56 protein-coding genes and 1 pseudogene (2 of these 57 cut by a window edge) are annotated in these 57671 nt (G+C 39.1%); 28 read left to right on the top strand and 29 right to left on the bottom strand.

Annotated features, from left to right (window positions below):
• The 3 genes in view from cobT to FTU05_RS00775 are tightly spaced (each overlapping or abutting the next) and all read left to right on the top strand, a layout consistent with a single transcriptional unit that may run on beyond the window.
• Positions 1 to 592 carry the 3' portion of a nicotinate-nucleotide--dimethylbenzimidazole phosphoribosyltransferase gene (cobT, locus tag FTU05_RS00785; RefSeq protein WP_180106051.1) on the top strand. Its footprint begins 461 nt before the window's first position, so 592 of the gene's 1053 nt are visible here — the last part of the coding sequence; the start codon falls outside the window, past its left edge; the stop codon is at positions 590 to 592.
• Positions 593 to 1216 (top strand): histidine phosphatase family protein, encoded by a 624-nt coding sequence (locus FTU05_RS00780; RefSeq protein ID WP_180106050.1) that lies wholly within the window; start codon positions 593 to 595, stop codon positions 1214 to 1216.
• Positions 1213 to 1959 carry an adenosylcobinamide-GDP ribazoletransferase gene (locus tag FTU05_RS00775; protein WP_180106049.1) on the top strand — a complete coding sequence of 249 codons (747 nt, stop codon included), beginning with the start codon at positions 1213 to 1215 and terminating at the stop codon, positions 1957 to 1959. Before FTU05_RS00780 ends, FTU05_RS00775 begins: the two co-directional genes overlap by 4 nt.
• A 66-nt stretch (positions 1960 to 2025) precedes the next feature.
• Here FTU05_RS00775 and FTU05_RS00770 read toward each other — a convergent pair whose 3' ends face one another.
• Positions 2026 to 2736, bottom strand: a complete 711-nt coding sequence (locus FTU05_RS00770) for an LrgB family protein (protein WP_171262654.1) — start codon at positions 2734 to 2736, stop codon at positions 2026 to 2028.
• Positions 2733 to 3185 carry a CidA/LrgA family protein gene (locus FTU05_RS00765; protein ID WP_180106048.1) on the bottom strand — a complete coding sequence of 151 codons (453 nt, stop codon included), beginning with the start codon at positions 3183 to 3185 and terminating at the stop codon, positions 2733 to 2735. Before FTU05_RS00765 ends, FTU05_RS00770 begins: the two co-directional genes overlap by 4 nt.
• 97 nt (positions 3186 to 3282) lie before the next feature.
• Here FTU05_RS00765 and FTU05_RS00760 point away from each other — a divergent pair, with 97 nt between their 5' ends.
• Complete coding sequence (locus tag FTU05_RS00760) at positions 3283 to 4182, top strand: LysR family transcriptional regulator (protein ID WP_168378649.1); 900 nt, start codon at positions 3283 to 3285, stop codon at positions 4180 to 4182.
• A 148-nt stretch (positions 4183 to 4330) separates the two neighbouring features.
• Positions 4331 to 4810 carry a helix-turn-helix domain-containing protein gene (locus FTU05_RS00755; protein WP_180106047.1) on the top strand — a complete coding sequence of 160 codons (480 nt, stop codon included), beginning with the start codon at positions 4331 to 4333 and terminating at the stop codon, positions 4808 to 4810.
• 82 nt (positions 4811 to 4892) lie between these two features.
• On the opposite strand, the gene FTU05_RS00750 is transcribed toward FTU05_RS00755, so the two are convergent.
• The 4 genes from FTU05_RS00750 to tusD are packed head-to-tail and all read right to left on the bottom strand — an operon-like array spanning position 4893 to position 6318.
• The gene (locus FTU05_RS00750; RefSeq protein WP_111884335.1) at positions 4893 to 5204 is read right to left on the bottom strand and encodes a TusE/DsrC/DsvC family sulfur relay protein; all 312 of its coding nucleotides are present in this window, start codon (positions 5202 to 5204) and stop codon (positions 4893 to 4895) included.
• Between the two features lie 48 nt (positions 5205 to 5252).
• Positions 5253 to 5540 (bottom strand): DsrH/TusB family sulfur metabolism protein, encoded by a 288-nt coding sequence (locus FTU05_RS00745; RefSeq protein ID WP_078190986.1) that lies wholly within the window; start codon positions 5538 to 5540, stop codon positions 5253 to 5255.
• Positions 5541 to 5553: 13 nt separating this feature from the next.
• Positions 5554 to 5904 (bottom strand): hypothetical protein, encoded by a 351-nt coding sequence (locus FTU05_RS00740; protein WP_168378646.1) that lies wholly within the window; start codon positions 5902 to 5904, stop codon positions 5554 to 5556.
• Positions 5905 to 5949: 45 nt separating this feature from the next.
• Positions 5950 to 6318, bottom strand: coding sequence for a sulfurtransferase complex subunit TusD (tusD, locus tag FTU05_RS00735; RefSeq protein WP_078190984.1), 369 nt, complete (start codon positions 6316 to 6318; stop codon positions 5950 to 5952).
• Between the two features lie 302 nt (positions 6319 to 6620).
• On the opposite strand from tusD, the gene FTU05_RS00730 reads away from it, so the two are divergent.
• The 5 genes from FTU05_RS00730 to FTU05_RS00710 all read left to right on the top strand — a co-directional run bounded on the left by FTU05_RS00730 (position 6621) and on the right by FTU05_RS00710 (position 11993).
• Positions 6621 to 7217: a phosphatase PAP2 family protein gene (locus tag FTU05_RS00730; protein WP_180054847.1), complete on the top strand. Its 597-nt coding sequence runs from the start codon at positions 6621 to 6623 to the stop codon at positions 7215 to 7217.
• 517 nt (positions 7218 to 7734) lie between these two features.
• On the top strand, positions 7735 to 8742 hold the full coding sequence (locus FTU05_RS00725; protein ID WP_180106046.1) for an SDR family NAD(P)-dependent oxidoreductase: 1008 nt from the start codon (positions 7735 to 7737) through the stop codon (positions 8740 to 8742).
• A 198-nt stretch (positions 8743 to 8940) separates the two neighbouring features.
• Positions 8941 to 10335: a class II fumarate hydratase gene (gene fumC, locus FTU05_RS00720; RefSeq protein ID WP_180106045.1), complete on the top strand. Its 1395-nt coding sequence runs from the start codon at positions 8941 to 8943 to the stop codon at positions 10333 to 10335.
• Positions 10336 to 10695: 360 nt separating this feature from the next.
• A complete protein-coding gene (locus FTU05_RS00715) occupies positions 10696 to 11187 on the top strand; it encodes a hypothetical protein (protein WP_078193829.1) in 492 nt (163 codons plus the stop codon).
• Positions 11188 to 11390: 203 nt separating this feature from the next.
• On the top strand, positions 11391 to 11993 hold the full coding sequence (locus FTU05_RS00710) for a nitroreductase family protein (RefSeq protein ID WP_180106044.1): 603 nt from the start codon (positions 11391 to 11393) through the stop codon (positions 11991 to 11993).
• A 155-nt stretch (positions 11994 to 12148) separates the two neighbouring features.
• On the opposite strand, the gene FTU05_RS00705 is transcribed toward FTU05_RS00710, so the two are convergent.
• Positions 12149 to 13936: an acyl-CoA dehydrogenase gene (locus FTU05_RS00705; protein WP_180106043.1), complete on the bottom strand. Its 1788-nt coding sequence runs from the start codon at positions 13934 to 13936 to the stop codon at positions 12149 to 12151.
• Between the two features lie 122 nt (positions 13937 to 14058).
• Between FTU05_RS00705 and FTU05_RS00700 the strand changes: the two genes are divergently transcribed.
• The gene (locus FTU05_RS00700) at positions 14059 to 15045 is read left to right on the top strand and encodes a GlxA family transcriptional regulator (RefSeq protein ID WP_180106042.1); all 987 of its coding nucleotides are present in this window, start codon (positions 14059 to 14061) and stop codon (positions 15043 to 15045) included.
• A 7-nt stretch (positions 15046 to 15052) separates the two neighbouring features.
• Here the strand turns inward: FTU05_RS00700 and FTU05_RS00695 are convergent, their stop codons facing one another.
• The 5 genes from FTU05_RS00695 to FTU05_RS00675 form a co-directional block, all read right to left on the bottom strand.
• Positions 15053 to 16252 carry an MFS transporter gene (locus tag FTU05_RS00695; RefSeq protein ID WP_180106041.1) on the bottom strand — a complete coding sequence of 400 codons (1200 nt, stop codon included), beginning with the start codon at positions 16250 to 16252 and terminating at the stop codon, positions 15053 to 15055.
• Positions 16236 to 16685, bottom strand: a complete 450-nt coding sequence (locus FTU05_RS00690) for a MarR family winged helix-turn-helix transcriptional regulator (protein ID WP_373685246.1) — start codon at positions 16683 to 16685, stop codon at positions 16236 to 16238. The genes FTU05_RS00695 and FTU05_RS00690 overlap by 17 nt, the downstream gene beginning before the upstream one ends.
• 187 nt (positions 16686 to 16872) lie before the next feature.
• Positions 16873 to 17646 carry a DUF805 domain-containing protein gene (locus FTU05_RS00685; RefSeq protein WP_180021740.1) on the bottom strand — a complete coding sequence of 258 codons (774 nt, stop codon included), beginning with the start codon at positions 17644 to 17646 and terminating at the stop codon, positions 16873 to 16875.
• Positions 17647 to 17785: 139 nt separating this feature from the next.
• Entirely contained in the window at positions 17786 to 18340 is a 555-nt protein-coding gene (locus FTU05_RS00680) for a thermonuclease family protein (protein ID WP_078190973.1), read from the bottom strand.
• Positions 18341 to 18557: 217 nt separating this feature from the next.
• Entirely contained in the window at positions 18558 to 19475 is a 918-nt protein-coding gene (locus tag FTU05_RS00675; protein ID WP_180106039.1) for a LysR family transcriptional regulator, read from the bottom strand.
• Between the two features lie 93 nt (positions 19476 to 19568).
• Here FTU05_RS00675 and FTU05_RS00670 point away from each other — a divergent pair, with 93 nt between their 5' ends.
• The 5 genes from FTU05_RS00670 (at position 19569) to FTU05_RS00650 (ending at position 24841) form a co-directional block, all read left to right on the top strand.
• On the top strand, positions 19569 to 20810 hold the full coding sequence (locus FTU05_RS00670) for an acyl-CoA dehydrogenase family protein (protein ID WP_180106038.1): 1242 nt from the start codon (positions 19569 to 19571) through the stop codon (positions 20808 to 20810).
• Positions 20811 to 20920: 110 nt separating this feature from the next.
• Positions 20921 to 22042, top strand: coding sequence for a phosphotransferase family protein (locus FTU05_RS00665; protein ID WP_168377545.1), 1122 nt, complete (start codon positions 20921 to 20923; stop codon positions 22040 to 22042).
• Complete coding sequence (locus FTU05_RS00660; protein ID WP_078193820.1) at positions 22039 to 22737, top strand: histidine phosphatase family protein; 699 nt, start codon at positions 22039 to 22041, stop codon at positions 22735 to 22737. Before FTU05_RS00665 ends, FTU05_RS00660 begins: the two co-directional genes overlap by 4 nt.
• A gap of 19 nt (positions 22738 to 22756) precedes the next feature.
• Positions 22757 to 23500: an SDR family oxidoreductase gene (locus FTU05_RS00655; protein WP_078190968.1), complete on the top strand. Its 744-nt coding sequence runs from the start codon at positions 22757 to 22759 to the stop codon at positions 23498 to 23500.
• 294 nt (positions 23501 to 23794) lie between these two features.
• Positions 23795 to 24841: a fatty acid desaturase gene (locus tag FTU05_RS00650; protein ID WP_180011456.1), complete on the top strand. Its 1047-nt coding sequence runs from the start codon at positions 23795 to 23797 to the stop codon at positions 24839 to 24841.
• 64 nt (positions 24842 to 24905) lie between these two features.
• On the opposite strand, the gene FTU05_RS00645 is transcribed toward FTU05_RS00650, so the two are convergent.
• On the bottom strand, positions 24906 to 26060 hold the full coding sequence (locus tag FTU05_RS00645; protein WP_257222551.1) for an alpha/beta hydrolase-fold protein: 1155 nt from the start codon (positions 26058 to 26060) through the stop codon (positions 24906 to 24908).
• Positions 26061 to 26497: 437 nt separating this feature from the next.
• Here FTU05_RS00645 and FTU05_RS00640 point away from each other — a divergent pair, with 437 nt between their 5' ends.
• Complete coding sequence (locus FTU05_RS00640; RefSeq protein WP_180073904.1) at positions 26498 to 27214, top strand: SGNH/GDSL hydrolase family protein; 717 nt, start codon at positions 26498 to 26500, stop codon at positions 27212 to 27214.
• 39 nt (positions 27215 to 27253) lie between these two features.
• Positions 27254 to 27862 (top strand): uracil-DNA glycosylase family protein, encoded by a 609-nt coding sequence (locus FTU05_RS00635; protein WP_180007796.1) that lies wholly within the window; start codon positions 27254 to 27256, stop codon positions 27860 to 27862.
• Positions 27863 to 27901: 39 nt separating this feature from the next.
• Here the strand turns inward: FTU05_RS00635 and FTU05_RS00630 are convergent, their stop codons facing one another.
• Positions 27902 to 28396, bottom strand: a complete 495-nt coding sequence (locus FTU05_RS00630; RefSeq protein ID WP_180163917.1) for a pyridoxamine 5'-phosphate oxidase family protein — start codon at positions 28394 to 28396, stop codon at positions 27902 to 27904.
• A 132-nt stretch (positions 28397 to 28528) separates the two neighbouring features.
• Entirely contained in the window at positions 28529 to 29404 is an 876-nt protein-coding gene (locus tag FTU05_RS00625; protein WP_180163899.1) for a DMT family transporter, read from the bottom strand.
• A gap of 253 nt (positions 29405 to 29657) precedes the next feature.
• Here FTU05_RS00625 and FTU05_RS00620 point away from each other — a divergent pair, with 253 nt between their 5' ends.
• The gene (locus tag FTU05_RS00620; RefSeq protein ID WP_180163897.1) at positions 29658 to 31049 is read left to right on the top strand and encodes a PLP-dependent aminotransferase family protein; all 1392 of its coding nucleotides are present in this window, start codon (positions 29658 to 29660) and stop codon (positions 31047 to 31049) included.
• Positions 31050 to 31123: 74 nt separating this feature from the next.
• On the opposite strand, the gene FTU05_RS00615 is transcribed toward FTU05_RS00620, so the two are convergent.
• Positions 31124 to 31561 carry a hypothetical protein gene (locus FTU05_RS00615; protein WP_180106036.1) on the bottom strand — a complete coding sequence of 146 codons (438 nt, stop codon included), beginning with the start codon at positions 31559 to 31561 and terminating at the stop codon, positions 31124 to 31126.
• Between the two features lie 161 nt (positions 31562 to 31722).
• On the opposite strand from FTU05_RS00615, the gene FTU05_RS00610 reads away from it, so the two are divergent.
• Positions 31723 to 32358: a class I SAM-dependent methyltransferase gene (locus tag FTU05_RS00610; protein ID WP_180021897.1), complete on the top strand. Its 636-nt coding sequence runs from the start codon at positions 31723 to 31725 to the stop codon at positions 32356 to 32358.
• 101 nt (positions 32359 to 32459) lie between these two features.
• On the opposite strand, the gene FTU05_RS00605 is transcribed toward FTU05_RS00610, so the two are convergent.
• Positions 32460 to 34016, bottom strand: a complete 1557-nt coding sequence (locus FTU05_RS00605; RefSeq protein ID WP_180163895.1) for a phospholipase D family protein — start codon at positions 34014 to 34016, stop codon at positions 32460 to 32462.
• 125 nt (positions 34017 to 34141) lie between these two features.
• Between FTU05_RS00605 and FTU05_RS00600 the strand changes: the two genes are divergently transcribed.
• From FTU05_RS00600 to FTU05_RS00590, 3 genes are all read left to right on the top strand, one after another.
• Complete coding sequence (locus tag FTU05_RS00600; protein WP_180040330.1) at positions 34142 to 35257, top strand: S-(hydroxymethyl)glutathione dehydrogenase/class III alcohol dehydrogenase; 1116 nt, start codon at positions 34142 to 34144, stop codon at positions 35255 to 35257.
• A 292-nt stretch (positions 35258 to 35549) separates the two neighbouring features.
• Entirely contained in the window at positions 35550 to 36569 is a 1020-nt protein-coding gene (locus tag FTU05_RS00595) for a flavin reductase family protein (RefSeq protein ID WP_180106034.1), read from the top strand.
• 35 nt (positions 36570 to 36604) lie between these two features.
• The gene (locus FTU05_RS00590) at positions 36605 to 37774 is read left to right on the top strand and encodes an acyl-CoA desaturase (RefSeq protein WP_180163893.1); all 1170 of its coding nucleotides are present in this window, start codon (positions 36605 to 36607) and stop codon (positions 37772 to 37774) included.
• A 122-nt stretch (positions 37775 to 37896) separates the two neighbouring features.
• Here the strand turns inward: FTU05_RS00590 and FTU05_RS00585 are convergent, their stop codons facing one another.
• A complete protein-coding gene (locus FTU05_RS00585) occupies positions 37897 to 39480 on the bottom strand; it encodes an ATP-binding cassette domain-containing protein (protein ID WP_180163891.1) in 1584 nt (527 codons plus the stop codon).
• Between the two features lie 700 nt (positions 39481 to 40180).
• On the opposite strand from FTU05_RS00585, the gene FTU05_RS00580 reads away from it, so the two are divergent.
• Both FTU05_RS00580 and FTU05_RS00575 read left to right on the top strand, forming a co-directional pair.
• The gene (locus FTU05_RS00580; RefSeq protein WP_180163889.1) at positions 40181 to 41266 is read left to right on the top strand and encodes a 3-deoxy-7-phosphoheptulonate synthase; all 1086 of its coding nucleotides are present in this window, start codon (positions 40181 to 40183) and stop codon (positions 41264 to 41266) included.
• Between the two features lie 270 nt (positions 41267 to 41536).
• Positions 41537 to 42727: a PilT/PilU family type 4a pilus ATPase gene (locus FTU05_RS00575; RefSeq protein ID WP_180163887.1), complete on the top strand. Its 1191-nt coding sequence runs from the start codon at positions 41537 to 41539 to the stop codon at positions 42725 to 42727.
• 97 nt (positions 42728 to 42824) lie between these two features.
• Here FTU05_RS00575 and gcvH read toward each other — a convergent pair whose 3' ends face one another.
• The 11 genes from gcvH to FTU05_RS00520 all read right to left on the bottom strand — a co-directional run bounded on the left by gcvH (position 42825) and on the right by FTU05_RS00520 (position 55284).
• Entirely contained in the window at positions 42825 to 43199 is a 375-nt protein-coding gene (gcvH, locus tag FTU05_RS00570) for a glycine cleavage system protein GcvH (protein ID WP_078193810.1), read from the bottom strand.
• Positions 43200 to 43271: 72 nt separating this feature from the next.
• Positions 43272 to 44300 (bottom strand): AraC family transcriptional regulator, encoded by a 1029-nt coding sequence (locus tag FTU05_RS00565; protein WP_078190954.1) that lies wholly within the window; start codon positions 44298 to 44300, stop codon positions 43272 to 43274.
• A gap of 149 nt (positions 44301 to 44449) precedes the next feature.
• Positions 44450 to 44899: a MaoC family dehydratase gene (locus FTU05_RS00560; RefSeq protein WP_180011729.1), complete on the bottom strand. Its 450-nt coding sequence runs from the start codon at positions 44897 to 44899 to the stop codon at positions 44450 to 44452.
• Positions 44877 to 46751: an ABC transporter ATP-binding protein gene (locus FTU05_RS00555; protein WP_180106803.1), complete on the bottom strand. Its 1875-nt coding sequence runs from the start codon at positions 46749 to 46751 to the stop codon at positions 44877 to 44879. Before FTU05_RS00555 ends, FTU05_RS00560 begins: the two co-directional genes overlap by 23 nt.
• 99 nt (positions 46752 to 46850) lie before the next feature.
• On the bottom strand, positions 46851 to 48131 hold the full coding sequence (locus tag FTU05_RS00550) for a GGDEF domain-containing protein (RefSeq protein ID WP_180163885.1): 1281 nt from the start codon (positions 48129 to 48131) through the stop codon (positions 46851 to 46853).
• A gap of 635 nt (positions 48132 to 48766) precedes the next feature.
• Entirely contained in the window at positions 48767 to 50017 is a 1251-nt protein-coding gene (locus FTU05_RS00545; protein ID WP_180027121.1) for a mechanosensitive ion channel family protein, read from the bottom strand.
• A 247-nt stretch (positions 50018 to 50264) separates the two neighbouring features.
• The gene (locus FTU05_RS00540) at positions 50265 to 50801 is read right to left on the bottom strand and encodes a DUF2058 domain-containing protein (RefSeq protein ID WP_180011723.1); all 537 of its coding nucleotides are present in this window, start codon (positions 50799 to 50801) and stop codon (positions 50265 to 50267) included.
• Between the two features lie 12 nt (positions 50802 to 50813).
• Complete coding sequence (locus FTU05_RS00535) at positions 50814 to 51488, bottom strand: YoaK family protein (RefSeq protein WP_180003692.1); 675 nt, start codon at positions 51486 to 51488, stop codon at positions 50814 to 50816.
• A gap of 34 nt (positions 51489 to 51522) precedes the next feature.
• Complete coding sequence (sstT, locus tag FTU05_RS00530; RefSeq protein WP_180054809.1) at positions 51523 to 52716, bottom strand: serine/threonine transporter SstT; 1194 nt, start codon at positions 52714 to 52716, stop codon at positions 51523 to 51525.
• 204 nt (positions 52717 to 52920) lie between these two features.
• Positions 52921 to 54657, bottom strand: a complete 1737-nt coding sequence (locus FTU05_RS00525; RefSeq protein ID WP_180106799.1) for a SulP family inorganic anion transporter — start codon at positions 54655 to 54657, stop codon at positions 52921 to 52923.
• 309 nt (positions 54658 to 54966) lie between these two features.
• Positions 54967 to 55284: a helix-turn-helix transcriptional regulator gene (locus tag FTU05_RS00520; RefSeq protein ID WP_078193801.1), complete on the bottom strand. Its 318-nt coding sequence runs from the start codon at positions 55282 to 55284 to the stop codon at positions 54967 to 54969.
• A 282-nt stretch (positions 55285 to 55566) separates the two neighbouring features.
• Here FTU05_RS00520 and cysK point away from each other — a divergent pair, with 282 nt between their 5' ends.
• From cysK to FTU05_RS00510, 3 genes and pseudogenes are all read left to right on the top strand, one after another.
• Entirely contained in the window at positions 55567 to 56565 is a 999-nt protein-coding gene (gene cysK, locus FTU05_RS00515; RefSeq protein WP_180011715.1) for a cysteine synthase A, read from the top strand.
• A gap of 577 nt (positions 56566 to 57142) precedes the next feature.
• A pseudogene (locus tag FTU05_RS18070) lies at positions 57143 to 57304 on the top strand (cation transporter); the annotation flags it as partial.
• Between the two features lie 72 nt (positions 57305 to 57376).
• Positions 57377 to 57671, top strand: the 5' portion of a protein-coding gene (locus FTU05_RS00510; protein WP_373685245.1) for a copper-translocating P-type ATPase. Its footprint extends 2144 nt past the window's final position; only the first 295 of its 2439 coding nucleotides appear in the window; its start codon is at positions 57377 to 57379; its stop codon lies beyond the right edge, outside the window.

Raw genomic sequence — 57671 nt, 5'->3', positions numbered from 1 at the left:
TAAAAGTGTTGAAGATGCTATCGCTGCAGGTGCGTCTATTTATGTCGCAGGGGAAATGGGCATTGGCAATACCTGTTCTGCTTCTGCTGTTGCATGTTTTTTATTTAATGAGCCGGCCGAAAAACTGACAGGTGTTGGTACAGGTATTCGTGCTGAACAATTGGCACATAAGAAACAAGTGATTGATCAGGCCTTGGCTTTACATCAGGACTATGTCGGCCAAGATGTCTTTAAAGCTCTATGTGCTGTAGGTGGTTTGGAAATTGCCGCGATGGTTGGAGCATACATTCGCTGTGCGCAATTGGGTTTGGCAATGGTCGTGGATGGATTTATTAGTACAGTTTCGGCCTTGGTTGCTATTCGTTTAAATCCTGCGGTGCGTGATTGGATGCTCTTTGGTCATCAATCGGCTGAATATGGGCACCAACGTTTACTTCAAGCCCTTGAAGCTGAACCACTCTTAAAGTTGAATTTACGTTTAGGTGAAGGCAGCGGTGCCGGTGCGGCCTTGGGTTTAATTCGTTTGGCATGTCGCTTACATAATAACATGGCGACTTTCGCACAAGCTGCTGTGATTGGTGAAAAAGTTTAAATGGAACATTTCCGTTTAGATATATTGCGTCATGGTGAGACTGAACTGAGCCATACCTTACGTGGCTCTACAGATGATGCTTTGACGCAAAAAGGTTGGCAGCAGATGCAGCAGACCATAGATGAAGCATTAGACGGTACGTATACATACGGTTTAGCGAGCTGGGATGTCATCATCACTTCTGACTTACAGCGTTGCCGTTTATTTGCTTTGGAACTGTCTCAACAGCTTGAACGTCCAATGTTTGAAAATGCGAAGTTTCAAGAAATGCATTTTGGTGACTGGGAAGCAGTATCAACCAAGCATATCTATGAAAACACCCCAGAGTTACTCGCACAGTTTTGGCAAAGTCCAAGTACATTTACGCCACCGAATGCAGAAAGTCTTCAGCAATTTCAACAACGGATATTAAGCGGTCTAGATGAGCTAGTTTTGCAGGCTCAACAGCATCATTGGGACCGCGTTTTATTGGTTTCCCATGGTGGTGTGATTAAATTATTAAAATGTATGGCACAGCAAAGTCATTTAGATGATTTATTAAAAATGACTGCCGAATTGGGACAATTAAATTCATTCATTGTGAAAAATCGTGCAAATATTCGTATTTTGGAGCAAAGTGAATGACACCTTTTTGGATTGCTCTCCAGTTTCTCACGACTTTCCCGATTCAACTCAAAGTGATGCCATCGAAACAGCAAAATGGACAGTCTTTGCTGTTTTATCCAGCGGTGGGATTGTTGATTGGCGGCATTCTTGCCTTGCTTGCTTTCACATTTCACAGCCTGCCGATCATCTTACTTAGCAGTATTTTGCTTGTGGTCTGGATTTGGCTCACAGGTGGTTTACATCTAGATGGTTTAGCAGATACGGCAGATGCGTGGGTCGGTGGCTTTGGTGATGCCGAGCGTACACTTAAAATCATGAAAGACCCTGCATGTGGGCCGATTGGTGTGTTGAGCCTCGTCGTGATTTGCTTACTCAAATGGTCGGCACTTTATGTTTTGCTACAACAGCAAATGTATTTGGCATTGATTGTATTTCTAATGTTGGGTCGTTTAGCCCCTTTATTTTTGTTTTTAACAACTCAGTATGTCCGTGAAAAAGGCTTAGGCTCATCGATAGCAGCAACTATTCCACGAAAGTCGGCATACATGATATTTACACTCTGCCTAAGTGCATGTTTGTATTTTAGCTGGCCTGGAGTTGTGAGTATATTTACGTTTATTTGTACTTTACTGTATTTACGATGGAAATTTATTCAGCGTATAGGTGGCGTGACGGGCGATACAATTGGTGCAGCGATTGAAATCACAGAGGTGTCGAGTCTTTTAGCGTTTGTCATAGCACTTCATTATGTAATTGCTTAGTTTTACAGTGAAATGACTTAACTCCTGATTTAAAAAAAGCCCAGCTAATGCACTGGGCTTTTTATTTTATCCTAATAGATAAATGACCAAATGAATAAGTGATGGCCCAAGTAATACCATAAATACTCCAGCAAGTACCATGCTCAGGCAGGCTGCAACACCTTCTTCTTTATGACGTGATAACGCCTTACTTGTACCAAATCCATGTGCAGCATTGCCAAGAGCCGCACCTTGCGCAAAGCGTGAATGCAATTTAAGCCCAGCCAAAACTAGGTCAGCCAAAGCCACGCCGGCAATCCCAGTAATCATGGTAAATAGAATCACCAATTCGACTGAACCCCCAATATTCGAGGTAAGTTCCATGGCAAAGGGGGTAGAAATGGAACGTGCCATTAAGCTATAAGACGTTTCTTGGTCAAACTGAAACAACTGTGCCAAATAAAAAGCACTGATAATTCCTGCTAACATGCCAATCACGATGCCCAAACTAATACTCAGCGCATGCTGACGGATAATTTGCCGATATTCATAGATGGGAATAGCAAAGGCCACAGTTGCCGGGCCGAGCATCCATACAATCCATTGGCTTTCTTGCATATAGGTGTCATATGAAATATGAAAGCAAAGCATGAGTATAATCAGCACAAACGGGACGAATAGTGCAGGGGAAAGAACCATATACGGTAACTTACGATGTAGCTTTTTCGCCAAAATATAACCGACAAGGGTCAGGACGAAAAACAATACAGAGATGCTGTTCAACCCAAAATCGTTCATAAGGTTTTTCCTGCTGTGTTGACATCATGATCTGTCGCAGTTTGGTGTTTCGCTTTAAGTTTTGCCTCGAGTTTAAAGCCCCAATAAACCGTAAATGCTGTAAACACCATGACACAGACGGTACCCAGTACCACGGCTAAAATTAACTGCCAGCCAGAGCTGAGTAATAAATCTTGATATTTAATTAATCCAACTACACAGGGGATAAAGAATAGAACCAGTTCAGCCAAAATAAAATCTGAGCCTTGTTTGATCCACTGCATTTTAAATAAACCACTCAACAATGCGGCTAAAAGGAGCAATAAACCAATCACGCCAGCAGAGATCGGCAAGTTAAACCAAGATTGAATGCAAGAGCCGATCCACCAGATCAATATCAATAAACTTAGCTGCGCTAAAGTCTTGAGAAACTGGGTAATTTTGGAAGAAGATTGTGGAAGCGTATCCATGAGACAACAGCAGAATAGGAGATGACGCTATTTTAAAAGTGCATACCCTGTATAATTATGAATAATTAATTATTAATTATGCTTATATGGAATAATAATGGACATTAAAAGCCTAAAAGTCTTTGTGACCATCGTACAAAAACAGAGTTTTAGTCATGCAGCAGAAGCGCTTTTTGTCACTCAGCCGACCATTAGTAAATTAATTCGTCAGTTAGAAGATGAGATCGGCGTGCCTTTATTTCATAAAGGAGAAGCAGGTCGAAAAAGGGAAGCACAGCTCACCTATATGGGAGAGCAGATTTATCAGCATGCCTTAGTGATTTTGAACGAACAACAACGGATGCTTGATACGGTCACACAAGTGCGCGCCTTAAAACAAGGTAAATTGACCCTCGGTTTACCACCATTGGCATCGGTGCTATTTAGTCAGTTAATTGCATTGTTTCATCGAAAATATCCGAATATTGAATTGAGCTTTTTTGAGGTTGGGGCGACGGGTATTGAAAGTGCCATTTTAAAAAAACAGGTCGATGTCGGAATTATTTTGGGGCACTTGAAACCGGTGCTGAGTGGTATTCCAGTGATGGAGTCACCTTTGTGCTTATTATCCAAAAAAAACTCACAATGGCGAAAGCGAAAAACCGTTTCGTTGATTGAATTAAAAGAAGAGTCCTTTTTATTATATGATGATACCTTCACACTCAATGACATCATCATACAGGCGGCAAATTACGTCGGATTTGAGCCCAATGTGGTATGTAAAAGCAGCCAGTGGGACTTCATCGCCAAAATGGTGGATTCAAATGTTGGGATTGCACTCCTGCCTAAAATTTATTGTGAACAACTTGATGCGGTAAAATACCATGTGGCTGAATTAGAAAATCCGAACTTAGACTGGAAACTCAGCATGGCCTGGAATACCACTGTTGCCATGAGTCCCGCAACGCGTGCATGGCTAGAAATCATTGAAGACAATAAAGACAAAATACATTTTTAGTTCATTCACAGATCAAGTCGATAAATAAATGATTGGAAATGAAGGTTGATTTACGATTTGTACATCAAAGATTATTGAAAAGGATTTTGCAAAATCAACATGCATGAATTAAATTGGGTGTTGGTCGTTATTTTTGATGGTTCATAAAATGAAATGGGATGATATTGGTCAACAACCGTGTTCAATCGCTCGTGCGCTTTCTGTGCTAGGGGACCGTTGGACCATGTTGATTATCCGTAATGCATTTATGGGCATCCGACGTTTTGATGATTTTCAACAAAATTTGGGTGTGACTCGACATGTGTTATCTGACCGCCTAAAGCGTTTGGTCGAAGAAGGTATTTTGACCAAAGTTGCTTATGTCGAGCGTCAGGAACGTTTTGAATATCGACTGACTCAAAAAGGCTTAGACTTGTATCCAATTCTTCTAGCCATGACGCATTGGGCCGATCAATATATGGATCAGGGCTTGGGATCACCTGTTGAATATGTCCATCAGACATGTGGTGAAAAGTTTAAACCCGTTTTAGTGTGCTCATGTTGTGCTGAACCGATCCAAGCCAAACAGGTCAAACCGATATTTACCCAAGCCTATTACATCGCTCTCAACCAATTAAAACCTGCCTAAGCTGTTTTATGGCTTTCTTCAAGATGCTGATTTGCATCTATTTAGCCAAAATAGCCTAAGCAGTATTTAGATTACTTTAAAATTACAAACAATTTGCAGGTTTAGGGATGCCCGCTAAACGACTTAAATGTCGAGCGACCAAGCCCGTATTAAATTTGTCTTGTAATACTGCATTATTAATATCTGCACTCACGGTTTTCATTAAAAATTTAATGAGTGGGCGAGTTGCCGGCGAGTGACCAAACTGTTGATAAAACTGTCGCACAGCTTGTAAAACTTCAAAATGCCAAGGGCTTAACTCAAGTTCTAAACTTTTAGCCAGTTCTTGGGCAACAGCTTCATTCCAAATAGTGTAATCCACCAAATGGCCATCTTGGTCTAATTCAAGATTCATATTCATTCCAAAAGAGAAGATTGTAGAAATGGATCGCTTTTACTCAAATTATTTGAGTGAAATACATCGTTTAAATCTAAGGCATAGATCAGCAAAAGCGGCATAGTCGATCACTTTCATATGACTATAATTCATACTTTTACCTAAAATCTCAGCATCATTTTCAAGTACATAACATGTGCCAAATTGCTGAATTTGTTCATCTGCAATATGTAAGACTGCTTCACCCATCAAGATAATTGCATCTTCAGGATTGATTAAACTGGCTAACTGCTGGATGTGCTGTAGGGTATTGGCATAGCTGGCTTGGACTAAATACAGCGTAGAATTTGACATCATCATTCCTCTTTTACCAATACAACACATGATCAAATTGTTGAATTAATTCAGTATTGAATTGAACAAACTCTAGTTCTTGTTCACTGTTGATCACAAAAGGATGCTGTGAATTTTTTTGTTCAATATAAATCGGGGTGAGATCGTAAAACTCAAAGCTATCAACCATGTTGGAAGCGAGTTTAAACGCATGCTTGAGCTGACTAAACTCTTGTTCTGCCTGAAGTAAGCTCAGCGCAGCATCTTTGAGCAACACTTTAACGTCACAACCGAAGGTTGCAAGCACCATGGTCGCAGAAAGACTTTCATGTACTTGTAAGTTTGCAAGATTTGCATGGGTTAAAACAACCAGTACAGATTTCACGTAATTTTCCTTTTCAATGCTACAAATGCGCGGCAATCAAAACACTTAGAATTGCAATAAGCGGTCAGCAGCTTGTACAGCATCGGCAAGTTCGCCTAGGCCCACAAGTTCAAATTGTTCAGCTAAATTATGTTGCTGAATATTGTGACGCTGTGCATTTTCCTGATCTGTGATCCCACGTGCGAGAGCTGCACTTACGCAAACAGGTAAACGAATGCCGAGTTTTTGCCATTCACTACTGAGTTTGCGTTGATCATCTGGCACCCATTGCAGGGCATTTGCGACATTTACACCATCTTGATAGAAAAAAACCCGAAAGTTTTCGCCTTTTTGCTTCAGCGCTTGGGCAAGACCCAAAGCATGCCAAGCCAATATCGAAGTGGGTGAGGAGGTAATTAGTAATAGAGTACTCATCGAAATTCACTAAATGAATAAACGGTCTAGATCGACAGTTTGTTCTGAGTTCAGAAGAAAAAGCTAGTATACAATGATTTACTCAATGATCTGAATATTTGCAAAGTTTTACTTATTTAGGCAGCGAAGTCATTGCCAATTTTTCTTCAAATATAACTTTTGGTTTATTTTGGATTCAGCCTCGAGCCATCACTTTTTCATAAATAAACTGTGCGGTTACATACTGAAAAATCTTTATATGAATAAAACGCAATTTTTGATTTTACAGAGTGCTATGATCTTTTCATTTTTTAAACCATCTCATGAATATAGAGAAATTTAATTTAAGTTTATTTAATTCAATCAATGCTTCGGACAATGCTTTAGATTTCACCATTTCTTTCGCCATATTTATAGCCAATGATCTATTTTATATCGTGATTCTTTTGATGTTTTTGGCTTGGTTTAAAGGCAATTTTGATATCAAAAAACAAATCGTTAAAGCCACTGTGTTTACAATCGTCGCATTTCTTATCAGCCAAGTGATTTCAAGTTTTTTTTACTATCCTAGACCCTTTGTCTTGGACGTTGGACGCACGATTATAGAACATTCACCGAATGGATCATTCCCGAGTGATCACATGCTGTTTTTTAGCACGATTGCATTTTCTTATATATTTTCAAAGCAAAAAACCGTCGGCTATGTATTTCTAGCATTCGCTTTTCTTGTTGCATGGTCGAGAGTCTATTTAGGTGTGCATTATCCAATGGATATGGCGGGCGCGTTGATCATCGCTGTTTTGCTTAATTTTGTCGGACTGTCTTTATGGCGAAGCTATGGTTTTCATTTGGTGAGCATGATCTTAAAAGTTTACGAGTTCCTATTCTCAGCCATGATCAAAAAAGGCTATATCCGCTAAATTAAGTTCGCCAAATATTTGCGATTTCAAAAGTTTGCTGCTGTTATAGTTACATTGCCAACATCTTGCCAGATGAATATTTATGATGATTCATCTGGCGTTCACATCCAGATCCTATACCTCAAAAAATAGTCAGACTGCTCAATTCCATTTGCTCATTCGATAAGATCATCTCTAATATTTTGTTGCTGTCTAACATGCTTCGCAATGTAACTATTATTAAATATCTTCTTCAAAAAGCCTTCAACTCAAATGCCACGAAAACTTGTGATGTCTTCTAAATGGATCGCTAGCGAGGTCATTTGTCGTAAATCAAATACAGTTAATATTCATAACTGCAACACAGTCAAAATTCCAAAGCAGTAAGATAAAACTAGAATGCTCTTGCAGATTGTTCGGCTCATGGAAAATGCTGAGGCGAGGTTTAATAATTTTGATCTGTAGAAAAGTTGGTGACGACACCAAGATGATGCCAAAGAGTTGTAAAAGCTTGATAACTATAAGGAGTATCTAAACAATGATTTTAGTGACTGGTGGTTTAGGCTTTATAGGCTCACATATAGCCTTGAGTTTAATGGCTCAAGGTCAAGAAGTCATTATTGTGGATAATTTATCCAATGCAAATTTACAAACACTTGAACGACTAGAATTTATTTCAGGCATGTATGTACCTTTTGTCAAACTCGATATTCGAAATACTCCCGCACTCAATAAAGTATTTGAACAATATACCGTCGATGCTGTCATTCATACGGCAGGCTTTAAGTCATTGGAAGAATCCGTCCTTAAACCACTTGAATACTATAATGATAATGTCAGCTGTATCATGAGTTTGCTGCGTGCCATGCAGCGAACAGGTGTACGAACACTGATCCATTTATCAAGTTTGGCGGTATATGGTCAGTCTTCGGCAGATTTAACAGAAGACACAGAAATCAATTTTACTTATCCAAATCCCTATGTGAAATCTCAACAAATGGTGGAAGAAATTATACGGGATACAGCACGTACTGATAACGAGTGGAAAATTGCGATTTTGCGTTTAGGAAACGTCGCAGGTGCATTCGAACATGCAGTTTTAGGTGAGTTTGTTGCGCCATTGCCAAAAAATATCGTGCCGCTTGCGATGCAAGTCGGGGCTTTACAACGAGATTTTATTGAACTTCGCAAACAAGCCAAAACTGAAGATGGTACTGTGGAACGGAGTTTCTTGCATGTACTCGACTGCTGTAAGGCGGTGTGGCAATGTTTAAAATGGTTGTCGCAGCAACAATTTACTTGCGAGGCCTTTAATATTTCAGGTGAGCTTGTTTCGATACAGCAACTGTTGGATACACTTTCAGAAGTGACACAGGCAGAGATTAAGACGGTCGAATCTACTTTTTACCCAAGCCATGAATATGACCAGCTTGGGGCAAGTACACAGAAAGCGAAAAGTACTTTTGATTGGCAGCCTGAACAAGATTTAAAGAAAATGCTAGAAGATGAATGGCGTTTCTATCAACAAACATTAAGAGGTAATTAACTCGTCTTGTATTCGGTAAATTTAATCGTCGTGCATGATTTTCTTTATAAAATCACGATAAAGATTATCAAATAAACCACTTATAATTGATAATGGTTATTATTTACAAATCTAAGCAAGTTACCTAAACTGTATTTATCAGCAGAATTTGATTCTGCACAGACGTTCAAGTTTATAGATAAGGATATGAGGTCATTTATGCAAACACGTATTGAACATGACACAATGGGCGATGTTGAAGTACCTAGCGATGCGATGTGGGGTGCACAAACACAGCGTAGTTTGCAAAACTTTAAAATTGGTGGTGAACGTTTACCACGTCCAATGATTCGTGCAATGGGTCTCGTGAAAAAATCAGCAGCGATTACTAACGCAGCATTGGGTCAAATCCCTCAGGAACTTTCTGGTTATATCGTCAATGCAGCCGAAGAAGTGATCTCAGGTCAATGGGATGCACAATTTCCACTGGTAGTTTGGCAAACTGGTTCAGGTACGCAAAGTAATATGAACTGTAATGAGGTAATTGCCAATATTGCCAATCAAAAACTAGGCAATCCATTGGGTTCACAAAAACCTGTCCATCCCAATGATCATGTAAATCGTGCTCAATCGACCAATGATTCGTTCCCAACTGCAATCCATGTGGCTGCAAGTTTACAAATCAATGAGCTTTTAATTCCTGCAGTAACAAAACTGCGTAATACCTTAGAAGCTAAATCTAACGATTTTAAAGATATTGTTAAAATTGGCCGTACACATTTACAGGATGCAACGCCTTTAACATTAGGCCAAGAGTTTAGCGGCTATGTTTCACAGCTCGATCATGGTTTGAAGCGTTTAAATCAAGCTTTAGAAGGACTGTATGAATTACCACTAGGTGGTACAGCGGTCGGTACAGGACTGAATGCACATCCTGAATATGCTGTAAAAGCAGCAGCAGAAATTGCGAAACAAACAGGACTACCATTTGTCACTGCACCCAATAAATTTGAAGCACTTGCAGGACGTGATGCAGCTGTATTTGCGTCGGGTGCGTTAAAAACACTTGCTGCAAGTTTAAATAAAATCGCTAATGATGTGCGTTGGTTAGCCAGTGGCCCTCGCTGTGGTTTTGGTGAGCTACGCATTCCAGAAAATGAACCAGGCTCAAGCATCATGCCAGGGAAGGTCAATCCAACTCAAAGTGAAGCCATGACGATGGTGGTTGCTCAAGTACTTGGAAATGACACAACCATTAATGTTGCTGGGGCATCGGGTAACTTTGAATTAAACGTGTTTATGCCTGTTATTGCCTTTAACTTATTGCAATCTATTCAACTCCTCGGCGATGCATGTAATAGCTTTAATGACCACTGTGCAGTAGGCATTGAGCCAAACCGTGAAAAAATCGACCATTTCTTACATGATTCATTAATGTTAGTTACGGCACTCAATCCTGTAATTGGTTATGAAAATGCTGCAAAAGTTGCTAAAACTGCATATAAGGAAGGAAAAACCTTAAAACAAGTTGCGGTAGAACTCGGTTTAGTCACTGCTGAGCAATTTGATGAAGTGGTTCGTCCTGAGCAAATGGTTTCACCAAATACCAAATAAATTTTTTGAGATCATTCATCTAGAGTGTTTGAAAATAAAAAGAGAAGCTAACTCATACTTAGCTTCTCTTTTTATTGGATATATGATTGCTTTATTTTTCAGCTGGATTCTACCTAATACAGATTCTTTGGATTCATATTCATCTTGAAATGTATGTATAGAAACCAGACGATTTATTAAAAATAGGGGAACGAACAAAATGAAGAAAGGCCTGATGATGAAGCGAGTAATTCATTGGATTGTGCTTTGAATTCATTGGCACACTTGTTAAAATGCCTTTCTTTTTCTGTTTTCGTTGCTATTTGACATTTGTTTGAATAAATATTTGCAAGACAGTGTTTTATTTAAGGATTTCCCCCAATGCTCACCATCTATTTGACAGATGTCCAAAAGAACGTTCAATTTAAAGACTATCCGGGCGAGCATCCTGTTAAATTTGTTTTGAATTTTAAAAAGATTTTCCCAAGTGTTATGGAGCTTTTGCTACCAGTTTTGCCTGAAAATGAAAATCTAGAAGAAATGAGCTGGGAATCAACAACGACAGATTTTGAAAAATTTAAATTGCTACTCAGTGGTTGGGGCGTAATCGAACTTCGTTTGAATGCTATTGCGCAATATAAAGACCGTGCTTATGCAGATAACTTGGTAAAAAAAGCACAGCAAAAACGTAAAGAATATAAAAAAGCACAGTCAAAATTACAAACCGTTGAACTTGATTATTTATTCATGCACGAAGTTCATGGTTTGATTGATGCAGAGTTGGTTGAGTTAGGTGAAAAATTCTATCTACCGACGTTACGTGAGCTTTGGAAAAACCAAGTGTCAGCGAATGTACTAGAAGCAAAATTCTAAACGTCAAAAAGTTAGTCGAAAAATCCTCCGCTTAGGAGGATTTTTTATATGTACAGCAGAACTTCAGATTTACTTCGACAAGTGACTGTTTCATAGTGACCCATCAAGCAAGAGAAGCATTCCAACATTTGGAAAGTCGCGATACTTATCATTCCAAATGTTTCTGACTCATCTGCACATTTTATTTTAAAGGACCATTTTATATGTCAAATCAGTTTATTGACCTGATAAGCAAACGTCGCACTATTTATGCTATTGGGGACAATGTAAGCCAAAGCACAGAATATTTAACTGATTTGATCCAAACAGCGATTAAACAAAGCCCGTCTTCATTTAACTCACAATCTTCTCGTGCTGTTATTTTATTTAATGGTGAAAGCGAAAAATTTTGGGGCTTAGTCGCTGACAAATTAAAATCTTATGCAAAAGATGAAGAAATTGCTGCGAAGACCACGGATAAAATGGCAAGTTTTGCAGCAGGTTTGGGTACAGTTTTGTTCTTTGAAGATTTGGATGTGGTCAGTGGTCTACAAGCACAGTTTCCGACTTATGCAGAAAACTTTCCGATTTGGACCGAACATTCAACTGCCATTGCCCAATTTGCGACTTGGACCGCATTGCACACCGAAGGTTTAGGCGCATCATTACAGCATTACAACCCAATTGTGGATGAACAAGCGCATGCTGAATGGGACATTCCTGCGCATTGGAAACTTCGTGCTCAATTGGTTTTTGGTTCAGTGGAAGGTGAAGCGAAAGAAAAAGGCTATATGGATGATGCCGCTCGTTTTAAAGTCTTCCAATAATTGCGGTGTATAGCACTCAATTTTGATAAATAAGGAACGAAATCTAAGTTCCTTTTTTTATTGCAGTTTTATTGAAATAGATAGGGTTGGACAAGATTTTCATCCGTGAAAACCTTGTCCAGATTAGCCCATTGAGGACTGAGCTAAACGGGTGACTAGAACCAACTTTCTTGCATGTTGAGGCAAGTATCATCAAGTTCTAGCAATAACTTGGCTTGGTGCTCTATTTCAGGTAATTCCCAGTGGATAAAATATTGCGCGGCTTGTAATTTACCGGCTAAGAATTGTTGATCTTCAGCTAAATCTGAATGTTCAAATTTCACAAGGGCTTGATTGGCCATTTCAAGCCATAGCCATGAAATGATGACTTTGCCCATCATGTCTAGATACAACGCAGAATTACCCAGTGCCTGATCGACACGACCTTGAGCGAGGACTTGTCCCAAACTTTGTGTGGTTTTCTTCACCGTGCTTAAATGCGCTGAAAAAATTGCTGCAAGCGCTTGCGTTTTAGGATGTTGAGCTTGATCAATCGTATTTTGCATACGTTGTAATAACAGCATCAAACCTTTGCTGTTGTGCTGCCAAAGCTTACGACCCAACAAATCCAACGATTGAATCCCAAATGTTCCTTCATGGATCGGATTTAAGCGGTTGTCGCGATAGCATTGTTCAAGCGGATATTCACGGGTATAGCCAGCGCCACCTAAAACTTGGATGGCTAAATCATTGGCTTTTGGTCCATAGGCAGAAGGGAATGATTTGACAACAGGGATAATTAAATCTAATAACAGCGCACTGTCTTCATTGTTAGCGGCTTGATGTTCATCAATTAAACGTGCAGCAAACAAACATAACGCAAGTGCGCCTTCCACATAAGATTTTTGTGCCAAAAGCATCCGTTTAACATCTGTATGTTGAATAATATTGACAGGTTTTGCGGCAGGATTTTTATCTGAAACTAAGCGGCCTTGTGGACGGTTTTTGGCATATTCGAGCGACTCTAAATAGCCACGGTATCCAATCATGGCTGCACCTAAGCCGACACCGACTCGTGCTTCATTCATCATCTTAAACATATATTTAAGACCAGCACCTGCTTCACCAATCAGATAGCCTGTACATTGGTCTTTTTCACCAAAACTCAGTATTGTCGATGTTGTACCTCGATAGCCCATTTTATGTAATAAGCCGGCCAGTTGAACGTCATTGGCGCCTGCAAGTGAACCATCGCTTAGGGTTTTAAACTTCGGAACAATAAACAGCGATATACCTTTCACGCCCTGAGGTGCATCTTGGATGCGAGCAAGGACCAAATGCACGATATTTTCAGTGATGTCTTGGTCACCCCCTGAAATAAACATCTTTTGGCCTTTGATGAGGTATGTTCCATTGGCTTGCGGTATGGCTTTTGTGGACAAATCACCTAAAGATGAACCCACATCAGGTTCAGTCATGGCCATCGTTCCTGCAAAACGACCACTAAACATATGTGGTACAAACATATCTTTTTGTTCAGTCGTACCGAAAGCTTGAATTACATTTGCAGCTGCAGCGGTTAGAAATGAATAAGCCACTGATGAAGGATTTGCTGACATGAAATAAGCATTTGCAGCCATGTTGATCAAAGTCGGAAGTTGCATACCGCCTGCATCATAATCATGCTGCGCACAAAGCAAGCCGGCATCTGCAAATTGCTTCCATGCCGTTTTGACTTCTGCAATGGTTTTAACCTGTTGACCATCAAACGTAGGTTCGTTTTGATCGGCTGTTGCGTTATGGGGTGCAAAAAAGTCTTGAGCAATACCTTGTGCAGTTTCTAGGATGCTTTTGAAGGTTTCAGCATCATGTTCAGCAAAACGTGGGTAATGCGTTAAGTCTTGCGCTTTAAACACATCAAATAGCAAAAAATTTAAATCTTTGTCATTGATTAACTGCGCCATTGCTCAATCTCTAATCGGGTTGAATTTTATGCCTTAAGCCTAGCAGTTGATTTTTAGATATAGAATTGTCAATAATGACACTTAATAAGTTAAAAATGACATTTTGATAATTTGAACTTTAAATGAAGAAAATCATAATTTTAGCATTTGATGGCGCTTTAGCTTCCGCGATTACTGGGGTCATTGATTTATTTGCAATGGCGGGGGTCAGTTGGAACCGGATCCAAAAACAAAATGTGCAGCGGCTATTTCAGGTCAAAATTGCCTCACAACATGGTCAAGCTGTGCAAAGTATCAATGGCATCAAGCTTTATGCAGATTTAGCATTTTCTGAAATAACAGATGCAGATGTCATCATTGTACCAACTATTGGGGCGCCGATCTTAGATGTTTTAGCGCAAAACTCAGCACTGATCGAGTTATTAAAAACTCGGCAATTGCAAAGCGGACTGATCGCAGGAAATTGTACGGGTAATTTTTTTCTGGCAGAAGCCGGGCTTTTAGATGGCAAGCAGGCAACGACGCATTGGGGCTTTCAGCAAATGTTTCGTGAACGCTATCCTTTGGTGAAACTGAATGCAGATCAGCTCATTAGCCATGACCAAAATATCTATTGTGCAGGCGGCGGCTTAGCATGGTTTGATTTGGGACTACACCTAATAGAACGTTTTTATGGTTTTGAAACGGCAATCCATACGGCAAAATCATTTGTATTGGATTATCGTCGTGATAGTCAGTTGTCCTATTCTTTATTGAAAATATCTAAACCGCATCAGGATGGTTTGGTGCAAAAAGTTCAAGATTGGTTGGAACAGCATTATCATGAAAATATTGTCTTAGATGAACTTGCGGCGCAGTTTAATGTCACAACGAGGACATTGATTCGACATTTTAAAACGGCTTTGGATATTCCTCCGAATCAGTACTTACAATCAATACGGATAGAAGCTGCACGAAAGCGTTTAGAAGAAACGGGACATGCTTTAGATCTGATTATGCGAGAGGTCGGCTATAGTGACCCAAGCTCATTTCGACGGTTATTTCAAAAAAAAACGGGGCTGAGCCCCTTAGAATATCGTCGACGTTTCAGCCGACGATTTGATGTTTAGTTATAGTTTAAGCGGTTCGAACGGTATAACGACCATGTAAAATGTAGTAGGCACCAATACATGCAAAGGCAGCAAATGCGCTATACAAATACAATTGTGAATAGCCAATATGGTCGAGCAATTTACCGATAAAGTATGGTCCAAAGCCTAAGCCGGCATCCAAAAAGATAAAGAAAGTCGAAGTGGCAAAGCCCATACGTTCAAGCGGAGCACTTTTTACTGCAACTGTTTGGCAGACCGACTGAATATTGCCATAACCGAGTCCAAGTAGGCCTGCACAAAGTAAAAGCATCCATGAACTCTGAGTGATGCTGAGTAATACCAATGCCACGCCCATAATCACAAAAGCAGGGTAGATCACTACATTTTCACCTTTATGGTCCATCAAAGGGCCTGTAAATGGGCGAGAAATTAAGATCGCAATGGCATACATCAAAAAGAAAAACGAGGCTGTTTCAACCAAATCGATTTCATTGGCATAGAAGTTAATGAAAGATAAAACACCTGAATAGCAGATTGAAGCGAAAAGCATGATGAATGATATCGGTAATGCTTTCGGTTCTACAAATTGAGCAATCCAACTTGGTTTTTTGACGGCTTCAACAGTATCAAGAGGTTTAGTGATTTTGGGTAAATCGGGCACTTGAATCAGCAAGGCAACCAATAGGCAGCTCAATGCGATAATCGTAGAAACGATAAAAATCGCATGATAACCAATATGTAACATCATCCAAATGGCAAGAAATGGCCCAATAGCCGTACCTAACGTACTACTCATGCTGTAGTAGCCAATGCCTTCACCGCGACGTGTCGCTGGTAAGATTTGGGCAATTAAGGTACCCAGCACTGTTGATGCCATACCCATCATAAAGCCATGCATAAAGCGTATGAATAGCAACATGCCGACGCCAAACTGAATGAAGTAAAAACCAGAAAAGACTAAAAAGCCAATTAAACCAACGATCAGTGTTGTTTTACGACCAAAACGCTCTAGGAACTTACCCACCAATAAACGCCCGACCAATGTGCCGACAATGAACAAGCCTGAAACTAAACCTGCTTGGGCTGTAGTCGCACCCAATTCAGCAACCGCATAGCCCACGATCACCACAACCAAGAGATAAAAGGTTAAAACCAATTGGAAGTTAATGGCGCTGACTAAAATAAAATTTCGAGTCCAAAGTGGTGCTTTATCTTGCATGATCATCACCTACAGTGCTTTGTTCAAGTTCTTGCATGACACGGTGTAAAATTTGAATGGAGTGTTGGATATCTTGGCTGGCTAATGGCGCAATCAGGCGCTGCTCAAAGGCATCTATGTCTTTTGCACATTGCTGAAATAACTCACGTCCAGTCTCGCTGAGCATCATTTTCTTTTGCCGTTTATCGTCAGTTTGCACATGTGCCAAAATATCCATCTGAGCAAGAATTTTGACACGCTTAGTGATGGATGGCTTGGATACATTTAAATATTCTGCCATTTCAATAGAAGTACAAGCGTTTTTTTCACGGATGACAAACATGACTTGCCAAAGTGAATAGTTCAATTGATAGGGCAGTAAAATCGTGTTGATTTCATCACTCATCAGACGCGCACAGCGCAGAAGTGAAGAGCGGAAACCTAATGAGGCATTCATGATAGTTAACTAGGGTAACTAAATTATCGCAACTTTACGCCTAATTTATTTTGAATTCAAGTGAACAACTTAAAGCAAAAAATAATAGGTATAAAAAACCTGTGCGCACACAGGTTTTCTTGCATAACATTTCATTTAAAGCTTATCGTTCAATGCATATCGTTGAATTGATACCTTAAACAATACGTGTTTATTCTACAGAAGCTTCTGCAGCTGCAATTGCTGCATCTTCTGCTGAGCTGTCTGCATTTTCTGAGATTTCTACACTTTCACCATCTGCATAAGCAAGTTCTTCACCTTCTGATTCAGCTTGCTCTAAATAAGCCGCAAGTTGTTCATCTGTTAATTCAGGTTCACCTTCAGACATCATCGCTTGTTCTTGTAATTGTGCTTGTTCTAAATTACTCATCATACTTTGCATATTGAACATCAATGGAATCATGACCAATAAATAAACAATCATCAGGATTAGATACAATGACCCAATAACTTTCTCTGTTTGTTCCGTTGGACGCTTAATGCCATATTTATTTTCACCTTCGGTGCCTTTTGCCGCCATCACATAAATGCTAAAGATGGTACCGACCAGTGGGATGAGAAAAATTAAACAGAGCCAACCGCTTTTATTTAGATCATGTAAACGACGAATCGTAATGCAGATCATTGCGACAAACATTGCAACGATAGAAACGACAATCAGTGCGATTGCACTGAGTCCTAAGAATGAATTAAAAAGTGCTTCAATACTACGTTCTGCTGAATTGAAAAATGCAAAAAGACCTAGCGCGACGCTGATGCCCAATAGGCAGGTATAAATCATACTAATGATAAATAACCACGCTAAATAGGACAGACGGCCAAAACGTCCCTCAGGAGACAGTGGATGATCGGCTTTTTGAATTTGAGGCTGAATATTTTGATCTTGTTGAAACGGATTCAATTCGCTTGAAGTAAGTTCAGTCATTATTATTCCAATTTTAATTATCTAATTTATTTTCTATGCCACAAAGGGCAGCATTATTGTATAGCGAAGTAAAAAAAGGTCAAATATTAGACATGGCTAAGTCATCAAATATTCCTTAACCATGCTGTAATGTGGTCTGTTATTTATGTAATTTACGATACTCTTTAGGGCGCATTGGACGACTGGCTTTCCACAAACCTTTCTTTTGTTTACGTGCTTTGCTTTGTAAATTCATCATATAGTTCAAATGCTTTTGGTCACGGATGTATTCTTCATATACCCATGCAGCCCCACGTTTTACCATCTCTTCATTCATACATTTACGATAGCGATAAATGACCCCAACGCAGCGGCCATAACGGTCTACATCAGTGATTTTTACGCGAACAAATTTCTTGTAAACCATAGATTTGATCAGGCGGGCTGACTCTTTACCGTAGGCTTGTGTCGATTCTGGCGCATCCACATAAGCAAAGCGAAGTTTGGTTTTAGAACGTCTTAGATTCATCCGATAGCAGGTGAGGGTATCTCCATCACTAATATCGGATACACGGCAGAGGTACGATTTTCCTTTCTTAAAAGGTTGGAAAAAATCCTTTAAGAAAATGGTGACTTTGTAAAGAACATAGACTGTGATCAAGCACAGTACTGCACCTAAAGCCATGAGCCAATTCGCGGAGAGATTTGAAAGCATACATAATGATATGAACGAGGTCATATCGCATAAAAACAGGAGTTTAGATTTTATAAGAACTCATGATTTATGGCTGTCGAATAAACCGACGGTCAGTTAAAAATACCTTAAATAATCAGTATTTGATCTATAAATATACAGCAAGTTTCATCACGCAAAATTCAATCTAAATCCATGTAAATAGCCTAAGCAAAGTGATATCCCATTTAAAAATAGCCTAAGCAAAAATTTTAGAAATTTCGCTTCGCAAAAAAACATGCCGGGAATTTAATTCCAAATCATTATGCCAATACATCCCTAGTTTAATTTTCGGCAAGTTTACAGGTACATCAAAAATATTCAGTTCGGGAGCAACCTGTAAATGCGTCAAAATATTTTGTGGAATCGTCAATATTGCCTTAGGTTGCTGTGCCAAAATTTGTAACGCTGTAGAGTAATGCTGACAGCGTAAAAAAATCTCTCTGGAGTGTTTTTTACGGGTTAAATAAATATCCTCGACTAATACACCTGCACGTCGGGAAGAAACCCCAATGTGAGGAGCAGAAAGATAAATATGTTCATCCATCATTGGATGTTGACTACAAACCACGAATTGGTCTTCAACCAAGGTTTGAAAATTAATCTTTTCACCAAAGTTTTGCTCAAGGTCAATCGCAAAATCAATTTGCTGTGCAGCAAGGTCAGCCACAATGGTTTTACGGTCTAATTTAATACTGGAAAATTGGATCTGAAACTGCTGCTGTTGAAAGTGTTCAACTAACTTAGGAAAAATAATCGGTTCAATTTCATCATGTACCGCAATTTTTAGGCTCTGCACCATCGACGGAGTAAATTGTTGTTTTTGGATAGAAATGCTTTGAATCGCAATAAGCGCATTTTTAATTACTGGATAGATCTGCTCGGCAAATGGGGTCGGAAGCATTTTCGCCCCAGCACGTACAAATAAGTCATCTTGTAAATGTTGTCTTAAACGTTGAAGTGCATGACTCGCTGCAGACTGAGTAATACACAAAATTTGTGCTGCTTTTGAAATGCTTTTTTGTTCATAAATTGCGATATACAGCGGATATAAATTGATATCCATACGGTGAAAAACACCCATATCGATGACGGTATTTTTATGAATACTATTCATGTTCATCTATTGAATTAAATCATTTTGTTCATATTAGATTTCAGGTTATGGTGTTGTAAAGCGTAAAGAACAGAATATTTAAAGGATGTTGTCATGTTTGAACTTTCAGCACGTGCACAAGATTATATTGAAAGAACAAAAAAATTTATTAAAGATGAAATTGAGCCTGTAGAAACTGAGTTTTGGGCAGAAGTTCATGAGTTGAATCAAGGTGGTGATTGGACCAAATGGCAATGGCCGGCACAGTTAGAGGTCTTAAAAGATAAAGCCAAAGCTGCAGGCTTATGGAATATGTTTTTACCATGTGCTGAACTTGGACAAGGTTTATCTGTACAAGAATATGCACACATCGCAGAACTTTCAGGCCGTAGCTTACTTGCACCTACAGTATTCAATTGCAATGCACCAGACAGCGGCAATATGGAAGTGATTTGGCGTTATGGTACCGAAGAACAAAAGCAGCAATGGTTAACACCATTACTAGACGGCAAAATCCGTTCGGTATTTTGTATGACAGAACCTGCTGTTGCTTCAAGTGATGCCACCAATATGGAAGCTACGGCTGTCGTTGAAGGTGACGAAATTGTATTGAATGGCCGTAAGTGGTGGTCTTCAGGTTTAGGTGATCCTAATGCTAAAATCATTATTTTTATGGCGCATACACCAGATGAAAGCAAAGACCGTCATCATCAGCATTCAATGGTTTTAGTACCAGTTGAAACTGCTGGAGTGAAAATCGAACGTATGCTTCCAGTCTTTGGTGATTATGATGCACCACATGGACATGGTGAAATTAGCTTCACAAATGTACGTGTTCCTGTTGCAAACTTTATTGGCGGTGCAGGTCAAGGTTTTGAAATTGCACAAGGTCGTTTAGGCCCAGGCCGTATTCATCACTGTATGCGTTGTATTGGTGCTGCCGAAAAATCGCTAGAACTGATGATTGACCGTGGTATGAGCCGTACTGCTTTTGGTAAAGAAATCTTAAAACTCGGTGGAAATTTAGAACGCGTAGCAGAAGCACGTGTTGCGATTGATCAGGCACGTTTACTGACCCTTTATGCAGCATATAAAATGGATACTCTTGGGAATATGGCTGCATTAACCGAGATTTCTGCCATTAAAGTGGTCGCGCCGAGTGTCTTAGAAAAAGTTGTTGATATGGCGATTCAAATCCACGGCGGTGCTGGGGTTTCTAGAGATACACCGCTCACAGGTTTCTTTGCGCAAGCACGTTCACTGCGTCTAGCTGATGGCCCTGATGAAGTACATAAAGGCATGATTGCTAAATTAGAATTGGCTAAGCGCGGTTACAGCAGCCGTCGTAAAAAATAAACAAGTTGTAGTCACATATTTGGCATGGCAACCCCGAGTTGTCCATGCTATAAAACTATAGAAAATTATATTTTTATCATCATGATAGATTCAAGTTTAGGAAGAAAAGCATGTCAGTGATTGATGTAGGCGGTTCAGTTCGTGAGGGTGAAGAACTGGATGTACGTGCCGTAGGCAATTGGTTGATTGAACATGGCGTTGAAATAGAAGGGCCTGTTGAAGTCACTCAATATTCAGGTGGCGCATCAAATTGGACTTATCGCTTAAAATACGACAATGCTGATTTAATCTTACGTCGTCCACCGAAAGGTACCAAAGCCAAGTCTGCACATGATATGGCACGTGAATTTAACGTACAGAAAGCATTATCTGAATTTTATCCTGTACTCCCTGAAATGGTGGCGCTATGTCAGGATGAATCAGTTATTGGCTGTGATTTCTACGTGATGAAGCGCGTAGAAGGCATCATTCCACGTGCAAACTTACCCAAAGAATTAAATTTTGATGAAAGCCAAGTTCGAGCGTTATGTACCAACGTCATCGACAAGTTAATTGAACTGCATCAAGTGCCATATGAAGGCACAGCTTTAGAAAAAATAGGCAAGGGCGACGGCTACTGTCGTCGTCAAGTGGAAGGTTGGGACGCACGCTATGAAAAAGCCAAAACCTTAAATGTTCCTTCTTTTAAATATGTCCGTAATTGGCTCAAAGACAATATTCCTGCTGACTCTAAAACCTGTGTAATTCATAACGATTGGCGTTTTGACAACGTCATTTTAGATCCAAATGATCCTACCCAAGTGATTGGCGTATTGGATTGGGAAATGGCAACGCTTGGCGATCCACTGATGGACTTAGGTTCAGCTTTAGCGTATTGGGTTGAAAGTGGCGATAACGCAATTTTTAAAGCGACTCGACGCCAGCCGACTAACTTGAAAGGTATGTTTAGTCGTAAAGAAGTCGTTGAATATTACTTAGAAAAAACTGGTCTACAAACAGACAACTGGACATTTTATGAAGTGTTCGGCATTTTCCGTTTAGCCGTGATCGCACAGCAAATTTATTACCGCTTTTACCACAAACAAACCAATAATCCGGCATTCAAAGATTTTTGGATTGTGATCCATGCTTTACATATTCGTGCCTTAAAACTTATTGGTTTGCAAAAACTTGAAGCCAATGATGTGGCACAAAAATATATTGAAAAAATGAAGGATATTTTAGGGAAATGACCACGATATATTTAATTCGGCACGGTCAGGCTTCTTTTGGTGCAGAAAGCTATGACAAGCTTTCTCCCAATGGTGAGCTACAGGCTAAGGTGCTGGGACAGTATTTCGACCGTATTTTAAAAGAAAGTCCTTATGTGGTTGCGGGCTCAATGCAACGTCATCAACAAACAGCCAATCTTGCATTGGCTGAATGCTTTCCAGAAGCACAAGTTGATACAGATAACGCGTGGAATGAATTTAATCATCAGCAAGTTTTTGCTCAATATGAACCTCGATTTAACCAGCCGCATTTATTAAAAGAAGATGTATCTAAGCATGAAAACCCGCGTGCTTATTTATCTAAAATTTTTGAAGGTGCCATTGAACGTTGGACAGGCGGAGAATTTCATCATGAATATGATGAATCTTGGCCACATTTTAAAAGTCGAGTCGAAACAGCGCTAGAAAAGTTATGCACTCAACTGGCTGAAACCAAACCGCGTTATGCCGTTGTGTTTAGTTCAGGTGGAGTGATCTCCGTTGCAGTCGGTAAAATTTTAGGGCTGAGTCCTGAAAAAACATTTGCACTTAATTGGGCCATTGCCAATACCAGTATGACAACACTACGTTTGGTTGGAAATGAGCCGCAATTACTCAGTTTAAATGAACATCATTTTATAAAAGCAGTTGATCCAAATTTATTGACTTGGATCTAAGATAAACAAAGGAATTATCATGGCTAAAACAATTTTAATTACAGGTGCAAGCTCAGGGATTGGTGCAGGAATGGCACGTGAGTTTGCGCAAAAAGGCTACAACTTAGCCATTTGTGCACGTCGTTTAGAGCGTCTAGAAACACTAAAACAGGAATTGGAAAGCCAATATGGCATCAAAGTCATTGCGAAAACCCTCGATGTCACAAATTATGATCAAGTGTTTGAAGTGTTCCGTGCCTTTAAAGCAGATTTTGGCAGTATTGACCGTGTTATTGTCAACGCAGGTGTTGGTGAAGGTCGTCGTATTGGTAAAGGTAATTTTGAAATTAACCGTGCGACAGTTGAAACCAACTTTATCTCTGCTTTGGCGCAATGCGAAGCTGCAGTTGAAATTTTCCGTAGCCAAAATGCAGGGCATTTGGTGGTGATTTCGTCGATGAGTGCTATGCGTGGTATGCCTAAACATTTAACGGCTTATGGTGCAAGTAAAGCAGGTGTTGCTGCTCTAGCTGAAGGTATTCGTGCAGAGCTGATTGATACCCCAATTAAAGTGACGACTATTTTCCCTGGTTATATTCGTACGGAGATCAATGAAGGTGCGAAAAAACTGCCATTTGAAGTCGATGAAAAAACGGGTTCACATCTTTTAGCAAAAGCCATTGAGAAAGCACCGGTTAAAGCCTATGTACCACAATGGCCGTGGTTGCCTCTAGGTCTTGCGATGAAAGTATTGCCGTTGAAGATCGTGAATAAATTAGGTTAAACCTTTATGTAATAATAAAGCTCCAATATTGGGGCTTTTTTATTCTCAAATAATATTCGCCATCCTCTGTAGGTTAAAAAGGAATACATAAAACCTGTGATGAAAAGACATTAAAAGCAGCCGATTTTGCAAAGAAAAAATGGAGTAATTACTCAGATTATTTATAAATAAGATATTGAAAATAAATAAAATGTTGAATATTTGAACAGACGATGATTTGTTCTCAAAATAGCGATTTCCTTTTTTTTAATTTGCTTTAATGTACAACTGTTCATTAATTTTTAGGTTTGTACTATGTCTATGTCTTCCGATATGACAGATCAACAGCGAATTAACAAAGTCAGAACTGTCGTAACGAAAGCTGGTGAAGACTTACGTCAGCAATATCCCATTTTAAAACATCAAAACTTTATAGGCGCAGCCATCCTTATTTTTGCGCTACTGGGAATGTTGGGTTCAGCTTGGGCGTTTGCTGTTGGCATTTTACCGGCATGGGCTTGTGTGATTTTGGTGGCGATGTTTGCTTCACTGACACATGAATTAGAACATGACCTGATTCATTATATGTATTTTAAAAAGACGCCGTGGGCTCATCATCTCATGTTGGCCTTGGTTTGGTTAGCACGTCCCAATACCATTAGTCCTTGGGCACGTCGTCGTTTGCACCTCAACCACCATAAGTATTCAGGTTCAGAATATGACTTGGAAGAACGGGGCATCAGTAATGGCATGCCTTGGGGATTACGCCGAATATTGGTCATTAGCGATCAATTGATGACGGTGTATTTGCGCCCATTTCAAATGTTCAAGATGATTAGGACATTCATTGAAAAACAACCTGAAAAAGAACGTAAAACTGCATTCTTCTCTCAACTGACTGGATTTTTCCCTTTAAGTTTTGTTTATTACGGCATTTGGTATGTATTTGTCATTTATCATGTGGTGAATGGTATTGCTCCAATGTTAGGGCAAAGTATTAGTTGGTCAGTTAATTTAGTGAAGTTAATTCCAACGATTAATTTTCTAGCTGTGGTTTGGATTATCCCGAACTTTATACGCTCTTTTTGCTTACAATTTATCAGCTCAAATATGCATTATTATGGTGATATTGACCCACGCGATGTCATTAAACAAACTCAGGTGTTAAATCCGTGGTGGTTGTTCCCAATGCAATTGTTTTGCTTTAACTTCGGTTCGACCCATGCCATTCACCATTTTGTGGTCAAAGAGCCGTTTTATATTCGTCATCTAACCGCAAAAACTGCACACCAAGTCATGCGTGAGGTTGGTGTACGTTTCAATGATTTTGGAACCTTTAAACGCATAAATCGCTGGAATTAAATCAGTACTAGCTTCAAAAAAAGCCCTCAATTGAGGGCTTTTTTATGATCGAAACTTTTATAAATTACTTGTGTGCAAAAAAATGCTTGAGCGCATCTTGCAAGGCAACTTGCCATACCGCGTAGGAATGTCCGCCGATATATGATTGGTAATGCACATCATGACCTTTATTTTTTAAATCGGCTGCAACAATAGGTGAAGTCTCTAAAATACTCAGTTCATTATTATTGCGTGAGCTTTCATAACTATTGGCAGTAATAAACCAATGCTGTTTAGGTTGTGAGGTTTTATCACGAATGATTTTACTCATGCCATTTGGGAGGTCTGTCGGCGCATTTTGCCACCAAAATGACCCAGATAACGGTACGACATGACTAATTTGATTTGGATTTTCTAAGGCTAAATAAGCTGAACTTAAACCGCCAAGACTTGACCCAAGTAGTACCGTTTTCTTCGAATCGACTTTTGCAGGTGCATTTTTTTGAATCCAAGGCATCAGTTCAGCACTAAAAAATGCTGAAAATTTTATATTTGGTGTTAATTCTTTAGGTCGTTCCTGATCGTTCGGTGGAGAAACAAAAATGGCTTGAATTGGCGGTAACTGACCTTGCTCAACTAATATATCTAATGCCTTTGGCACATTCAGCAACTCGTTATATTGCTGAGCATCAAAAAATATAGCGGTGATATAGCTTTGATTTTTCTTAGCTTTAGATTGGTAAATTTGGATTTTACGTGAGTTATTCAAAATTTTGCTGTCTAGAACAAACTCTTGTAATTGGGGCTGTTTCACATTTGGATATTGTTTTGAATCAATAAAAGGCGGGGCATCTTTAAGCGCCACTAAATTTTCATTACGCAAGCCTGACGTGTCATCACTTGCGAGATAAGTCTTTTTATTGAAAGGATCAATCCGTTGTACCTGTATCACAGCACGACGCTGCATTCTTGATTCTTTAAGTTTAGGATTCAGATGCGGACAATAATTTGACAGATAGCCTTCTAAGTTCGGTAAATCGACAGCAAAGCTATAACTGCCAATATAACGATGATCAATAATCGATTCTTTAAACCAAATATCGGTATTTGGTAGGCGTGTTAACCATTCATGGTCATTACTTGGGCCACCAATAAGGCGAACATTATGCTGCGCACCTTTCCATAAAAAAATTATACGGTCATGTTTTTCATCATAGTTTTCAATGATTGGTGTACCCATAAGCTCTACACGCTTCCAAAAATCTTCGAGAATTTGAGCATGTTGTTTTGGATTTTGATCTAACTGATGTTGTAGGTTTAATAATATTTGGCTTCGCGCTTTAACATCTTCACATGCAGCAGCATAGGGGAAATGTTTTTTTCTATTGTATCGGTTAAAGCGGGTGAATTTTGAGTTTGGGCAAAAGCAGAAGAAACAGCAATGCTAATAGAGCAAGCTAAAAAAAGTGGGGAAAGTTTTTTCATTGAAATAATAAAATAGGTAGGATGAAAACCAATAAATGATAATCATTATTAATATAAAAAACTAGCAATATGCCGCAGAATGATGCTTTTAACAAAAGAAAATGTAGAAAAATAACAATAGAGTCAATGCTTTGTTTCTTAAACTATTTAAAATAATGAAGACGACAAGCTTTAATTCATTACCCAAATATTATGCTACTCAAAGTATCAACACTGCTGCTGTTACCTGCGTTACTGATCCAAGGTTACCGTGTGAAAAAAAATACCCCACGTTTAGCAGAACCGATGGGAGAACGTTGTGGGATGAGTGGTCAGGGTAATCGACCATTATCGCTATTAATACTAGGTGATTCAGCAGCAGCAGGTGTCGGCGTCGAGCATCAGTCAGATGCGCTATTGGGACAATTGCTTAAAATTTTATCGCCTGATTATCAAGTTCACTTTTGCCTTGAAGCCACAACGGGGCTTAACAGCCAGCAAATCATCAATGCTTTGGATAATGTCACAACGCAGAACTTTGATGTCGTGATCAGCTCTGTTGGTGTCAATGATGTCACAGCATTAAAACAACCAGACCAGTGGTTGAAGCTCCAGCAGCGTTTATATCAAACTGTCGAGGAAAAGTTTCAACCACAGCTATTGATCATTTCAGGTGTGCCACCAATGGATGAGTTTCCAGCTTTACCGTTTCCATTGTCATGGCTGTTTGGACAATATTCTCAGAAGATGAATGCGCTGTTAAAAAATTTTATTAAAACAAAGCCTAATACGAGGCTAATTGAATACGATTTACAAGAATATCGTGAAAAAAATTTACAAATGGCAAAAGACGGCTTTCACCCGAGCAAAGAAATTTATCAGTTATGGGCTGAAAAAATAGCAAAACAAATCACTGAACAATTTTCATAGACATTTTATGATTCAACCACTGGGCGAAGTTAAATTTACATGAGCAAAGATATTTCAGGCGTGAATCCGCAAATCGAAACACATCCTTTAGCGCCATTTTTGCCATCAAATGGGAAACTCTTGATGTTAGGGAGTTTTCCACCTCCAAAAACCCGCTGGAAGATGGATTTTTATTATCCAAATTTTCAAAATGACATGTGGAAAATCTTTGGCCTATGTTTTTTTCAGGATAAAAATCATTTTCTCAATCTAGAGAGCAAGACTTTTAAAGAACAGCTCATTCGAGATTTTTTAAATGAAAAAGGTATAGGCATTTTTGATACTGCCTATCAAGTGATTCGTTTGAAAGGTAATGCATCAGACAAGTTTTTACAGATTTATCAGCCAACCGATATTGCGAAGTTACTCACGCAGATGCCGAATTGCCGCAGTATTATGACGACGGGAGACAAGGCGACTGATACGTTGATGCTCTCGATGCCAGAAAATACTGAAAAACCACGCATTGGGCATGCTGTTCGTACCGAATTTGCAGGCAGAGATTTGACTTTATACCGTATGCCGTCATCATCTAGAGCTTATCCACTAGCATTGGAAAAAAAAGCCGAAGCGTATAGTAAATTATTTAAAGAAATTGACTTACTATAAGAAAGCTTTGGTGTAATCTTTTATCAATGGTTGCTTTCCTTAGAAAGATGATTTAGGCATCATTGCAGGATATTGTACCCATTTAAAGTCATGTACAGAAAAATCACGCACTTGATGAAAATTATTCCAAATTAGGCGGCTACCTTTAGTCCATTTTAATGCCTTAATTCTTTGTTGAACCAAAGCGAATTCTGTTTCACTTGCTGGCCGTAACTCACCAATTTCAGCATATAGGCGTATCCCTGGATATTTTTGAAATTGACCATTGATTAATGATTTTAGCCAAAAAACTTTACTGCTATTTATTGCTTGTATGCAGGCTTTGGGATTCATTGTTAAATTTTCTCGCAGTGACGCTGAATAAGTATCAAAGAAGAAACCTGAAAAGTTTGATTCATGTAAAAATAAAGTGCCAATTGGAGTAATTGTTGGTTGGTAATTTTGATCAACCGTAGCAATCGAGCAATGCATAGACGCTCGTTGGGCATTTGCAACGACTTTACGAATTTGAGTCCAATGCTGATGATTCATGATTTTGCCTTTTTTATTATTGTCTATGCATATCACTCTATCAGAGTTTTTCACTATATTTGTGCTAAACAATGGCAATGAACTGGTCATTCATGCCACTGTATTTGCTTTAAAATTAGGCAATTTAAAAAATATTTAAGCGTACTTTTTAGCTAGAACAACACAGCTCACTACAGCTAAAGATACCGCAATCATCAGTAGGCTAATCTGTTCATTTAATAATACGGCGCACAGCATAAGGCCAATAAAGGGCTGTACTAGCTGGATTTGACCGACTTTGGCAATTCCACCCAAAGCTAAGCCTTTGTACCAAAAAAAGAAGCCGATTAACATGCTGAACAATGACACATACGCTAAGCCAATATATGCGCTGAGAGGAATATGTTGAAAATCGTTTGGGAAATAGAGCCAGCAGAGTGGCAGCATTAGTGGCAAAGCAATGATTAAAGCCCAGCAAATGACCTGCCATCCACCTAAAGCTCTAGACAGTACGCCACCTTCGGCATAGCCCAATCCGCAGAGCAGAACAGCAATGATCATATAGATGTCACCGAGAGAAATTCCTTTAACACCTGATTGATGTAGCATGAAAAAGATGACTAAAGCACTGCCTGCACCTGCAAACAGCCAAAAGGCATTTTTAGGCATTTCTTTGGCACGTAGCACTGCAAAAAAAGCCGTGACCAATGGTAGTAAAGCTACAAAAATTAAAGAGTGAGCCGCAGTTTCTGTTTGTAAAGCCAGTGCCGTAAATAATGGAAAACCAATGACAACACCTGTTGAAACAATACATAAGGATTTAATTTGCAGCATAGATGGCTTAGGCTGCTTTAAAACGAATAAAAGTATCAATGCTAAAATAGCTGCAATACAGGCGCGAGCGCCTGTCAGAAATTCGGGGCTAAAGCCTTGAACGGCAACACGGGTTGCAGGCATAGAACCTGCAAAAATAACAACGCCAATAAAACCGTTGAGCCAGCCCTGATGAACTTCTTTGAGGTCAAATTGCATGTTCATTCCATATTTTTGGTCTAAAGATATGTAATAAAATTTATACCGTACTGTATGACAGAAATAGATACAGTCAAATACAATTAAAAAGAACTGTTATGGATAAAATACCCATACAATTTGCATATATAGCCATCTTTGAATAAGCTGTAAAGCCAAGATTTAGAACGATTAATAGGCTGAACTGTCAATTAATAAGTTCAAAGTGTGTCGTAATATTTCACTAAAGCTGCATGAATAAGGAAATGAAAAGATGACAAAAATCGAATGGGTCATGCAGGAAGTCCAAACACTGATCGATCAGAAACAGCTTTCTGAAGGCTGCCGCATTCCTTCGGTACGTCAATTTTCCCAACAGTTGGGCTGTTCGGTTTCAACTGTTGTAGAAGCCTATGCACGGTTGGTCAGTAGCGGTGTATTGGAGTCAAGAATTGGAGCTGGCTATTATGTCTGCAAACGTTCTACTGCAAATGTTTTATTAAGTGAGCATGCTATTGAATATAACCGAGAGGTCGATCCGTTGTGGATTTCACGCCAATCGCTAGATGCTCATGAAGGTATGCTGATTCCCGGTTGCGGCTGGCTGCCAAAAGAATGGATGCCGGAGCAGACTTTACGTAAAGCCTTAAAAACGGCTGCTAAATCTGATAGCAGTTTCTTAATAGATTATTCGGCGCCACACGGTCATACAAATTTACGCCGCTATATTGCTCGTAAAGGTGAGGTTTATGATGTAATGCTTAATTTGAAGCAGATTTTCATTAGTGATTCTGCAACACATTCTATTGATCTGATTTTTCGGCATTTACTTAAAACTGGTGATACGGTTCTGATCGATGATCCATGTTACTTTAATTTTAGGGCACTGATTAAGGCACATGGGCTGAATTACATTACAGTACCGTATGGCAAAAATGGTCCAGATGTAGAAGTATTTAAGCAAGTGCTGCAGTTTCAGCCCAAAATCTATTTAACCAACTCAGGCATACACAACCCAACTGGTGCAGCACTTTCTATGCAAACGGCATTTGAAATTGCTAAATTGGCAGAGCAAAGTGGATTAATAATCGTTGAAGATGATATTTTTGCCGAATTTGAGTATCTACATGCGCCACGTTATTTAACTTTACTGGGTTTAAAGCAAGTAATTCAAATTGGCAGTTTTACCAAAACGCTTTCTGCTGCTGTGCGCTGTGGTTATATCATTGCTCACGAATCAATAATTGATCAGCTGATTGATTTGAATATTGCAACCCATTTTAATACCAGTCATTTAAATGCAGAGATTATTTATCAAGCCCTTATGGACAGTAGTTATATAAGGCATATTGAATGGGTCAAAAAACAGCTACAAAAACACATGATGGATACCATAAAGAAACTTGCAGATCTAGACATTCATCCAGTCGTTATGCCCAAAGCTGGCATTTTTTTATGGTGTCAATTACCTGCAAATATTGATGCAGCACAGCTATCAAAAAGCTGTTTGACGCAAGGTATCATTCTTGCACCAGGCAATTCATTCAGCTCAGCACAGAACGCAGGGCAATACATGCGTTTTAATGTCGCGCAGTGCATCGACAAAAAAGTATTTGATGTTTTGCAGCAGTGTCTGAATGAGCTGAAATTGCAAGATACAGCTTAACTAAAAAATGATGCAGATTTCAGGTCTGTGATTGATTACCTTTTTTAAGGCCAAACAGTTTTTCAGGCGAGGCATTAGCCATCATATTCAACATAATCCCAAAGGTTTAAACGAGCTTTAATTTCTTTGCGAATATTCGGCAGCATAGGTAGTAAAGTGCCATCGATCCATAAACTCAGTGTCTGGGATGAAACTTTTTTGTTTGCATCATCTACAATTTGCGCACCTCTCACGATCACCAAAGTTTCTTCGCTAGCTGCAGTTTCAATGCCTTTAAATAAAAGCTGTAATTCATGACCTGTATCTTGAATTAACCATTCCAACTCAATTTGGATATTGTGATTAGATTTAAGCACAGCTTGGCCTTCAATCATGTCATTGTCAGATAAGCAGTCATGCTCAACCCGAACTTTCGACAAAAACCATTCTTGATGTCCAAGTTCAGGAAGTGTCGTAAAAGGCGTTAAAATATCACTTAAATTAAATTGGCGGCTTAAATCAAAAAATTGCATTAGAAAACTTTAGGAGGAGATAAAACAAAATAAGAGGTGGATGTTAAAGCATCATCAAGTGTGAGTAAAACCTTTGCTTTTATTGAGATATTTTATGTATAAATAGCATTCAGTCTATCTAAATTAAGTCTAAGAAAATGAATTGCGAAAATAATATTCACATAAATGATGTGCACAGCCCCATAGACTTAAAAGATCCAATCGAAGCTAAACAATGGGCTGCTGAAGTCAATCTTAAACGTCCATGGCGTTATGACATCTTTCAAATGTATGTTGACTCTATTTTGGCTTTCAACCCGAATGCGCACGTGCTTGAACTCGGTTCAGGCCCAGGCTATTTGGCTGAGTTTTTAATCAATCATTGTCCAAATATTCACTACACTGCATTTGATTTTTCCGAAGCTATGCATGACTTGGCAAAAGAAAAACTAAGTGCAGCGCAACGCTTAAAATGTAATTTTATAACAGGGGATTTTAAACAATCTAATTGGGAAGAGTCACTTCAGTTTAATCAAAACAGCACCTTTGATGTGATTATTATTCATCAGGCCTTACATGAATTGAGACATAAGGCGTATGCAGCAGAGTTTCATCGGACTGTAAAAACGTTGTTAAATACACAAGGCGTGTATTTTGTATGTGATCATTTATATGCACCACATGCACAGCAAAATCATGAGTTGTATATGTCAGTTGAGGAACATTTAGCCGCGCTGAAAGCAGCCAAATATGGGCAAGTGGAATTTCTTGGCGAAATCAATGGCTTGGTTGTTTTCAAAAGCCAGCACTCATATTAACGAGACTGACTAAGACCGTTTTTGACTTGATCGAACTTATCAGATTATTTCAATAAATAGCCTCGACGAGGGCAATTCAATCATTTATCAGTACGTTGTCATTACATCATCCATTCAATCGGGAGGTATGACACTGCTTTTATACTAAATCGTTGGAATCGAGTTGTTTCAGGTTCATGGGTATAGGTTTTGGTTTTTCCATTTTTTTGATGCTCTAACCAAATGATTTCGCCGTTTTCATCCAGTTTTAATTCATACGCAATTTGCGGTAAATATTGGTTTAATGCGGCAGAAATATCGTTTTGTAATCGATCAGACTTAACGACAAGGCCAACTTCCGAATTTAAATTTGCGGAACGTGGATCAAAGTTAAATGATCCAATAAACACCATTCCGTCGATATCGAAAAATTTTGCATGCAAACTAGAGGCATTTTTGCCTTTTGCAGGGATGATATTTCCAGTTATGACCTCATACCATGTGCGTTTTGAACGCTCTATATAAGGTTTAAATTCATATAGTTTCACGCCATTTTCAAGTAAATCTTTGCGATATTTTTGATAAAACGCATGAACGACAGCGACGTCATTGGCTAAAAATGAATTGGTTAACACACGGACTTCTACATTTTTGCCTGCAAGACCCGTCAAAAAGTCAGTTCCTTGTTGCGTGGGAACAAAATAAGCTGAAACCAATTCCATACGTTCCTTGGGCTGTCCCATCAAAGTAGAAAATTGGTTATAAATTAATTCTTGCTCTTTAGCCTCACCACGAATTTTATTCGGACTATCCGCAATGAAATGTGCTTCGGCCCAATTCACCGGTATTAGTTTAAGCTGAGCCGCCAGTTGTTGCTGTGCATAGTTAATGCGCTGTTGATCTTTAGTCAACGTTGTAGAGTTTTCTTGGTATTGTTGTCTTAATTGACTTAATTCTTCTTTTGTACCTGCACCAATCCATTGCTGAACAGAATAACTTAAATCATCATTCCAAAAGTTCAAAAACACCTGATTGGCTTGTTGAATGGCTTCGCCATAGAAAAGGATATCCAAATCTGTAAATTGAAAACTTTCACTGGCATCAAAATATTCATTACTGATGTTACGACCACCAGTTACGCCCATAAAACCATCGGCAATAATTAATTTATTATGCATACGCTGGTTAATGTGCTTTAAGCGAAATGCATAATCAATGACACGTAAATTTCTGAATTTATAGGGATTAAACAGTTTGATTGAAATGTTGGGATGAGCTGAAAGGGATTGTAAGGTCGGATCGAGTTTCGTCCCGTTTTGATCATCAATTAGTAGCCTGACTGTTACCCCACGGTCAGCGGCATGCAGTAATTCTTGAAACATCAGATGCCCAATAGCATCATTTTCCCAAATATAATATTGCAAATCGATGGTGTATTTTGCATTTCGAATCAAATGTAGGCGAGAAGCAATGCTTAAGAAGGCATCATCTAATGCTAAATAAGCCGTTTGTTTTTGTTGTAATTTTTCTAAGTCTGTAGCTGACGTAATCGATTTTTCTGCATGCGATTGTATAGGGACATCTTTTTTTGACTGATTGCTAGGTAAGCTGCATCCAGTTAATAGGCTGATCGAAACAGTTAAACCGACAGTACAACTTATTTCACGTAATTGTATCATTCGAATAGCATTAATCATTCCTTAAAAAATTCATCATAACATCATGTTTTAAGGTTGTATCTAGGCTTAAAAAGAGGTTACTGTAGCTCATCTGTTACTATAAGCCATACAGGATGTTTTTAGACATGAAATCACGTGCAGCCGTTGCTTTTGGACCGGGTCAGCCTTTAGAAATTGTTGAAATTGATGTGGCACCACCTAAAGCTGGTGAGGTTTTAGTCAAAATTAGCCATACAGGTGTGTGTCATACAGATGCATTTACATTGTCGGGTGATGATCCTGAAGGCGTATTTCCAGCAATTTTAGGGCATGAAGGTGCAGGTGTTGTGGTTGAAGTCGGTGAAGGTGTGACTTCAGTGCAACCAGGTGATCATGTTATTCCACTTTATACCGCAGAATGTGGTGAATGTTTATTCTGTCAATCGGGTAAAACAAATCTTTGTGTATCTGTACGAGCGACACAAGGGAAAGGTTTAATGCCGGATGGCACAACACGTTTTTCGTATAATGGTCAGCCGATTTATCACTATATGGGCTGTTCAACATTCTCTGAATATACTGTGGTTGCAGAAGTGTCTTTGGCAAAAATTAACCCTGAAGCGAACCACGAACATGTATGTTTGTTGGGTTGCGGCGTAACAACAGGCCTTGGTGCAGTTAAAAATACCGCTAAAGTTCAGGAAGGTGACTCAGTTGCAGTCTTTGGTTTAGGTGGTATTGGTTTGGCTGTGGTACAAGGTGCTAAAAAAGCCAAAGCAGGTCGTATCATTGCCGTAGATACCAATCCTGACAAATTCAAACTGGCTGAAGAATTTGGCGCTACAGATTTTGTTAATCCAAAAGATTATGAACGTCCTGTACAGGAAGTGATTGTAGAAATGACGGGCTGGGGCGTCGACCATTCATTTGAATGTATTGGCAATACCAATGTGATGCGCTCTGCTTTGGAATGTGCTCACCGTGGTTGGGGTCAATCTGTGATTATTGGTGTGGCAGGTGCAGGTCAAGAAATTTCAACCCGTCCATTCCAATTGGTTACTGGTCGTACTTGGAAAGGCACTGCATTCGGTGGTGTTAAAGGTCGTTCACAATTACCGGGTATGGTAGAAGAAGCCATGTCAGGTGAGATCAAACTTGAACCATTCGTGACCCATACCATGGGGTTGGATAAAATCAATGAAGCGTTTGATTTAATGCATGAAGGTAAATCAATTCGCTCTGTTGTGCATTTTGAAGACTAAACATTGATTTAAATATTATTGATTTATCTACTAATCATTAAATATTAATGCGTTAACTTTCACTGTTTTAAAAACTAGGCTTTGGCCTAGTTTTTTTTATTTGTGTTGTTACGACAAATCAGAACTTCAAATTTGGATTTGCAAAAAGTGACAGATTGTTAGACATAAAATGATAAAAAATGCCAAATGATAGATTTTGTCCCGAATTCACATGGTGGGGAATTAGCACTAAACTTAATGTAAGCATAATTTAAAAAACAAATGTATATTAATGCATTATCCGAGGCAAAAAATGACAACTACAAGTTACAAGCCTGAGTGGATTCGGGAAGATTTTATTGATTTTATTGCAGAAAAATTTGATGCAATTTGGGCCTACAAACGTGTAAAAGCACAATTAGTCAAATCACGTTGTGTGGGGATCGGGTTTTATGAACTGAGTTTTTTAGCGAATCAAAATTTTAAAGCAGCAAACTATCGACCAGGCCAATGTGTTCTGGTGACAGTTGTCAAAGATGGTGTACGTCATCAACGTAGCTATAGCATCGTCGAAATCAATACATCAGGTCATGTGGTGATTGCCGTCAAACAACAAGGCAAAGTGTCCAACTGCCTGACGCAATTAAAAACAGGTGATGTTGTTGAATTATCCCAACCGCAAGGTGTGTTTGGTCTAAAGCTAAATTCGGATCGCCCAATTTTACTGCTTGCTTCAGGGAGTGGTATTACCTCAATCATGGCTTTGTTTAAACAAGCCATTCAGCTTGGACGTACAGTTGACCTGATTTACTTCAATCGAGATGATGCTTATTTGGATGAATTGATTCAACTAGCGAAGCAATCTAACCATGTACATTTACATGCGATTAATACGCTGAAAACCAAATTGCATATCTCACCAGAGGTGCTAAATCACATGGTTCCTGATTTTAAGCTGCGAGATTGCTATGCCTGTGGTGCAACGCCAATGATGCAAAGCATTGAGCAACTGTATCGTGAGTTCAAGCTTTCAGATTATTTATACACTGAATATTTTCAAATGATTGCTGATGATTCAGTACCTGCTCAACCTGTCACTTTTAGTTTAGCCCAGCAAGATTTTTTAGCAGAAGGTAACTTACTTGAAAGTGCTGAAAAAGCCGGTTTAAAACCTGCGCATGGCTGTCGGATGGGTATTTGTAATACCTGTTCGTGTACCAAATTACAGGGTTCAGTGAAAAACTTACTCACTGGCGAAATTGATCATGCGAATAACACACAAATCAAGTTATGTGTCTCTCAGGCAATTTCACCCGTACGCATTCAACTCTAACCCAAGCCGCATAAAAACAAATCAGGGGCGTCATCATGAATCAATCGATATATATTAGTCCGAATAGTAAGTCACGTTATTTATCACCCGAACAAACTGCTGAATTTGGCGAAAAAGTTGAGCAAATTCGCCGTGAAATCATCCAGAGTGTGGGTGAAAAAGATGCAGCGTATATTTATAAAATTCGCAATTTTGTCCGTTATAGCGAGATCGCATCTCGTGGCATGTTGATGTTTGCAGGCTGGATTCCACCAGTGTGGTTACTCGGCACAGGCCTATTGGGTATTTCTAAAATCGTAGAGAACATGGAACTCGGACACAATGTGATGCATGGTCAGTTTGATTGGTTAAATGACCCGAGTTTAAATGGTGCTAATTATGATTGGGATACCATTGCCACGGGCCAAGACTGGAAATATACCCATAACTATGTGCATCACACCTATACCAATATTGTCGGTATGGACCATGATGTCGGCTATGGTTTAATTCGTGTGAGTGAATCGCAAAAGTGGGAGCCACGTTTTCTTTTTAATATCCCACTGGCTGCCCAACTCATGGTTTTCTTTGAGTGGTATGTCGGCATTCAACGTTTACATTTAGAAGATGTTATTGCGTATAAAACCAAAACTTGGAAAGATGTATGGCATGAAGCGGCCGATGTACGTCAGAAAATTAAGCGCCAAGTGATTAAAGATTATGTGTTTTTCCCGCTTATTGCAGGTCCCAATGCGATTCCGGTATTTGCAGGAAATGCTGTAGCCAACGTGATTCGTAGCTTATGGGCTTCCGCTGTCATCTTTAATGGCCATTTTACAGAAGATGCGGAAAACTTTGAGATGGATAATACCGAAAATGAAACTCGAGCAGAGTGGTATCTCCGTCAAATTCGTGGCTCAAGTAATTTTAGTGGAACACAATGGTTGCATATACTCAGTGGTAATTTGAGTCACCAAATTGAACACCATTTATTTCCAGATATGCCTGCAAACCGCTATGCAGAAGCTGCACCTAAAATTAAAGCACTTTGTGAAGAATATGGTATTCACTATAACGAAGCCAGTTTTATAAAACAGTTTGCCAGCGTTTGGGTTCGCCTCGCGAAATGCTCAGTGCCGAATGACTGGAGAGCCGAGCTCAAGGAACGCTCAGCATCACTTCAGCAGCGTCTTAAACAAAAAATCATGAAGAAAATCGGGTGTTAAAATACAGTATTGTTTAGCAATATTGCCCTTAATGCTTCCAATGGATGATTTCTAAAGCATTAAATTCGCCAAAGTAGCGTTCATCTACTTTGGCTTTTTTAGATATATCTAGTGAGCAAGAGTTATTCAACTAATTGCACGCTACTCTGAATGCCACAAGATTCTACAAAATATGCATCATGTGAAACGAGGATCACCGCACCTGTATAATGCTGAATGGCTTGAGCCAATAACGCTCTAGACTCTATATCTAAGTGGTTTTCAGGTTCATCTAACAATAAAAGCTCAATATTCGATGTTAAATAATTTAAGCCCAACAAGGTCGCTTTTAAACGTTCACCACCACTTAAACAGTGAAATGGTAGTTCCGCTTTTTGACCGCGGATTCTAAGTTGACCGAGTTGATTACGCCATTCCGTTGAGGAAACATCACGATTAAACTTTGCTAGATTGTCCAAAACACTCAGTTCAGGTGATAAATCACTCAAGTTTTGGTCTAAATACAGGGTATTCACAGACAAAAATATTTCATGGCTAGACTGTGATGTGGTCTGACTCAGATACTTTAGAAATGTAGATTTACCAATACCATTTTTTCCTTTTAAATGAATTTTGTCACCTGCTTGTAAGGCCAAGTCGAAAGGTAGGTGCTGAGATGTTTTGCTATGAAAATCTTTAACTCTTAAGATTTCTCCTGTTTTTTCAGTGCGATGTTGAAAAACAAATTGCTGCTCTTTGATATGCTCAAGTTGTTGCTGTGATTGAAGCAGTTGGGTTCTCTTTTCTTCCAATTGCTTCTGCTGTTGCGTTTGAACTGTCGCGAGGCTTTGACCGGCTTGCTCTTTTTTAAAATCGAGTAAAACTTTAGCTTGGGAGCCTGACTTGCGTAGTGCATGACCTTGTTGTTCTCGTTTTTGTGCTTTCATTTGTGTTTCGTGTTGTTGTAATTTGAGTTGTTTTAACTCACGCTGATGCTGCATAGCATTACGCTGTAAGGCTTTATTTTGCAGATCATTTTTTTGAATGTATTCTTCATAGTTACCAGTAACATGCGTGACTCCAAACTCATTTAAAGCGTAGATATGCTCTACATGTTGCAGCAACTCTTGATCATGACTGACAAAAAATGCACCGGCAGGATGGTTTTTTAAGCGATCGATGAGCCATAAACGTGAAGATACATCTAAATGATTACTTGGCTCATCCAAAAGCAAATAATGGTCGGGTTTTAAAAATAATGCACACAATGCCAATTTGGTTTTTTGACCTTCACTCAGCTGAGCGACTGGGAAATTTAAATCTGTTGGAAGTGAAGCCTGCTTAAGTTGTTGCTGCCATAGTGCAGGACGGTGCCATTGGTTTTCAGTCAGCTCAAAGTCTTCAAAACTGGCATTGCCTATTTCGATACGTTGAAATGCGCTAAATAAATCTTCCACACCGAGTGCAGAAGCAATCGTGTCAGCCTCAAGTCGAGAAAATTGTGATAAATAGGCATGTGGTACATTCCATGAAATTTCACCTTCATAGGGGAGATCTTTCATATTTTGTTCATGTAAGATTTTAAGGATGCAGGACTTTCCTAAACCATTGCGACCAATACATGCCGAAAGCTGTTGTTGATTCAGGTTGAATTTCAGGTTTTTAAAAAGTTTTTTAGAAGGAAATTCCAAGCTTAATTTGGAAATTATACAAGCTGTTTGAGTCATAGATGCACCTTGCGATAGCAAAGATGCGCAACACAAATAACTAATTTGATTCTATAAAAAAGACAATATTTGAGAAAATGCAGTCGAAGTCATTAGCCATGTGTTTGCACATCAAAAAAATGGATTTGATGATGAAAAAAACAGGGCTTACTTCATTGGCAAATACTCGAATTAAAAATAAATGGAAAAAAGCTTAAGACAGCCTAATGTTGTGCAGTCTAATAAATGTTTATTTATTAATCAATACATCAAATTTTAAAAGTAGGTCGCAATAATTGAAAGTAGAGTTATTTAATACAACAAAATAGCAAAAAACTATTGTCAAACTGCTGAATACAGCGTATTTTAATTTTCAGACAGATACTTTTTGATGAAATCAAGATGTTAAAGCAACCTTTAATCTCAAACGCATATTATTACTTTTGGCAGTTTAGATAATTGCCTGAACGCGTTCGGGCATGAAAAAGGTTGCCCACCAAGTTTATACCTGATCGGCAACCCTGATCAGGTTTTTTTATGTCTTGATTTTTATAATATTTTTGGAGAAATCTCATGTTTACAGTAAAAAATTCATATTTTAGCAACGGTTATTGGTTTTACTTTAGTCAGTCTATGTCTAAAGCCTTGAAGTCCCAAAGTCCCATAACGCTCAGATAAAAGATCGGACTGTTTGTGTACACAGTCCAAAGGAATAAAACCAATGAATGCGCTAAATACAGCTTTACAACAAACTCAAAATTCAGAAATTCAACAGAAATCTACGCAGTCGAAAGAAATACTTTTGAGCTTGCCTCATCAACTGAAACAACAATTACCTTTATCTGCTCAATCAGCGGAACAAATTGCTGCACATCGTGTAACGATTCAAAATATTTTGACGGGTCAAGATCCGCGTCTAATGATTATTACAGGCCCATGTTCAATTCATGATCCAATTGCTGCTTTGGAATATGCCGAAAAATTAAAACAATTACAGACACAAGTTTCAGATCAAATTTTTCTTGTGATGCGCGCATACATTGAGAAACCACGAACTACAGTGGGCTGGAAAGGCTATATGTATGACCCAAGTTTAGATGGTTCATCTAATATGCAGTTGGGCTTAGAAAAATCACGTGAGCTGTACTTACAAATTATTGAAATGGGTTTACCGATCGCCTCTGAAATTTTAAGCCCAATGGCGACGGGTTATTTTGATGACCTTTTGGCTTGGGGTGCAATCGGTGCGCGTACCAGCGAATCACAAATTCATCGTGAAATCTCGAGTCATATGCCATACAGTATTGGTTTCAAAAACGGAACAGATGGCTCAATCCAAATTGCTCTAGATGCCATTCAATCTGCGTCCCATCCACACCAGTTCTTAGGTATGAGTCAAGCCGGCTTACCGTGTATTTTAGAATCTGTTGGCAACCCACAAGCACATTTGATTTTACGTGGCTCCAATACAGGTCCAAATTATAGTTTGGCTGAAATAGACAAAATTCGTAGTAAAGTAAAAGGCGATTTACCGGCTTTAGTGATCGATTGTAGTCATGGTAATAGCCATAAAGACCCAATGAAGCAACCTGAAGTATTACGCACTATTGTAGCGGAGCGTGAGCATACCCAAGTGCGTGGCGTGATGTTGGAAAGTCATTTAGTGGATGGTAATCAAAAAATTAGTTGTGACATGACTTATGGTCAATCTATAACAGATGGATGCTTAGGTTGGGATAAGACCATTGCTTTGATTCAACAGGTTACGAATGAACTTCGTGCATCACAAATTAAACGTAGTGCTTAACAATCCAGAGCATACTCAGTCTGAATTGATTTACCCCAAAGCCTTAGAACATTGATTGTTCTAAGGCTTTTATTTTGAAAAATCCTTTGTTGCTTACTTCAATATAAAAATTGAAATATGGCCTATATTTTAAAATATATACTGATAATTCAGTGTTTTATGTTTGAGTGAATCAAATTTTTTATGCACAATAATGTTTAAGCTCAATACAGCGCCAGAAATAATGACAATCTGTGCTTGGGTGTTTGAAATTTTATATTGGGGAAGTTGATGTACACTGCTGAATTGTTGGAAGAAGCACGCCGTTTTATGTTCCACATGTTAACCAAAGTGGTTGAATATGGTGGTTCTGATTTATTTATTACGGCAGATTTTCCACCAAGTATTAAACATCAAGGCATGATGAAACCCTTTGGGCAGCAAGCGCTTGATGCTGAGAAAACAAAGCTTTTCGCCTATAGTTTGATGAATGAGAAGCAGCGCAAAGAGTTTGAAACAGAACTAGAATGTAACTTTGCGATTAGTGTGCCAAACGTTTCGCGTTTTCGTGTCAATGTATTTCAGCAACAGTTACATGTGGGTATGGTCATTCGTACCATTACGGCAGAAATTCCAAATTTTGAAAAGCTTAAATTACCGGCTTCGCTTAAGCACGTGATTATGGAAAAACGTGGTTTAGTTTTAGTGGTTGGAGGTACAGGTTCAGGAAAATCAACCTCTTTAGCGGCGCTGATTGATTATCGAAATGAAAACAGCGCAGGGCATATCATCACTGTTGAAGACCCAGTGGAATATGTGCATAAGCATAAAAAATCAATGATTACGCATCGTGAAGTCGGTGTAGACAGTCATTCGTGGCATAACGCTTTAAAAAACACTCTAAGACAAGCGCCAGATGTGATTTTAATCGGTGAAATTCGTGACACCGAAACCATGGAACATGCGATTGCCTTTGCTGAAACAGGGCATTTATGTTTAGGCACGCTACATTCAAATAACGCCAATCAGACTCTAGATCGAATCATTAACTTCTTCCCAGAAGAGCGAAGAAATCAATTGCTTATGGATTTATCGAGCAATATGAAAGCGATTGTTTCGCAACGATTAATCCGGACTGAAGATGGTAAAGGACGCCGTGCAGCCGTTGAAATCATGTTAAATACGCCGCTTATTTCAGATGTGATTTTGAAAGGTGAGTTTCATGAACTAAAAGCGATTATGGCAAAATCTCGTGAACTTGGGATGCAAACTTTCGACCAAGCTTTATTTGATTTATATAATGACGGCGCTATTTCTTATGAAGAAGCTTTAAGAAATGCTGATTCAACCAATGAACTACGTTTGCAAATTAAACTTAAAAGTTCACGTGCAAATGGTACTTCAGCGGCTGCACAATCTTTTAGTATGGTTGAAGAAAAGAAAGAAGAACCTGAAAGTACCGAAGCTTCGGAAGAAATATAAGCTGGATATTTATGCAAATGGTATATAAGCCAATTCAGCTATCATATTGAAATAAAAAAATCAGCCTGAGGGCTGATTTTTTTGATATTAGAAATATTTACAGACCAGCTTCGTATTGCTCGCTTGTCAACAAAGCATCTACATCAGCCATATTGTCTGGTTTAATTTTATAAATCCAACCTTTGCTATAAGGTGCATCATTTACAAAATCAGGATCATCTTCAAGGTCCGGATTGACTTCAACAACCACACCAGAAACTGGAGCATGAATATCAGAAGCAGTTTTTACCGACTCAACCACACCCGCTTGTTCGCCAGCTGTGATATGTTGACCCACATCTGGTGCTTCAACATAAACTAAATCACCCAATGCGTCTTGTGCATGATCAGAAATGCCTGTAACAACAAGGTCACCTTCAATTCGCACCCATTCATGTGTACTTGCGTACTTTAAATCTGAAGGATGATTCATTGATAACTCCTTAAATCCATTAAATTCATTTTTGGCATGAGTTATACATGCTTTTTACGTAAAACAAAAGACTTATAAGTACGGATCTTTACGCCAATTGCTTGGGCTACGACCACTCCAACGCTTAAAAGCACGGCTAAAATTGGCGACATCGCTATAGCCCAATTCATCAGCAATTTGCTCTAAGGTAAAATCAGTTCGTGACAGGAGCGAAGTAGCATGACGGTAGCGAACTTCGTCAACCAATGTTGAAAATGAAGTCCCTTCGGCAGCAAGTTGGCGTTTAAGAGTTCGATCGGACATGTGTAGCCGTTCAGCAACACTTTCGATACTTAAATAGTGCTGTTCGGAGTTGGTTAAAATATCACGAACGCGCATGGCAATACGGTGACGTTCGCCCAAAGCTGAGAGTTCAGCTTCACATTGATTAATCGCGATTTGACTGGCAATCGGGTCTGCATGGACCAATTTATTGGTTAAATATTGCTTATCAAAACTAAGTAAGAGATGTGGCTGATCAAATCTAAATTGGTGGCGTGGATATTTTGCAATAAACCGCTCAAAACCTTCAGGTTGAGGAAAATCAAAATCAATTTCACCAGCAGAATAATCCACACCGGTAATTGCTTTGCCCATGCTGATCATGCCAAAAATTAAGGCAATTGAAATCTCAGTACGTAAAGGCTCAATCGTAACGTCGGTTTGTAATTGAACAGTAGCTTTGGTTCCAAAAGTCGAGAAAAAAAGCTGTAAAAAGGGCATGCGTAGCTGAATAAAACGGTTTGCCAAGACTAAGGCATCGGTTATGTCCTTCGCCGTCATGATGGCATAGCCAATAAAACCATGAATCGAGATGCGCATTTGGTTGCCTAAATGAAAACCTAATGTTGGCTCACCAGTTAAACGTAGTGCGTGCTCTACCAATTGATTGGCGATGGGTGTTGGAATACGGAAATCTGGTTCAGCCAATTGTTCGCTGTTTAATCCGAAGGGACTAAATAATGTCTCTGCAGTGTAGCCCCATCGAGAGACCACATCTAAAAGGAGCAATCCATACACTCCGGGAATACCCTGATCCTGACGGGAATTAATTGTTTTCATAGCGTTCCGTTGCAATGCGGGTTTTTCTTCTGTTCAAGGTTATATTGGCATGATTCCGTGTTATATCCCACAAAAATTGTTGGACAAACTGACTAGGCTCAACTATTTATAGCGGCCTACCTTAGCGTTGTAAAGTAGGCCGTTAAGGATTAATTCGGTTTAAAATCTTTGGAAAAGACCACAATTTTGGTCGTAGACATATAAAGAACGTCATTGTGCTGATTGAGCGCTTGCGTAACATAGGTCACAATGCCGCGGTCTGTCTTACTTTTCGACGGAGTAATTGCAAATATTTCAACTTCTACACGAATTTTATCCCCCGGACGTGTTGGGCGCGGCCAACGCAGACTTGACTCTGAGCCAATTAAGCCATAAGCCACAGGGAAACATTCAGTCCATAAGCGCATTGTTACAGCAGCAGTATGCCAACCACTTGCCGCTAGCCCTTGAAAGATCGGGTGCTGTTGGGCTTTGACTTCATCTGTATGAAATTCCTGAGGATCAAAAGCGTTGGCAAATTGCTTGATTTCTTCAACAGTCATTTCATATTCACGACTGCTAAAGTGATCACCAACTTTAAGGTCTTCCAGATACAGCATTTTCATCTTCCTTTGATTCTACTTTATGTTGTTCTATTAAAAATCCACCGGTTTGACGCTGCCACAAGTGTGCATAAATACCATTCAAAGCAACAAGCTCTTCGTGGGTGCCTTGCTCAGCAATACGTCCTTGATCCAAGACAATCAAGCGATCCATTTGCGCAATGGTTGAAAGTCGATGCGCAATGGCAATCACAGTTTTGCCTTGCATCAAATCATCTAAACTCGATTGAATCGCGGCTTCGACTTCTGAATCGAGCGCACTTGTGGCTTCATCTAAAATTAAAATCGGTGCGTCTTTTAAAAATACCCGAGCAATCGCAATACGTTGACGCTGACCACCTGATAATTTTACGCCACGTTCACCGACAAATGCGTCATAGCCACGTTGGCCACGTAAATCGATCAATTGAGGAATGAATTCGTCAGCTTTCGCTTTACGCACTGCATCATACATTTCTTCATCGGTTGCATTCGGGCGACCATATTTAATATTTTCTTCAACTGTACGATGCAATAACGAGGTGTCTTGGGTCACCAAAGCAATATTTTTTCTTAAGCTATCTTGAGTAATATCTTCTATATTTTGGCCATCAATCGAAATACGACCATGGTTGATATCGTAAAAGTGGAGTAAAAGTTGAATTAATGTTGATTTTCCGGCACCCGAACGCCCGACAATACCGATTTTTTCACCTGGTCGAATGGTTAAATTAAATTGATCGATGACATTTTTATCATTATAAGCAAAACTGACGTCCTCAAATTTAATTTCGCCTTGCGGTACTTTTAAGTCGGTTGCATCAGCTTTGTCTTGAATATGAATTGGGCGGCCCATGGTTTTCATCCCATCTTGAATGGTCCCGACATTTTCAAATAGGGCAGATGTTTGCCACATCATAAACTCGGAAATACTACTGAGTTTTAAAATCATGGCGGTCGCTGCTGCAATGACCCCAAGCTCAGCTTGACCATCCATCCAGAGCCAAACGGCTGTTCCAAGTACGCCACCATATAAAACAATGATCAGCAAATTCGTCGCGATGTTGTATTTTGCAGCAAGTCGCATTTGCTTATACACCGTCACCATAAATTCTTTCATTGAGGCTTTGGCATATTGGCTTTCACGGCCTGCATGGGCAAACAATTTCACCGTTTGAATATTGGTGTAGGCATCGGTGACACGACCAGTCATTACTGCGCGTGCATTGGCTTGTTCATTTGAAATTTTGCTCAATTTTGGGATGAAATAGCATGCAGAACCAATAAATAAAGCCAGCCAAAGTAATAACGGAACAATCAACAGTGGCGATATAGCACCTAAAATGACGGTGATCGAAATCAGGTAAATGAAGACATAGGCCAACATATCCCCAAGAATAATCCAAAACTCACGTACAGCCAGTGAAGTTTGCATGACTTTGGCAGATAAACGACCTGCAAAGTCGTTGTGGAAGAAATCTAAACTTTGTTTCAGTAATAAGTTATGAAATCTCCAACGTAGGCGCATTGGAAAGGTACTGTATAAAATCTGATGTTTAATAATAGTTTGAAGGCAAGAAAAGAAGATATTTGCCAATAAAATAAAGCTTAAAATGGTCAGATTGGTCTGGTGCTGCTGTAAAAAGGTTTCAGGTTGAGACTTACTGATCCAATTGACTAATTCACCAATTTTGGCATAAAGCAGTGCTTCAAAACTCGCTACACCAGCTGTACAGAGTACCAATAACAAGAGGTATTTTTTTACACCCGTTGCAGCTTGCCATACAAAGGGGAAAAATTTTGTCGGCAATGGTTTATTCAAGTCCTGTTCAGGATAAGCGTCAACTAAATTTTCAAACCATTTAAGCATGCAGATAACCTGAGAATTTTACTGTAATTAATCTTTCTTTCTTCAGCTCTGAGTGTAATGGATTCGCTGGTTTTTCTCCATTTTGATTTGTTTATTTACTTAAAAAGCTTGGCTGCAAAAATTCATAAAATTAAAATGCACAACCCGATTACGACCTTGGCGTTTTGCTTCATATAAAGCAATATCGGCTTGTTTAATTAACTGATCAAGTTTGGCGTGGTTAGGGTCAATTTTGGAAACACCAATGGAGATCGAAAATTTCACCAATTGACCATCCATATGAAATTGATATTGTTCCATTTTATGTCTTAACCGTTCAGCAATTTTTAATGCATCTTCTGGGACAGTAAAAGGTAAAAGTACAATAAATTCTTCACCTCCAAAACGTGCCAACATATCGTAAAACCGCATTTCTTTACGTGCAATTTCAGCAATTTGGCATAGCACTTGATCGCCGACATCATGTCCGTATTGATCATTAATCGCTTTAAAATGATCGACATCAAAAATCAATAGACTGGTGCAGACCGTCATCGGGGTTTCTTGGATTTTTTTATTGGCGGCATGTACAAATTGGCGACGATTACTTAACTGGGTTAATTCATCCGTATGGGCAATTTTGCGCAGGGTATGAAAGTTCCAGTCATCTAGCAGCGCTCTTAGAAACGTTTTACGAGAGTTCAGCGTTGAGTTCCAGCAGATATACATACTGAATAGCAGCACAGGAATATACACCAATAAAAAAATCGTAAAATCACCAAAATCATTAATGCGCCATGCGCCAAAAAGTATCGCTGCCGAGATCATGGCAGAGGTCATGATCGAAGGGCGAAAATGCACATGAATATTTAAATTACCCAATACAATCAAAATAATGGCGGCATATTGATAGCTATGAACCAGTTCATTTTTCGACTGAAGTAATATCTCAAACCAGAGAATTGCTGAAATGCAAGTGGCGAGTGGCAAAATCAAATCCAGCAATTTAATCTGTTTGATATATTTAAACAGAACATAGTTCAGGCTAAATGCACCAATAATAGCAATGATACGAATCACACCTGAAAGCATTTCTACGTCTGGCAGCACATAGCGATCTGCCCAAAAATAGATTAAAAATGCCAATTGAGCGAAATAGTTGACCTGCTTTAAATAGTCTTTTTGGTTGTAGTACAAAAATTTGTAATAAGCATTTTTAAACTGTGCAGGGATACGTGCAATCGGGTCGGATAAAGCACGCTCAATACGGACACGATTCTCTAAGTCACATGCTTCTGCCTGTATGAGCGTATGTTTGGCAGAAGTGCGATTAATCGATTCTATGAGTAATTGTGATTCGTTTTTAACTGATTTCTGAGAAGGTTTCTTGGGGCCTTCCATGACCAAGCTCCTATTTTAGAAGCGTTTTTATGCAACTGTTAACAAATAGTATCTAAAATTGTCTACATTTGTATAGTATTTGTTTGGGTTTTTTTAATTACTGATGTTACGCAGTAACACCAGAAGCGTAATTTGATTTAAATAAAAGTATGATACGCGGTAACGTCATCCGCAAGTGTTTGAGACAGCACTTCTTCTAATCAAAAATGTTTTTGCGATACTTTGAATAATTTGACGCTAGTGAACGAGTTTTGCGGATGACAATGGTTTTGGGTGCTTTTGCCAAAACAAAAGTACCTCCAGCCGAAGGCTAATCCCTTTATTCACCCCCTAGATGTAAGACTCCGTCGAATAGAATTAAAAATCATTTTTAAAATGTGAAATTACTGTTATGTGCGTAACATCAGTTAATTATTTTTAGTTGTTTCAGATGCATTATATTTTTAGGAAATTATACGATCAGCGCATTTATCTAGCCTGCTCTAAATCCTTGCATTGCGCGATAAACAAGCACTAGCAGATGTCGAATAGCTTTTAAAGAAAACGCTCCCAATATATATTCAATCGACATTGTGAATTCTTTAACCTAAAGAATTTCTTCTTCAAATATACATGGGGAGATGCGCAATTAAGTCTTAGCTTTTATCAACATTTGGTTGAACGAGGGCTTTAAAATCGGCACTAGAAGGGGCTTGATAGATTTTAAGTCCAAACTCAGGTGTGATTGCGATCAGATGGTCAAAGATATCCGATTGAATCGCTTCATAATCTTTCCATGCAATAGTTTTACTAAAAGCATAAATCTCTAAAGGAATGCCTTCACTCGTGGGTTGTAACTGACGCACCAAAATCGTTTGGTGTTGGGCAATGCCTGAATGCTGTTGTAAATAAAATTCTACATAGGCACGAAAGGTCCCAAGATTGGTTAAACGGCGCTGATTATATTGCGACTGATTGGAAAGTTGCTGATTAAACTGAGCAAGCTCTTCATGCTTATGATCAAGATATTGATCTAATAATAAAAATTCTTTGAGTTTATTTTGCTCATCCTGAGTCATGAAATGAATAGAGCTTTGATCGATATAAAGTGAGCGTTTGATGCGGCGTACACCGGACTGTGCCATACCACGCCAGTTTTTAAAGGTGTCTGTCACCAGTTTATTGGTTGGAATCGTGGTAAAGGTCTTATCAAAGTTCTGTACAGTAATGGTATGTAATGACATATCAATGACATCGCCATCCGCATTGAGCGAGGGCATTTCAATCCAGTCACCAATTCGCACCATGTCATAAGAAGAAATTTGTACCGAAGCCACCAGTGACAAAATGGTATTTTGGAAGACCAACATCAGTACAGCCGCCATAGCACCGAAGCCTGCGAGTAATGTAAATACATCTTTTTTCAGAAAAGTACCTAAGATCATTAGGCCACAAACCAAAAAGATGATCAATTTGACCAACTGCAAATAGCCTTTAATTGGTTTGTTTCTAGATTTTGGATTACGTTGATAAATCAGATTAAAAATATTTAGTAATTCAGAAATGGCTAAAGCAATGGTCAGGAAGATAAAGGCCTGACAAGCCATTTGAACGATTGAGATAAACTTCACAGATAAATGTGGGACTGTGGTTATGCCATTTAAGATTACAATTGCTGGAACAATGTTGGCAAAGCGTTTAATCACACTATGTTCTGACAAAATTTGACTGTGGCTAAAGGCCATTTTAGACACGAGCTTACGAATACCACGTACCACAATTTGCTTGGCGATAAAATTTGCAATGATGGCAAAAATAATAATGAAACTGAGCGATGTCAGCATTTCTAACCAAGGGTATTGATCTGACCAATCTTGAATATTTTTAATGAACTGAAATTTTTCCAAAATTATCCTACTCTTATTGAAGTAAATGAAAGGGTTAATGATCAAACTATTGTAATTGTGGTGATTATATAAGCAATTTTATACTCGTAAAATTTACGGAGTTACGACATGTATAGTCCATAATGTTACTTATTGGGTGCTAAGGAATGATTTTTTGAAGGTATAACCGATATTTATGGACTGAAAAAGATTAATGTTGATAAAAAAAAGCCCCCGAATCGGGAGCTTCATTGGCGATTTGAAGTGCTTACCACATTAAATCATCAGGAATTACATAAGCTGCATACGGATCTTCTTCATCCGTGGTTTGTTCATTCACTTCAGAATTATTCACAATAATAAAGCCTTCCATTTTCGCATTAATACGGTCGGCTAATTCTTTTGGTAAAAAAGCATAGTTGCTATTTTCCCGTGCAATAACAAGACTGCCAGCAACCAAGGCATTATAAATTTGCTGATTGATATAAAGCTTTTTGATCTTGGCATCATCGATAAATTGATAGGTCGATTCGCCATCGGTATCACGAATTTTATGCTGATTAATCATTTGCATGATGGCAGCTTTTAATTCTTTTTCTTGCAACACTGCTTTACGATCTTGCTCTAAAGCATGATCTTTTGCGATTTTTTGCTGCTGATCTTGCTCAATTTTCGCCTTGATTTCAGCATCTTTACTTTCACCGGTACGTTTTTCATGTACGGCTTGTTTAGACAATTTTTTTGCCTTTTTATTATCGACCAGACCTGCTTTAAGCAGTTGCGCCTGTAATGCATTTTTAACCATAGTACGTTCCAACTAATCGTGTATATGTCGATAATGAAAATAGATGATCCAATATACTGCGCTCATGACTAAACTGAGTGCGGCAGGAATCAGGAATGCGTTTAATTTTAAATAAGGATAAAGCCAACTGGCAAGTATGCCACCGACGATAAATCCCGCTAAAATTAATAAATGTAAGACCACACGTTTAGACTCAACCGAAAGTCCACGAGCTTTATAACCCAAAGCCAAACCTAAGTCCGTCAAAACACCAGAGAGGTGTGTGGTACGAATAATGGTGCCTTTATAGTGGCTGACCATTGCATTTTGTACACCCATCGCCACGCATGCCCAAAGCAAAGCATAACGTGGAAAATAGGGTAATAGCAGCCAACACAGGACAATAAAAAAAGCCACCAAGCTTAATGGGACGCCATAACGTCGGGTTAAGCTAAAGTGACTATTTCCAAGAATAAGCCCACTATAAAATGAGCCAATCACATAACAGAGCAAGACTAAAATCAAATAAATAATCGTAGCTGGCTGCCATGCAATGAAGGCCATGGCTAACATACTGACATTACCCGTCATGTGAGATACCGACTGGTGCAAGATCGTCACCAGCCCGAGTACATTAATCATTCCTGCATTCACTGCGAGAAAAAAAGCACCCAGTTGTATCCAAAGCGGTAAAGTTTGAAAAGGCATGGCCTCGCCTTAAAAAGTATCCAATATCAGGATATTATCTTAAACCACGGTCTACTGCAGCTGTAAATAATACGTCAGTCGAAGAGTTTAAAGCTGTTTCAGTTGAATCTTGAAGTACACTAATGACCATACCAATGGCAACAACTTGCATCGCGATATCGCTTGAAATACCAAACAGGCCACAAGCCACTGGAATAAGTAGCAATGAACCACCAGCAACACCTGAAGCACCACATGCAGAAACGGTAGCAACGACTGATAAAATCAACATGGTGCTGAAATCAACAGAAATGCCCAAAGTATGAACTGCTGCTAGAGTGAGGACTGTAATTGTGACTGATGCACCTGCCATATTGACAGTTGCACCTAAAGGAATTGCTACACTTGCAGTTGATTCGGGGACACCAAGACGCTTTGCAAGGTCAAGGTTTACAGGAATGTTTGCAGCTGAACTACGTGTAAAGAATGCAGTGATACCACTTTCGCGTAGGCATTGGAAAACCAATGGGAACGGGTTTGAGCGAGTCATAAATGCCACCATTAGTGGGTTAATGACCAAAGCTACAAAAAACATGGTACCGAGTAATACAGCAAGTAAGTGCGCATAACTAACAAGCGTTTTTAGACCTGAGTCGGCAAATGTAACAGCAACCAAACCGAAGATACCGACAGGTGCAAAGTTAATCACTAAACGGATTACTTTATTCACTGCATCAGCAGCGTCAGATAAAAAGACTTTGGTGTTCTCTGATGCATGACGAAATGCAATACCTAAGGCAACAGCCCAAGCCAAAATACCAATGAAATTTGCTTCAGAAATTGCTGTAACAGGGTTTGCGACAAAACTTAATAATAAGTTTTTCAATATTTCAGCAAGACTGCCTGGCGGCACAAGGTTTTCTGCAGCAACATCAAGAATTAATGTACTTGGGAATAAAAGGCTTGCTACTACTGAACTTAAAGCAGCAAGGAACATACCAATAGCGTACATCAACATAATCGGTTTAATGTAAGAATTACTGCTGCCCACTTTGAAATTTGCAATGGATGACAGTACAAGTACAAAGACCAGTATCGGTGCTACGGATTTCAATGCCTTAATGAATAAATCACCAAGCAAACTTAAATAGGGTGCAACGCCCGGAGCGACGACAGCAACCAATACACCTAAAATAATGGCGATAATAATTCGGGTTACTAAACTCAAGCGTGTAAATGCTGAAAACATAGGAGAGCCTTGTCAGAATTACAATGACAAAATGATGAAAATTAGCCCTGTATTTTATACGAAAATGTGGAATGCTTAAAAAATAATTTAATTTAAAAATAAAACTTTGTTTTTTATAATCTATTTTTGTGTATTAAAATGTAAACCCTTCAAAACTCACTGTTTATCAAATTCGCATTGATTAAACAGTGAGCTAATAGGCCTTTAAATTTGGTACTCAGAACTGGCTGTCGCAAGCTCAGTAACGGCTTGATAGTGGGTGAGAAAAATTTGACCACTCAAATGCGTGAGTAATTTTGAGTGCTGCAATTTGTCCATGACAGGGCCTTTGACCTCGGAAAAATGCAGTCGAATATCTAATTTTGATAATTCAGCATTTAACTCTTCCAACATTTCTAAGGCACTGAGGTCAATTGAACTGACGCTTGAGCAGTTGATAACAACATGCTCTAGATCAATATTTTCACTGACTTCATTGATCAGGAAACCTTTAAGCGTATTGGCATTTAAAAACGAGATATTTTCATCTATACGGAGCGAGAGAATATGTGGTGCGGTATAGACATGATGGCGCTGTACATTGCGGAAGTGCTGTGTGCCCTCGACTAAACCGATCACCGCAATATGTGGACGACTGATGCGCCATAACAACAGAATAAAGGTAGAAATGATGCCAATAATGAGACCTGTAGAAATATCGATACACACCACACCGAAAAAGGTCACCCACATCGCAATCCCGTCAGCTTTTGAATAACGCCATGTATCCACAAAAGGTTTAAAGTCGACTAATTTCCAAATGGAAACAATAATTGTGGCCGCCAAGATGACTAAAGGTAAGTCTTGGAAACAACCAGTGAAGTAGAGACTGACAACGATTATCAGCAATGACGACAACACACCTGCCATCGGGGTTTTTGCACCTGCATCTGCATTAACCACTGTACGAGATAAGCTACCCGTCACTGGAAAGGCGGAGCTAACCCCAGCGCTTAGATTGGCTAAACCTAGAGCGATCAACTCTTGGTTACTATTAAGTTGGCTTCGTTGTTGTAAGGCAGTAGCTTGGGCGATAGACAGTGACTCAACAAAACTAATCATTGCAATCATTGTTGCACCGGGCAGTAAGGTTTGTACCAGTTCCCAGTTCCAATGTGGAAAGCTTAAGGGTGGAAAACCTGAAGGAATTTCACCGACGGTTTTAATACCGACATTTTGCAGGTCAAATAACATGACCGATGCAATCGAGATCACCACTAATATCAGTGGCAGTGCTTTACTTAGAAAGGCTGTAGAGCCGAATCTAGATTGAATTGATTGAGTGGCCAATATTTTCGGCACATAGATTAAAAACAGTATGGCCAGCACACCAAAGATGAATGAAGCAAAGTGAGTCAAACTCAGATATTCCCACAAACTTAAAACAAACTCAGGGATGTTGTTGGCTTTTAGCGGGACATCGACGAGAAACTTAAACTGACCCAGTGCAATGAGCAGTGCCGAAGCAATAATAAAGCTTTTAATGACAGGATGACTGATCAACTGAATTAAAAAACCGAAACGGAGTACACCTAGCAGCAGAGAAATCAGCCCGACCATTAAGGCCAAAAGTGTAGCGGCTTCAATATAAACAGGCGAACCAACTTCAAATAGCGGATTGAGCGTGGCGAAGGTCATCATCGAAATGATTGCCACAGGGCCTATAGATAAGGTTGAACTTCCACCAATGAGGGCGTAGACAATCATAGGTAAAATACTGGCATATAAACCCATGATTGGGGGTAAACCTGCCAGCATGGAATACGCCATACCTTGAGGGACTAACATGGCAATCACGATTAGCGAAGCAAGTACATCAGATTTAAATTTCACAGTGCTGTAGTGCTGCAACCACTGCCAAGCAGGAAATTTCTGTAAGAAATGAGGTTTTAAATCTGACATAAACTTATCTAAATCACAATTTCATATATATTATGCATAAAAAATGCTAAGAAGTCTTGTGCAATAAATTTTGACCGTACAATATTGCAGGAAATTTAAGGGGATATCTAAGAAGCCATCATTTTAAATGAATTAATGAAAAGTATGAGCTGATTTAAAGCTTTGGATATTCGATATAAATATAGATATTGAAATTTTGATGAAGTCTGGAGGGTAAATTGAGGTATTGAATTGCTGCCCATTGCGATGATTCATGTCTAGTGGTGCAAGAACAGCATGTCTGGCTTGAAATTTTAAGATAACTGAATGTTATTTATAAGATTGGTTGCAATACAATTGGTAAAGAGTATTGAGAACTTGAACTAAATTTGCATCTTTAATTGAATAATAAATTTGCTTACCATCACGACGCGTAGTCACAACATCACTTTTACGTAACATCATCAGTTGTTGTGAGAGGGTTGGCTGTTTAATATCAGTGATTTCTTCAATCTGAGACACATTCAATTCTTGCTGTGCTAGATGACATAAAATTAGTAGACGATCCGTATTTGCCAGCGACTTTAAAACGCCCACGACTAATTCGGCAGAATCACGCATAGTAGTGATTTCCAGATCGGTATTCATTGGATATGTCCATACGATTAACAACAGCTCAAGTATACGGATATCACGGCTTAATACATTGAATAAATAAGACAATTTCTATGGTTTTTTATGAAATCAAATATCATTAATTTTTATAAGTTTAAATTTAGTTAATCAGTTAAATTTATTGCTTGATTTTAGTGCAAGCTTTCACAAAATGCACATAAATATAAGACATTAGCTTAAAAAATCATGCACACTTTGAAAATAATTGTATGATCTAAAGATCGTATTCAATAAATACACAAGGGATAAATAGTCATGACAACAGATTCAGCTTTTCCAGCAACGAGTAATTTAGGTATCGCAGTATATAGTAATAACGCTGAAGCGATTGGTAATACACCTTTGGTTCGTATTAATCGTGCGATTCAGTCAGAAGCAACGGTCTTGGCTAAAGTTGAAAGCCGTAACCCTGCCTTTTCTGTGAAATGTCGTGTGGGTGCAGCTCTCATTGCAGATGCAGAAGAAAAAGGCTTATTAAAACCGGGTATGCATATTGTAGAACCTACAAGTGGTAATACAGGGATTGCTTTAGCATTTGTTGCAGCAGCGAAAGGTTATGCAATTACATTAACCATGCCAGCAAGTATGAGTATCGAACGCCGTAAGGTGTTGAAGTCTTTTGGTGCAAATCTCGTATTGACTGAACCTGCTAAAGGCATGAGAGGTGCGGTCGAAGAAGCACAGCGCCTCGTTGCCGAACATCCTGAAACGTATTATTTACCACAACAGTTTGAAAACCCTGCAAACCCTAAAATTCATGAATTGACCACTGGCCCAGAAATTTGGGAAGCGACCGGTGGTAAAGTGGATATTTTAGTTTCAGGTGTAGGTACAGGCGGTACGATTTCAGGCATTTCAAGCTATTTTGAAAAAGTGAAAAATCAGCCACTTTATTCTGTTGCGGTTGAACCGGCTGAATCTCCGATTATTGCCCAAGCGAAAAAAGGCGAAACACTGACTCCTGGGCCGCATAAAATTCAGGGGATTGGCGCTAACTTTATTCCGGGTAACTTGGATCTAGACCTTGTTGATGAAGTGATCGGTATTGAAAGTGCTGAAGCGATCGAATGGGCACGTAAAACGGCTACTCATGACGGTATTTTAGTGGGTATCTCTAGCGGTGCTGCTATGGCTGCGGCGGCAAAACTTGCTGCGCGTCCTGAGAATGCAGGCAAAACTATTGTGGTCATTTTACCGGATGGTGGTGAACGTTATCTTTCGTCAGTTTTATTTGAAGATATTAGTGCTGACTAATAGGTCTGACATGAAAAAAAGCCCGTTCATTTGAATGGGCTTTTTTATTGATGATTTTGTTATTTATACTTGTCTTAAGCCGCGTCTTGATCATCGTTTTTGGCATTTTGTTGTTTAATTTTTCGTTTAGGCGGTTCATATCCTAACTTTCGAGCGATATATTTAAACAGGAAGCCTAAGAGTATGCATATCGTGACAGCAGGGATAACCACTTGAGTGAGCCAAACATCAATATGATCTAGACTCCAACTTAAAATTAAAAATAAAAATAAAAAAGCACACAAATATGCGCAGTTAAAGCAAATGTTCGACAGTTTGTACATGCGAAAGAGAGTAATTCGTTTGGTGGTCACGAATCTCTATCTTACTGAATAATGAGGAAAGGTGTAGTTTTAATATCAGAAAAATAAACTAATTGAATAATCATTATTCAATATTATTGATTATGTTTTTAAATCTTCGCAATTCTTTATACCTTAAAGAAAAGCCTTGCTGTGAGTCAGAAAAACTTGACCTTCCCATTGTGGTAAAGTTTAAGCTATAGCCTAAAACAAGCACATATGATTGGGATGTTGCCATGACAGATTCGACAGAACGCAAACTTTTTGATGGCACACTTGCTATTGAAGGGATGACCTGTGCTTCTTGTGTGGCACGGGTTGAAAAAGCCTTAAAAAAAGTCGATGGCATCACTGATGCTCAAGTGAATTTAGCCACTGAAACAGCACATGTTCAGAGTGATAAAAATGTGGATTATTCTGCTGTAATTCAGGCCGTTGAAAAGGCAGGTTTTGGCGTTGCACAAAAGCAGATTGAACTTGAAATTGAAGGAATGACTTGCGCATCGTGTGTTGCACGTGTTGAAAAAGCCTTAAAGGTAGTTCCAGAAGTCATCGATGCAAAAGTGAATTTGGCAACTGAAAAAGCCACGATTACGGCATTGGCATCTGTTGAAAATTCTGCATTGGCGAAGTCTGTAGAAAAAGCAGGTTTTCATATTGCACAGCCCAATATTGAATTAAATATTGATGGAATGACCTGTGCTTCATGTGTGGCACGGGTTGAAAAAGCCTTAAACGCTGTAGACGGTGTCAATAAAGCAACGG

Origin of the sequence: Acinetobacter sp. YH12049, assembly GCF_013419875.1 — a bacterium.
In the GTDB taxonomy this organism is placed as follows: domain Bacteria; phylum Pseudomonadota; class Gammaproteobacteria; order Pseudomonadales; family Moraxellaceae; genus Acinetobacter; species Acinetobacter amyesii.
The sequence above is the reverse complement of the archived record's forward strand: the minus strand, read 5'-3'. Positions and strand labels throughout refer to the sequence as shown.

Excerpts from the sequence above, each read along its gene's own strand:
- FTU05_RS00780 (WP_180106050.1), top strand. The coding sequence starts at position 593 with ATGGAACATTTCCGTTTAGATATATTGCGTCATGGTGAGACTGAACTG.
- FTU05_RS00775 (WP_180106049.1), top strand. The coding sequence starts at position 1,213 with ATGACACCTTTTTGGATTGCTCTCCAGTTTCTCACGACTTTCCCGATT.
- FTU05_RS00770 (WP_171262654.1), bottom strand. The coding sequence starts at position 2,736 with ATGAACGATTTTGGGTTGAACAGCATCTCTGTATTGTTTTTCGTCCTG.
- FTU05_RS00765 (WP_180106048.1), bottom strand. The coding sequence starts at position 3,185 with ATGGATACGCTTCCACAATCTTCTTCCAAAATTACCCAGTTTCTCAAG.
- FTU05_RS00760 (WP_168378649.1), top strand. The coding sequence starts at position 3,283 with ATGGACATTAAAAGCCTAAAAGTCTTTGTGACCATCGTACAAAAACAG.
- FTU05_RS00755 (WP_180106047.1), top strand. The coding sequence starts at position 4,331 with ATGAAATGGGATGATATTGGTCAACAACCGTGTTCAATCGCTCGTGCG.
- FTU05_RS00750 (WP_111884335.1), bottom strand. The coding sequence starts at position 5,204 with ATGAATCTTGAATTAGACCAAGATGGCCATTTGGTGGATTACACTATT.
- FTU05_RS00745 (WP_078190986.1), bottom strand. The coding sequence starts at position 5,540 with ATGTCAAATTCTACGCTGTATTTAGTCCAAGCCAGCTATGCCAATACC.
- tusD (WP_078190984.1), bottom strand. The coding sequence starts at position 6,318 with ATGAGTACTCTATTACTAATTACCTCCTCACCCACTTCGATATTGGCT.
- FTU05_RS00730 (WP_180054847.1), top strand. The coding sequence starts at position 6,621 with ATGAATATAGAGAAATTTAATTTAAGTTTATTTAATTCAATCAATGCT.
- FTU05_RS00725 (WP_180106046.1), top strand. The coding sequence starts at position 7,735 with ATGATTTTAGTGACTGGTGGTTTAGGCTTTATAGGCTCACATATAGCC.
- fumC (WP_180106045.1), top strand. The coding sequence starts at position 8,941 with ATGCAAACACGTATTGAACATGACACAATGGGCGATGTTGAAGTACCT.
- FTU05_RS00715 (WP_078193829.1), top strand. The coding sequence starts at position 10,696 with ATGCTCACCATCTATTTGACAGATGTCCAAAAGAACGTTCAATTTAAA.
- FTU05_RS00710 (WP_180106044.1), top strand. The coding sequence starts at position 11,391 with ATGTCAAATCAGTTTATTGACCTGATAAGCAAACGTCGCACTATTTAT.
- FTU05_RS00705 (WP_180106043.1), bottom strand. The coding sequence starts at position 13,936 with ATGGCGCAGTTAATCAATGACAAAGATTTAAATTTTTTGCTATTTGAT.
- FTU05_RS00700 (WP_180106042.1), top strand. The coding sequence starts at position 14,059 with ATGAAGAAAATCATAATTTTAGCATTTGATGGCGCTTTAGCTTCCGCG.
- FTU05_RS00695 (WP_180106041.1), bottom strand. The coding sequence starts at position 16,252 with ATGATCATGCAAGATAAAGCACCACTTTGGACTCGAAATTTTATTTTA.
- FTU05_RS00685 (WP_180021740.1), bottom strand. The coding sequence starts at position 17,646 with ATGACTGAACTTACTTCAAGCGAATTGAATCCGTTTCAACAAGATCAA.
- FTU05_RS00680 (WP_078190973.1), bottom strand. The coding sequence starts at position 18,340 with ATGCTTTCAAATCTCTCCGCGAATTGGCTCATGGCTTTAGGTGCAGTA.
- FTU05_RS00675 (WP_180106039.1), bottom strand. The coding sequence starts at position 19,475 with ATGAATAGTATTCATAAAAATACCGTCATCGATATGGGTGTTTTTCAC.
- FTU05_RS00670 (WP_180106038.1), top strand. The coding sequence starts at position 19,569 with ATGTTTGAACTTTCAGCACGTGCACAAGATTATATTGAAAGAACAAAA.
- FTU05_RS00665 (WP_168377545.1), top strand. The coding sequence starts at position 20,921 with ATGTCAGTGATTGATGTAGGCGGTTCAGTTCGTGAGGGTGAAGAACTG.
- FTU05_RS00660 (WP_078193820.1), top strand. The coding sequence starts at position 22,039 with ATGACCACGATATATTTAATTCGGCACGGTCAGGCTTCTTTTGGTGCA.
- FTU05_RS00655 (WP_078190968.1), top strand. The coding sequence starts at position 22,757 with ATGGCTAAAACAATTTTAATTACAGGTGCAAGCTCAGGGATTGGTGCA.
- FTU05_RS00650 (WP_180011456.1), top strand. The coding sequence starts at position 23,795 with ATGTCTATGTCTTCCGATATGACAGATCAACAGCGAATTAACAAAGTC.
- FTU05_RS00645 (WP_257222551.1), bottom strand. The coding sequence starts at position 26,060 with ATGGGTACACCAATCATTGAAAACTATGATGAAAAACATGACCGTATA.
- FTU05_RS00640 (WP_180073904.1), top strand. The coding sequence starts at position 26,498 with ATGCTACTCAAAGTATCAACACTGCTGCTGTTACCTGCGTTACTGATC.
- FTU05_RS00635 (WP_180007796.1), top strand. The coding sequence starts at position 27,254 with ATGAGCAAAGATATTTCAGGCGTGAATCCGCAAATCGAAACACATCCT.
- FTU05_RS00625 (WP_180163899.1), bottom strand. The coding sequence starts at position 29,404 with ATGCAATTTGACCTCAAAGAAGTTCATCAGGGCTGGCTCAACGGTTTT.
- FTU05_RS00620 (WP_180163897.1), top strand. The coding sequence starts at position 29,658 with ATGACAAAAATCGAATGGGTCATGCAGGAAGTCCAAACACTGATCGAT.
- FTU05_RS00615 (WP_180106036.1), bottom strand. The coding sequence starts at position 31,561 with ATGCAATTTTTTGATTTAAGCCGCCAATTTAATTTAAGTGATATTTTA.
- FTU05_RS00605 (WP_180163895.1), bottom strand. The coding sequence starts at position 34,016 with ATGATACAATTACGTGAAATAAGTTGTACTGTCGGTTTAACTGTTTCG.
- FTU05_RS00600 (WP_180040330.1), top strand. The coding sequence starts at position 34,142 with ATGAAATCACGTGCAGCCGTTGCTTTTGGACCGGGTCAGCCTTTAGAA.
- FTU05_RS00595 (WP_180106034.1), top strand. The coding sequence starts at position 35,550 with ATGACAACTACAAGTTACAAGCCTGAGTGGATTCGGGAAGATTTTATT.
- FTU05_RS00590 (WP_180163893.1), top strand. The coding sequence starts at position 36,605 with ATGAATCAATCGATATATATTAGTCCGAATAGTAAGTCACGTTATTTA.
- FTU05_RS00585 (WP_180163891.1), bottom strand. The coding sequence starts at position 39,480 with ATGACTCAAACAGCTTGTATAATTTCCAAATTAAGCTTGGAATTTCCT.
- FTU05_RS00580 (WP_180163889.1), top strand. The coding sequence starts at position 40,181 with ATGAATGCGCTAAATACAGCTTTACAACAAACTCAAAATTCAGAAATT.
- FTU05_RS00575 (WP_180163887.1), top strand. The coding sequence starts at position 41,537 with ATGTACACTGCTGAATTGTTGGAAGAAGCACGCCGTTTTATGTTCCAC.
- gcvH (WP_078193810.1), bottom strand. The coding sequence starts at position 43,199 with ATGAATCATCCTTCAGATTTAAAGTACGCAAGTACACATGAATGGGTG.
- FTU05_RS00565 (WP_078190954.1), bottom strand. The coding sequence starts at position 44,300 with ATGAAAACAATTAATTCCCGTCAGGATCAGGGTATTCCCGGAGTGTAT.
- FTU05_RS00560 (WP_180011729.1), bottom strand. The coding sequence starts at position 44,899 with ATGCTGTATCTGGAAGACCTTAAAGTTGGTGATCACTTTAGCAGTCGT.
- FTU05_RS00555 (WP_180106803.1), bottom strand. The coding sequence starts at position 46,751 with ATGCTTAAATGGTTTGAAAATTTAGTTGACGCTTATCCTGAACAGGAC.
- FTU05_RS00550 (WP_180163885.1), bottom strand. The coding sequence starts at position 48,131 with ATGGAAGGCCCCAAGAAACCTTCTCAGAAATCAGTTAAAAACGAATCA.
- FTU05_RS00540 (WP_180011723.1), bottom strand. The coding sequence starts at position 50,801 with ATGGTTAAAAATGCATTACAGGCGCAACTGCTTAAAGCAGGTCTGGTC.
- FTU05_RS00535 (WP_180003692.1), bottom strand. The coding sequence starts at position 51,488 with ATGCCTTTTCAAACTTTACCGCTTTGGATACAACTGGGTGCTTTTTTT.
- sstT (WP_180054809.1), bottom strand. The coding sequence starts at position 52,716 with ATGTTTTCAGCATTTACACGCTTGAGTTTAGTAACCCGAATTATTATC.
- FTU05_RS00525 (WP_180106799.1), bottom strand. The coding sequence starts at position 54,657 with ATGTCAGATTTAAAACCTCATTTCTTACAGAAATTTCCTGCTTGGCAG.
- FTU05_RS00520 (WP_078193801.1), bottom strand. The coding sequence starts at position 55,284 with ATGAATACCGATCTGGAAATCACTACTATGCGTGATTCTGCCGAATTA.
- cysK (WP_180011715.1), top strand. The coding sequence starts at position 55,567 with ATGACAACAGATTCAGCTTTTCCAGCAACGAGTAATTTAGGTATCGCA.